Below are 57671 nucleotides of genomic sequence, written 5' to 3'. Positions count from 1 at the left end.
GTGGGAGCGATTGGCCCTGAACAGCACCGCCGATACAACGCTGTCCAGCGCCTCGGCTGTCAACTCAAGGATGCCCGTGTTCGCCAGGGGCAAGCACGGTTCACGCCTCGCATGCGATGCGCCCGCCTATTGGCACCGGGCTCGCAACACTCGCCGGGGCGGTCTGCATCCTTTGCATCACTCATTGACCCATGCGCTGGACGGCCACTGCCGAACGACCTTTTGCTTTATCGTCCTGCCAAAAAAAACCGCCCCATGAACCAGGTTCATGGGGCGGTTTTCAGCGTTTGATCTGCCAGCAATCAGAGGTTGCTGTCGAGAAACGCCACCAATTGTGATTTGGACAAGGCGCCCACTTTCGTCGCATCGACATTGCCGTTCTTGAACAGCATCAGGGTTGGAATACCACGAATGTTGAACTTGGGCGGTGTCTGCTCATTCTCATCAATATTGAGTTTGCAGATTTTCAGCTTGCCTTCGTATTCATCGGCGATTTCTTCCAATACCGGCGCAATCATTTTGCATGGGCCACACCACTCGGCCCAGTAATCAACCAATACCGGAGTGTCAGACTGCAGTACGTCCTGTTCAAACGACCCATCGCTTACATTGATGATATTTCCACTCATTACATTATCCCGCTTCTGGCCAGCGCGGATCTCAATAAGACCCGGGCGTGCTCTTTGATCTGTTTACCGGCAGAGGACACGAAGTCCTGCTACCCTGAAAGCCTACCTTGATAACGCCCTACTCTACGCGAATCCCTGCCGCTCTGTGAAGCAGTTCCTGCTAGCAGCAAACCAAGCCGCGGCCGCAATTCACCGTGGAACCAAACGCCATTGCTGACAGGCCCGTAATGTTTCGCTTATAGTGGCTCTGAATCCGGTGGCCAACGCCCCGTTATGTGTGGGCCACCCCTGCATCGGAGCGGACTGATTCAGTCACCGCCATGTCAATGCTTCCACACACGCCTGACTAGATATAGGGCCTGAAAAGAGGAATTCAAGACACGTGACGGTCCCATCCTCCACTGCCCCAGCCGAGCTACTCGCAGCCATCGACATGGGTTCCAACAGTTTCCATATGGTCGTTGCCCGACTGGTGCACGGTGAAATCCGTACCCTTGAGAAAATGGGCGAGAAAGTTCAGCTCGGGGCCGGTCTTGACACCAGCAACAACCTCACCGAAGCCGCCCAACAACGCGGCCTGGAATGCCTTGGGCGGTTTGCCCAACGGCTCGGCGGAATGCCCAGCAGTGCGGTTCAGGTGGTGGGCACCAATGCCTTGCGGGTCGCGCGCAACGCCAACGAATTCATGGACCGGGCAGAACAGGTGCTGGGCTATCCGGTGGAAATCATTGCCGGGCGCGAAGAGGCAAGACTGATATACCTCGGCGTATCCCACACCCTATCGGACGATACCGGGCGACGCCTGGTGATTGATATCGGCGGCGGCAGCACCGAATTCGTGATCGGCGAGCGCTTTGAAGCCCAGGAACTGGACAGTCTTCACATGGGCTGCGTGTCTTTCCGCAACTTGTACTTCCCTGACGGCAAAATCACCCGGCGCCAGATGGATCGCGCCGTGACGCACGGGGCCCAGGAACTGCTCAACATTCGCCATCGGTTCCGACGCCTGGGCTGGCAAAGTGCGGTCGGGTCCTCCGGCTCCATCAAGGCCATCAGCCACGCGATGACCGTGCTCAAGATTTCCGACGGCACCATTACCCTGAAAGCCATGCGGGATTTGCGCCGTCGTCTGATCGACATGGAAACCACCAGCCGCCTCAGCGAGCTGGGCATTCGAGCGGACCGGCAAAGCATATTTCCAGCCGGTTTTGCCATCCTATTAGCTGCTTTCGAGTCTCTGGGGATTGATGAAATGACCTACGCTGACGGTGCTCTGCGGGAAGGCTTGCTGTACGACATTGTCGGCCGCATTCAACATGAAGACGTGCGCGAACGGACCATTCAGGCTCTGCAAGAGCGGTACCATGTCGATCAGCAGCATGCCAAAGCCGTCGAGGATACCGCCATGGCAGCTTATAATCAGGTGGCTGATGAATGGGAAGTCCGGACTGCCGCTGACGAAGAAGCCCTCAGTTGGGCCTGCCGCCTGCATGAAATTGGCCTCACAATCTCGCACAGCCAATACCATAAGCACGGCGCTTACCTGCTGCGCTACTCTGACTTGCCCGGTTTCAGCCAGAATTTTCAGCGAGACTTGGCCACCCTGGTCCGGGGTCACCGCCGAAAGTTCTCGCCTGCCATTTTCGAAGGTCTCGACAGCGAGGACATCCGACGATTGCGCTACCTGTGTGTCCTCACCCGGCTGGCGATCCTGATTCAACACCCTCGCAATCATGAGGCACCGCCAAATTTCGAACTGGCAGCCAGTGACAAGGCTCTCACCGTTCATTTCCCACCCGGCTGGCTGGACGACCGCCCGCTGACCCGGGCGGACCTGGACAATGAGCAAGACTATCTGGCCAAACAAGGCTTCCAGTTGACAGTGATCAGCTAGCGCCGGGGCCGGCGGGCTCATGCTCGGCACACGGCCTCCACGCCAGATTTTAGTGACCGCTCCTCCCGGCCGGAACCACATTACCGGTCGCAGAGCCAGCGCTTTGGCCCAAACCATCGACAGCACACATTCAGTATCGCGTCCGCCTAGACACCGGCGGTCGTTTGGGCTTCGAGCTCTTCCACCGTTTCGCTGACTTCCAGCCAATCCGCCTCGATGTCGTCCAACTCCCGCTTACAGTCGGTCTGCCGGGCCAGCTTTTCCTTCAACGCCGCTTTGTTAGACTCATCGTACAGCCTAGGATCCGACAGGGCCTGTTCCAGCTCCGCCAATGTAATCTGGAGCGCATCCATTCTCGATTCGAGACTGGCCTGACGTTTGCGATAGGGACTGATTTTCTGGCGCAGCGCCGCCTCAGCGCGCTTACGGGCTTTCCGGTCATCGGCACTTTCCGCCGGCACTTCGCACGCCTGCGATGACGCCGCCGCTTCATCACCGGGTGACGTCTCCCGTTTCGGTGCGACAGCCTCATCGACCCGGCGGTCGGCCAGCCAGCGTTCGTAATCTTCCAGATCACCCTCATAGCTGGTAACCCGACCCTCATTGACCAACCAGAATTCATCCACAGTGTTGCGCAGCAGGTGACGATCGTGAGAAACAATGACAATGGCGCCGTCAAAGCTTTGCAGCGCCATGGTGAGCGCCTGTCGCATATCGAGATCCAAATGGTTGGTTGGCTCGTCTAGCAACAGCAGGTTTGGGCGCTGCCAGGCAATGACCGCCAACGCTACGCGAGCTTTTTCACCGCCGGAAAAGGTACGGATACGGCTCAACGCCTCGTCTCCGTGGAAATTGAAGCCGCCGAGAAAATTGCGGATTTTTTGCTCCGAGGCGGTTGGGGTCAGTCGTTGCAGATGCACAAACGGGCTGGCATCGAGATCGAGCGATTCCAACTGGTGCTGGGCAAAGTAGCCCACCGCGAGATGTTCACCGGTTGTCCGTTCCCCCGCCAACAAGGTTTTCTGCCCTCTCAGTGCGTCCATCAGGGTCGATTTACCGGCGCCATTCGGACCAAGAAGCCCAATCCGGCTGCCCGGCAACAACGTTTGGTTCAGGCCTTTAAGAATAACGGTATCACCGTGCCCTGCCTGCCCGTCGCGAAGTGACAACAACGGGTTGGAAACTTTTTCCGCGACTGGAAACTCAAAATGAAAGGGTGAATCGACGTGAGCTGGCGCAATACGCTCCATGCGCTCCAGCGCCTTTACCCGGCTTTGGGCCTGCCTCGCCTTGGTGGCCTGAGCCCGGAACCGGTCGATAAAACGCTGGATTTGCGCAATCTCAGCCTGCTGCTTTTCAAACCCTGCCTGCTGCTGAGCCAGACGCTCGCTACGCTGCAGTTCGAACGCGGAATAATTACCACTGTAGGTATCCAGTCTGCGTTGATCAAAATGCACAACATGGGTGGCCACCCGGTCCATGAAGTCCCGGTCATGGGAGATAAACAGCAAAGTCCCCGGATAGCGACGCAGCCAGTTCTCGAGCCAAAGGCAAGCGTCCAGGTCCAGGTGGTTGGTGGGTTCGTCCAATAACAGCAGATCCGAGGGACGCATCAGCGCCTGCGCCAGATTCAGGCGTATCCGCCAGCCCCCCGAAAACGCCGACACGGGTCGGTCGGCGTCCGCATCCGAGAAGCCCAGCCCACGGATCAGCGCCTCAGCCCGGCGAGCGGCCGACCAGGCCTCGTGGATGTCCAGCTCACCGTGAATTCTTGCTTGCGCATGATCGTCACCCCGAGCCTCGGCCCGGGTGAGTTCGGCCTCCATACGCCGGAGTTCAACATCGCCATCCAGCACAAAATCCCGTGCGCTGCGATCCGAGGCGGCCACCTCCTGCGCCATGTGCGCAACCCGACATCCACCCGGCAAAGAGACGTTACCGCTCTCTGGCGACAGACCGCCCAGAAATAGCTGGAACAGGCTGGATTTGCCGGCACCGTTGGCACCAACGATGGCAACTCGTTGACCTGATTGGATAGTGACGTTGACGTGTTCTAGCAACCACACGCCACCCCGTTGTAAACTAAGATTTGATATTGAAAGCATGGCGGCATTCTAACAGGGAACATTCAGTGCCTGTTATCGTCCCGTACGAATTGACTGCGATTTATATTGGTGGCGGTAAACCCGTTATACTGGTAAGCGAGCAAGGCATATCATGATGGCTAGAACGGGCATGCCACCGGCAGCGTCACTGAACATGGAATCGCCGTTGTGGCAATTTGCCCTGTCACTGTGGCGAATAACCGACGCTGAACGCGCGTGTCTGGCACTTCAGGCCCAGGGCTGGAGTGTTACACGCATTTTATGCGCCTGTTGGTTGGCAAGCCTTGGAAAGACTTACCCAGGGGATTCGCCCTCGGTATCGCACTGGCGGGAGAGCGTTACCCAGCACTTGCGTGACTTGCGGCAGGCAATGCCGAAAGATAACGTCACGCTGACGGCGTTGCGAACCAGGCTTGCCGCAGCCGAACTGGAGGCCGAGCGCATCGAATTGGCACTGGCCTATGATGCGGTAAGCCCCATCACAGAGCAGGAGTCGGACAAGCAGCCCTTGTCCCCGGAGCTGCTGCGCCGAAACATACATTCTGCTGCACCGGATACCAACATGATCAACGGGGAAACAGAGCACGCGATCGATTCACTGACCCGTTTGCTGGTCAATCTGCAACCGTCAAACCGGGAGTTTTCGCTGTGATGATTCGCTGGCTCATTCGGCTTGCCTTTCCTGCTCTGGGCTTGCTGATGGTTTTGATTTTTTTCGGCATCAATGACCCCGAGTCCATGGGCTCGGCGCCCAATGCTTCAATGCCCGCCGAGGCAGCGGAAACCATGCCGTCGTTCGAGGGACTGGTGCCCACGCCGATCCCCGAGGACGGGCCCGAGATTGTCTTCAAATGGAAAGATAAAGAAGGCAGTTGGCACTACGCCGACGCGCCGCCGGCCCAAGGGGCCTGGAATGCCCTCGCGGTAGAACCGTCAGCCAAGAAACTTTCGTCACCCATGCCCTCCAGTGACCCAGAAAGCGACTGGCAGTCACCCTACACCGCGCCATTCTCACTGAGCCCAGAGCATCGTCGCAACGGAACCTGAAGCCCGGGCTCGTCTCCTTTTCGCAACGAGTGAGTAGGCCGCCCTCCGGCGCCCGTACTGTCGGGTATTGGCCATAACGGGCTTAGCCAAACTTTCTTACTGCTTGTTTAGTGGCATAACACCCCCAAAACAAGTTACCGTTTCGACTTTCTTTCAATACATGACCCACGGAATAAAGGACGCAATCATGAAAAAGACGTTTATTGCCCTCGCCATTACTGGCGTTATTGGCGCTGGCATCGCGAGCACTCTGGTCGCAGCCGAGCCAGACCTCAAAACCACCGATGAAAAAGTCAGCTATGGCATGGGGCTTGTTCTCGGCGAGCGCATGCGCAATGACCTGCCCGACCTGCAAATGGAGCAGTTTCTTCAAGGCATCCAACACGGAAATGCCGGTGGCGACGAAGCGCGCATGAGCCGCGAGGAGATTCAGGCGGCCCTGCAGGAGTATCAGCAGTCCATGCAGAAGAAGCAGATGGCTGAAATGGAACAGCTGGCCACGGACAACCAGGCCGCCGGCGCCAGCTTCCTGAAAGAAAATGCAGAGCGTGACGAAGTCATGACGACGGATTCCGGCCTGCAATACGAAGTGATTGAAGAAGGCGAAGGTGACAAACCGACCGCAGACGATCAGGTGAAAGTTCACTACACAGGCGCATTGCTTAACGGGGAAGTCTTCGACAGCTCCCGTGACCGTGGCGAGCCGGTAACGTTCGGACTGTCCCAGGTCATCCCAGGCTGGACCGAAGGTCTGCAGCTCATGAGCGAAGGCAGCCGCTATAAGCTGTACATCCCGTCTGAACTGGCTTATGGCCCCGGCGGCAACCGTTCAATCGGCCCCAATGAAACCCTGGTGTTCGATGTGGAGTTGCTGGAAATCAATCCGGAAGCAGCGAAGTAAGCAGAGACAGAACAGGCCGGCTGTCTGAGACAGCCGGCCTGTTTTCTTATAGGGACGTTCCCTCTGACGATCCACCGCTCGTTAAGCAGACGACATCACTTTTTCCGCGTGTACGTTGTGCAGATGCTCAATCAGGAAATCCTCAAGCTCGAAGCGCGTTTCGAGGTTTTCACCCAGCTTCGAGAGCTCATCAAACAAAACGGCCAGATCCCCACTGGCTAGCGAGCCACCATCCAGACGGTCATTGAAATTGAGCGCGACTCCCGTGGTTTGTTCAATGCGCGGATAGATTTTGGCCGCCAACTCCAGGCCGCCATCATCAAATTCTTTCGCTTCCCGAATCAGTTGCTCATAAATTTCAAAGTGTCCCGCAGAAACATAGTCCAATAGCCCTTCACATAACTGTTCGAATTTTTCCTGGACCCCTGGTCCTGTGCGTGAGGCCTCTTCAATGCCAGACAACTCACAATAGTGAACAATCAACTGCTGACGGCTCTTGAGCCAACGATCAATCAGATCACTGACGCCACCCCAGCGCTCCTTGGCATTGTGACAATTCTCTAACATGACGCCTCCCGACTCTGCTTGATGCGCTTCTTGTATGAGTTTGACTCAAGTTACCCCAAGCCGTTGCCTGTCGGCAAGAAACACTGTGTATCCGAACAAAAAAGTCGGTTCTGCGCCCATCAAATCAGCGTCCCGGGGAGCGGAACACACCCGACATCAGCATCACCCCGACGACAATCACCAGGGTAAAGAAAACGGCGGTCCAGCCCGCGATGCTCAACCCCATGAAACGCCAGAGCACCTCAGCACAATCCCCGGTCCCCCGGACCGCCGTCTTCAGCACCTCCAACAATGGGAACACTTCCAGCAGGTATTCCACCGAGGGCCCGCATGCCGGCACCTGATCTTCCGGTAACGATTGCAACCAGAGCTGACGCCCTGCCAGCCCAAGACCGGCCAGCGAACAGAGCGCGAGCACGCCACCATAAACCCGGCCACCGATCCCGGTCGGGTTGTGCAGTGCTGCCACCAGGCTGACCAAGCCAATTGCCATAAAGGCGTAACGCTGAAGCCAGCACAACGGGCAAGGTTCCAGACCCATCACGTATTCCATGTAAAACGCAACCGCCAACAGCGCGGCACACAGCAGAAAAACGAAAGCAAATACAGTTCGGCGATTCAAGCGTTACCCTCATCGGTTCGTTGGGCCTCAGGACAGCGGCGACCGGGCTGCAACTCGGTCGTTGGCCTGCTATCCTTCTGGAGAAACTACGGATCACATGCCGTGGGTAGTCATGGCGATCGTTTGACCTGACGCTAAAACAGGTCACCCTGACGGGCCTGAACCACCGAAATGCAAGCGGCCGGACGAACGGACCATCCGCGGGCACAGTGCCCGCACACTAAACCGCAAACACAAAAGAACTTCAAGCTTATGACCTCACTCTCAATGCGTCTTGCCACCGGTCTGCTGCTCATCGTGTCAGCCTTGCCACTCGTCAACCTTCATGCTGAAGAGCAGGCACCGGCATCCGATGCGGCCGAAACGGACGCCGAGCCCACGCAAACCATTTACATCGACATGGGTAAAAATTTCATCACCCAGGTTGGCAAACCGACCAGCAAACTGGCCTATCTGAAAGCGGATGTTACTTTGCGGGTGTCGTCGTCGGAGGTTCAGAAAGCGGTGGATGCTCACATGCCGCGGCTGCGTCATGAGTTGGTTATGCTGTTTGGTGAGCAACAGGATCTCGACACCCTGTCATCCACCCAGGGGCAGGAGACCCTGGGTTCCGAGGCGCGGGAGCGCATTAATCGTGCCCTGAGCGCACAGCGCGTTGAGGACGGTGTTCAGGATGTTTTGTTCACCACCTTTGTGGTGCAGCGCTAGCCTATCGGTTCAGGGAGGCGAGTCGGACTCAGGCGATTCGGGCAACAACACCATTGGACGCATCAATGTCTTTTATTGACTCGACACTGTCCTCCCAGCCGGCCTCCCAAGCCGCCATCACCACGTCACCACGGTAGGGGCAACGCTCCCGGGCCATGTGCATGGAGGCGGCCATGTAGCCCTGGCGGTAAGCCTTGTTCAACGCTTCTACGTCCCAGCCCAGCTTGATATCTCTGGCCATCATGGTTCTCCTTTACCGCCGGGTGGATGCCGGTGCAGCATCGCTCACGCTGTTACAAAAACTAACAGCGCTTTTCAGCTCTGACAAGTGGTTGTGCGGTTTCTGTGCGGCAGGTCCGTTTTCAATCCGAGGGCGAGATCAGGACTCTAGGTAATCGGCCAAAAATATCTCAAAGGGCCGCTTGTCCGACGCTTCCAGTACCTGCTGCTCGGCCAGCGAATCGCGGCTCATTTTCTCAAACTCCAGCCGCGTCTCATCACTGAGCCCCTGCACTTGAAGCGTTTGCTGATGTGCCTGGGAAATGGACAACCCCCACTCACGATGCCCCATGCCCGCGTCTCTCATGGCCGTGATGACCTGGGCGGACGGAATCGTACCGGGATCATCAATTTTACCCTGCTGGACGGCCAGGGCCTCGCCGTAGGTGGTTCCGCCCACCAGACTGTCCAGCTTTTCAGCCAGCGGCGCCAGCTTGTCCAGCATTTGTTGACCCGCGGTTTTCAGCGGCACCCTGCTGCCGGCGAGGCACAGCGGCAAATCACTGGCGCCGCCGTGCTTGATGACCTCTTTGTAGTTGCGATCGAGACGACCGCACTCTTCGTCATCAATCACTGAGCTGTCGGACAACAGGCAGTCCAGCAGGAACAGATCGAGGAAATCCACTTGCGCCTCATTCACACCAACGGGTGAGAAAGGGTCCAGGTCCAGACACCGCACCTCGATGTACTCGACACCCCGTGAATTCAGCGCCTGTATCGGCTTCTCGCCGGTATGGGTGGTGCGCTTGGGCCGTACCGCGCTGTAATACTCGTTCTCAATCTGCAGGATGTTGGTGTTGATCTGAATGAACTGATCGCCCCGGCGGGTGCCGATTTTTTCATACACAGGCCAGGGCGTGTGAATGGCGCGGGCCAGCGTGTCGGTGTAAGTGCTCAGCTTATTAAAACAGATGTCCAGCGACGACTGGGCGTTATTGTGGTAACCCAGATCACCCATGCGTAACGACGTGGTGTCCTCGCCGTACCAGGTGTTGTCGTTGAATCGTGTCAGGTCATGGGGCATATCCGAGACAAAACTGGCGTCCAGGGCCGGGGACGCGCCGAACAGGTACATCAGCAACCAGCTGCGACGGCGGAAATTGCGTACCAGCCAGAAATACTGGTCGGATTTAAAATCCTGCAGCGTCTGATCATTGCCGACGGCGGTTTGCCAGAGGCTCCAAAAGCTGTCAGGCAACGACAGGTTATAGTGGGCACCGGCGATGCTCTGCATCATGCGCCCATAACGTACCGCCAGACCCTGACGGTAAACATGCTTGAGCTGGCCAATATTGGAGGTGCCGTATTCCGCAATCGGGATACTTTCATCACCTCGTAATTCACAGGGCATACTGGGCGACCAGAACACCTCATCACCCAGATGCATCTGGACGAAACTGTGGGTTTCCCTGAGCGCCGCCAGCATCCCCTCGGTACTGTCACAAACCGGCGTAATCAGCTCCAGCAATGATTCGGAATAATCGGTGGTGATCCGTGGGTGGGTCAATGCGGAACCCAGCACTTTCGGATGCGGCGTCTGCGCGATGAACCCATTGCGATCAACCCGCAAGCCTTCTTTCTCAACACCTTTCCGAAATCCGTGCCATTGCGCAGCGCTGAACTGCTGGAAAAGCTGTTGCCGGGAAGCACCCATGTAAGACTCCTGTTATGCCGAGTTGGGCTGTGCCGTTAGGTTACCCGGTGGTTCTGTATCGAAGCCAAAACGGTCACAGACGCGTTATGACTTACCTTTCCTGGCTGACGCCATCGCCTGCGCCAGGGCACCGGCCATCGCACCCGGGGGTGCTTTTTCGCCCCGGCCGGACTGCGTCGAGCGTGGCGCCGGCTTGGACGCGGCCGACTGGGTCGCCGGCCGACTGCTTTTTGCTCCCGCCCCGCCAGGCTGATCGTCCATGCGCATCGACAGCGCGATGCGCTTACGGGGGATGTCCACATCCATTACTTTGACTTTAACGATATCACCGGCTTTGACCACTTCACGAGGATCTTTGATGAATTCATGGGACAAGGCCGATATGTGGACCAGACCGTCCTGGTGCACCCCAACGTCCACAAAGGCGCCGAAGTTCGTCACATTGGTGACGGTTCCTTCCAGGACCATGCCCGGCTCCAGATCCTTGAGCGTTTCGACGCCCTCCTGAAAACTGGCGAACCGGAATTCAGGTCTGGGGTCGCGGCCCGGTTTTTCAAGTTCCGCCAGAATATCTTTAATGGTCGGCAAGCCAAACCGCTCACTGACAAAATCCTGAGCATTTAAGGTTCGCAAAAAGGCCGAGTCACCGACAATCTGGGCCACATCCCGCCCGCTCTTGTCAGCGATAGCCTTAACGACACCATAGGCTTCCGGATGCACCGATGAGCGGTCGAGGGGGTTCTCACCATCGGCAATGCGCAGGAAGCCGGCGGCCTGTTCAAACGTCCGTGCTCCCAGGCGCGCCACATCAAGCAGTTGCTTGCGACTGCGAAACACGCCGTTGCGGTTGCGGAAGTCCACGATATTTTCGGCAATGGTCTGATTCAAACCCGCCACCCTTGCCAGCAGAGGAATGGAGGCCGTATTGAGATCGACACCCACCCCGTTTACACAGTCCTCCACCACCGCATCAAGACTGCGGGCGAGTTGCACCTGGGACACGTCGTGTTGATATTGACCCACGCCAATCGACTTTGGTTCAATTTTGACCATTTCCGCCAGCGGATCCTGCAGCCGGCGGGCAATGGACACGGCACCACGGATGGTCACGTCAAGGTCGGGCAGCTCCTTGGAAGCGAATTCGGACGCGGAATAGATTGACGCACCGGACTCACTAACCACAATGCGGGCCAGGTTCAGTTCCGGATAACGCTTAATCAGGTCCGCCACCAGCTTCTCAGTCTCTCTCGAAGCGGTACCGTTGCCGATCGCCACCAACTCGATCTGGTATTGCCGGGCCCATTTGGCCAACTGTTCAATGGACCCATCCCACTGGTTTTTGGGTGCGTGTGGGAAAATAGCGCCGTGGCCGGCCACCTGGCCGGTGCCATCAATGATCGCAACTTTCACACCGGTGCGCAGTCCCGGATCAAGGCCCAGCGTCGGACGAGGGCCGGCGGGCGCCAACAGCAGCAAATCTTTCAGGTTGGCGGCAAAGACATTAATGGCCTCGGTTTCCGCCGCTTCGCGCACCTGCCCCATCAGATCGGTCTCGATCTGAGTTGACAGCTTTACCCGCCAGGTCCAGCGCACAACTTCCGCCAGCCAGCGATCCGCAGGACGACCCGCGTCCCTGATTTGCCAACGGGCGGCGATGCGCTGCTCGGCAGGATGCGGTTGGCGGCGATCGTCTTCGCCATCCCCCACCACCAGGGTATACCCGAGGATGCCCTCGTTGCGGCCCCGCAGGATGGCAAGTGCACGGTGAGACGGCACCTTTTTCAGTGGCTCGACATGGTCAAAGTAATCGCGGAACTTGGCGCCTTCGGTCTCTTTGCCTTCAAGAACGGAGACCTTGAGCTGGCCTTCCTGCCAGATAAAGTCACGCAACCGGCCCAGCAGCTCGGCATCTTCGGCAAAGCGCTCCATCAAAATGGCCCGTGCGCCGTCGAGCGCGGCTTTGACGTCCGTAATGCCAGCGTCTTCATTCAGAAAATCGGCCGCCAGTGACTCGGGGTTCTGATCCGGGTCATCAAAGAGCGTATTGGCCAGAGGCTCAAGACCCGCCTCCCGGGCAATTTGGGCTTTGGTCCGGCGCTTTGGCTTGTAGGGCAGGTACAGGTCTTCCAGCCGGTTTTTAGCCTCGGCCTGCTCGATGGAGGCCCGCAATTCGTCGGTGAGCTTGCCTTGCTCTTCGATGCTTTTGAGAATCGTTGCTCGCCGGTCTTCCAACTCGCGTAAATACCGCAGGCGTTCTTCCAGGGTTCGCAACTGGCTATCATCCAGGGACCCCGTCACTTCCTTCCGGTAACGGGCGATAAACGGCACCGTTGCGCCTTCGTCCAGCATCGCAACGGTCGCTACGACCTGTTGCTCCCGAACACCCAGTTCATCCGCAATACGATTGGAAATACTGTTCATGCAACCTCATTTGTAACGCGGTTAAGGAAGCTGGGCAGCCTCAGAACAACTCCTTGCGTTCTCTGCCCGGCCAGAAGCGTCCAGGGTCGGGGCGCGGCGGGCGGCCAATGACCACCCGCCCTTTGCAACCGGCGCCACGCCAAAGACGGGCACTCCAGGCCGCGCCTTGGTGTTGCGCCAGAGAGCGCAAGGAGTTGTTCAGAGACCTCCCAGGGGCGTCTTGATACGCGCTTCCTGAAAAAGCCAAAGCGCAAAGGTACAGCGGCTTATTGCTGCAGGCAAGCGAGGCGGTTGCGGGAGGCGAGGAATTCCACCAGATCATTCCAGGGCATGGGGCGGGCGTAATAATACCCCTGGACTTCATCGCACTGCTGCTGACGCAGAAATTCAAGTTGCCCCTCGGTTTCAACACCCTCGGCCACCACACTCATCTGAAGGCTGTGGGCAAGGCTAATGATGGCGCGGATGATGTGCTCCGCATCCCGTGAGAGGCCCAGTTCCTGCACGAAGGATTTGTCGATTTTTACCAGCGCGATAGGCAGGTGCTGCAGGTTGCTGAGCGATGAAAAGCCGGTGCCGAAATCGTCCAGGGCAAAACTGATACCAAGCTGGTTTAATTCCCGCAGACAACGCTGGGCGTAATCCGGGTCGTGCATCATGGCGCTCTCCGTCAGCTCAAGCTCTAGCAAACTGGTGTCGACGTTGGCGTTGTAGATGATGCGGAATATGGTCTCGGTCATCTTCCGGTCGTGGAACTGCCGGAACGACAGGTTGACTGCAAACACCAGGCCGGGGTAACCCAATAACGCGGCGTCCCGCAACCGGTGGCAGGCCTGTTCGATCACCCAGTAGCCAATGGGCACGATCAGGCCGCTGCGCTCGGCGGCGGGGATAAATTCATCGGGCGGGACCAGCGTGCCATCGGGATGATTCCAGCGCAGCAGGCATTCAACACCCCGGACTTCTTCGGTGACCAAATCGATGCGAGGTTGGTAATAAAGCTCCAGCTCGTTGCCCCGGAGGGCGTTGCGAAGGTCGGCTTCCAGCTTGAGTTGCCGCCCCGCGGTGATGTGCAACTGCTGATTGTAAAACCGGTAGCTGGTGCCGGCATCGCGCTTGGCCTCAAACATCGCCCGATTGGCCCGGCGCAGCAGCGTCTCCGGCGTATCTCCGGCCTCAGGGTAGGTCGCCACCCCGAGACTGGCGCTGACCGCGATCCGGTGCCCGTTAAGGACAACCGCATCGCCCAGCAGGTTGACCACCTTGCGTATGATCTGGGTAACATCAAGGGAATCTTCGACTTTCTCGATGATAATTGCGAATTCATCGCCGCCGATGCGCATCAGCGAATCCACTCGCCGCAAACCCTGGCGAATTCGGTCAGCCAGTTTCAGCATCAGCTGGTCACCCATCTGATACCCAAGGCTCTCATTGACGGAGCGAAAATCGTCCAGATTGATGTGCAGCAACGCCAGCCTGGTCTCGCTGCGCTCGGCGCGCATTAAGGCCTGAAGCAGGCGATCGAAGAACAGATCGCGATTAATGAAGCCGCTGGCCACCTCCAGCCCCAGCTGCCCCGTGGCCGAGTCCGACATTTGCTGGGCATACCACACGCAGCGGACGGCACGGGCCAGAGACCACCGGTCCAGTGCGCCTTTCCTGAGATAGTCCGCCGCCCCGTTGATCAGCAACTCGGGCGCGCGAGTGTCCTCCGGCTCGGAACTCAGCGCGACGATGGGCTTGTCATCGCCGGAAACGCTCAGGTATTGCAGAAAGGCCACTTCGGAGCCACCGTGCAGTATGCAATCCCAAATAATCACATCAAACCGGGCGTTGCGGATCAGGTCATCGCAATCGACCAGATCGGGGCACCACGTCAAATCGGGCAGTATTTCAAAACTGCTGCGCAACAGGGCGCCGTACCACAGAAAGTCAGTGTGTTCAGGCGTCAGAATCAGTATCCGGACACTGCTACGGCTCATGAGATCCATCATTTCAGTCATGGCTGACAACCCGCATCCTTTCGGAGTCTGTAAGCATTTGTTCAACGTCGGGCCGGATGCACCCGGTCCGCTTGCAATAGACTCGGGTGACTGCCATTTCCTGGCGCCGTCAATGAAGGATAGCTGAAGGTTAGACAAGGTACAGAAAAGCTCACTCATGTAGAATAGCCAACCCGGACGTTAATAACAGGCCATTTGTGACCCAACTCAACCCCCGTCAGCGTGAAGCCGTGCGATACGTGGAAGGACCCTTGCTGGTGCTTGCCGGCGCTGGCAGCGGCAAAACCAGCGTGATTACCCGCAAAATGGCCTACCTGATCGAACAGGTTGGCATTCCGGGCCGTCACATCGCCGCTTTGACGTTTACCAACAAGGCCGCCCGTGAAATGAAAGAGCGGGTCGGTCGGCTGGTGGACAAAAAACTGGCGCGCGGACTGACGGTTTCCACGTTTCACAACCTCGGGCTCAATATCATTCGCGAAGAACACCCCCACCTGGGCTACCACCCGGGCTTCTCGATCTTTGATGCCGAAGATGCCAAGGCGCTGCTGCAAGATCTGATGATGCGCGAGGCCAGCGCTGATGCCGGCGACGAACTGTCGGACGTCCAGATGACCATCTCGTCGTGGAAAAACGCCATGCGGGGGCCCTCCGAAGCGCTCAGCAAGGCAGCCGATGAGCGGGAACAGCGCATTGCCCTGATTTACAGCCGATACACCGAATACCTGAAGGCCTACAACGCGGTTGATTTTGATGACCTGATCCTGCTACCCGTACAACTGTTTCGCCGCCAGCCTGACGTACTGCAAAAATGGCAACGGAAAATCCGCTACCTGTTGGTGGATGAGTATCAGGACACCAACCTGTGCCAGTACGAGCTGGTCAAATTAATCGTCGCCGGTCGTGCCGCTTTTACCGTCGTCGGTGACGACGACCAGTCCATCTATGCCTGGCGAGGTGCCCGGCCGGAAAATCTGGCACAACTGAAAGACGACTTCCCGAGTCTGAAAATCATCAAGCTGGAGCAGAACTATCGCTCGACCGGCCGTATTCTGCGCAGCGCAAACACAGTGATCGCCAACAACCCCCACGTCTTCGAGAAAGCGCTTTGGAGCAACCACACCATTGGCGACGAGATTCGGGCCATCCGTTGTCGCAACGAAGATGCCGAATCGGAACGGGTCGCTACCGAAATTCTGGACCGTAAGCTTAAAAAGGGGCTGGAGTTTCGGGATTTCGCTGTGCTCTACCGCGGCAATCATCAGGCCCGATTGCTGGAACTGAAGTTGCAGGCGTATCAGATTCCCTATCGGATCTCGGGCGGTCAGTCGTTTTTCGCCCGCAATGAAATCAAGGACGCCATGGCGTACCTGAGACTGCTGGTCAATCCCGACGACAATGCCGCATTCCTCCGAGTGGTCAATGTGCCTCGCCGGGAAATCGGCCCCCGCACGCTGGAGCAACTGAGCCACTATGCCCGGGCGCGGGATGTCAGCCTGTTTCGCTCACTGGGTGACATGGGGGCAGAAGCCCACGTCACTGAAAAGGGCCTCGATCGGCTTCGGCGTTTTGCACACTGGGTCGACCACACCTGCCAGCGACTGCATCAGGAAGACCCCATCCCGGTCGTCAAGCAACTGTTTACCGATATTGAGTATGAAGAGTGGCTGCACCAGCACGCGGGCTCACCGAAACAGGCCGAGCGCCGCATGGAAAACATCTGGTATTTGGTAGACTCCATTCAGCGCATGCTGGATGACGGCAAAGGCACGGCTGACGAACTGGGCATTGAAGATGCGATCAGCAAACTGATTCTCCGGGACCTGATGGAGCAGCGTGAAGAAGAGGACGACAGCGACAAGGTGCAATTGCTCACGCTGCACGCATCCAAGGGCCTGGAGTTTCCCCACGTCTTCATCATGGGCCTGGAGGAAGAAATCCTGCCCCACCGCAGCAGTATCGAAGAAGGCAATATCGAGGAAGAACGTCGCCTGATGTACGTCGGCATCACCCGGGCCCGGGAGACACTGACGCTGACCTTTGCCGGCACCCGCAAGCAGTATGGCGAGAAGCTGGAGACCATTCCCAGCCGCTTCCTGGATGAACTGCCGGACGAGGACCTGAAGTGGGAGGGGATGGGCGACCTGGACGCAGAAGCCAACACCCAAAAAGGCAAGGCTACTCTCAGCGCTCTGCTCGGTGACCTGGGCGTTTAAACGCCAATACCCGGGGCCTTGGCAAAGGTCGGGGCCGACGATCTTTCAGCGCCAGTCTGCGGTCACAGGCTGACAGCCACAAAAAAGCCAGCCTCCCTGTGCTGGCTTTTTTGTTTGGCCATGCCAGGTCCGTTACTGGACCTGCTCGACCATGTGCTCAACCGCATTGGCAATCTCTTCATCCGGGCAACTGGCACACCCGCCTTTGGCAGGCATGGCGTTGATACCGTTGATGGCGTGACTGACCAGGGTTTCGAGTCCCTGGTCTACCCGTGCCGACCAGGCATCTTTATCACCCACAATCGGAGCGCCGGCCACACCATTGGCGTGACAGGACTGACACACCGCCGAGTACACCTCTTCACCCGAGCGCGGACCACTGCTGGCCGCAGCCGGCGCCGCAGCCGTGACAATATCGCCGCAGTCTTCACCGTCGACACAGACAGTGCCCACCGGCTCAATGCGTGATCGGATCTGATCTTCCACACTTGCCATTACCGCGCCTGCCGTCAAACCGAAACCAAGCAGAACCATAGCCAGGACTTTCATCATCTTCACAGTGCACCTCGCATAAGAGCGTTATAAAATCGATTGCCGCAGTATAGCGACTGGCGCAGGCCAAAAAAACCAAAGGGCCGATTTACACCGGTTTTTCCGATAAAAAACATTGCATCAGGATTAATTCGAAACCATTGGGGTAACTCTAACCCACCGAAACCGTTACTATAATGCCTGCATAACCTGGAGTAAGCCATGCCTGAGCACCGCCCGACCGATAATTCGCCCCGCCACCCGTGGCGAACGCCCTTACTACTCACCGAGTTTATTGCGTTGGCGGTGCTGGTGGGGTCTATGGCCCTGCTGGGCAATATTGCCAATGATGGCACCCGCCTCAACACCGCCTGGCTGGCGATTCCGGCGTTGGCAAGCTTGCTGGTGTTTGTCAGCTTTATTGGCTTGATGTACCTGCGTTGGGTTGCTGCGGCACAGGCCAACCGTGAAACACGCCACAAAGTCGTTTTTGCACTCCTGACACTGACCCTGCTGGGCGTTTGGGTGTTCGGCATAGCCCGCACCTGGCTCAGCATCGGCTAACACTGGACCCTCCATGACCTCATTCAAACAATTCGTTCAGGTAACCGCACTGAGTCTGCTATCGCTCACGGTGTGGGGTCAGGACAAAATACAGAACTTTGATGACCTGGCCGTTGAAGACTGCGCACTGATCAAAGACGGGATCACACGACTCGCCTGCTACGACGAAAAAACCAGCCTCGAAAACGCCGGCACCACGCCGACACCCGAAAAACGTGAAGCGACCAAGCGCATGGGGGTGACGCCAACAACAAGCGAAGAAACCCTGAGTGACGGCGCCAGCAATGCCGGCAATGGGAATGGCGATGAGGACGGCGACCGAGGTGTGATGAAGAACCTGGTCAATCGCTACGTTGCCGCCGAAAAGGCGCTGTTTTCATTTTCGGGCAGTTTCGTTTCCCATCGCCCTATGTACATTATGCCGCTGACCTGGACACCCAACCCCAATCAGAATCCATTCAGCCCCAGGCTGGGCGAGACCGGTTACGACGATTCGCTGGACAAGAAAGAGGTGAAATACCAGATCAGCTTTAAAGTCCCTCTTTTCACCGGCTGGCTCGACAACCGCACAACCCTCTGGTTCGGCTACACCCAGTTGTCGTTCTGGCAAGTCTATGACACCGACAACTCCGCGCCATTCCGGGAGACCAATTATGAACCCGAGATATTCCTGCGCTATCAGGCCGATTACGACATCGGCCCCGGTACCCTGAACGTGGTTTCCGTTGCCATTGATCATCAATCCAACGGCCAGTCGGAACCCAAGTCCCGGAGCTGGAACCGCATCGTCGGCAACGCAGTGTACAGCTATGACCGCTGGCTGTTTATGGTGTCGCCCTGGCTACGTATTCCCGACGGTGAAGACGATAACCCGGATATTGAGGAGTTCGCCGGCTATGCCGACTATTGGGCCGTGTACAAATGGGATCAGGAGCGCACCCTGTCACTCAAACTGCGCAATAATCTGAGGGCAAAGGATAACAAAACATCCATTCAACTCGGTTACAGCTTCCCCATGGGCGGATCATTGAAAGGCTATGTCCAGTATTTTAACGGTTACGGCGAGAGCCTGATCGACTACAACGAGCGCATTCACCGGATCGGTATCGGGATCATGCTCAACGACTGGCTGTGAGGCAGGAACCGAGGGCCGCCACGGCAACGGCCCTTCGGTCACAGACTGCCACCTACGGCGTGTTCAGACGCTCCATTTCTGCCAGCAACTCAGCGGTTTTAGCCTTCATCAACGGGATATCGGCCCGGGCTTCCACATTCAGGCGAACCACCGGCTCGGTGTTCGACATCCGCAGGTTAAATCGCCAGTGCTCAAACGCAACACTCAAGCCGTCCACGTGACTCACGGACAGCGCGGCCGGGCCATAAGATGCCTCGATGGCGGCTATCACTTTGGCGGGATTATCAATGGTACGATTGATCTCGCCGCTGGCGGGATAAGCCTCGATCCGAGCATCGATCAGGGAGGACAGTGTCTGGCCCGACTGGCACAACCGCTCCGCCACCAGTAGCCAGGGAATCATGCCGCTGTCGCAGTACGCGAAATCACGGAAGTAATGGTGGGCACTCATTTCGCCGCCGTACAGTGCGTCCTCGTCACGCATCCGCTGTTTGATAAAAGCATGGCCGGTCTTGCTCTCGACGGCCACTCCCCCGGCGGCCTCCACCAGGTCCTGGGTGTTCCAGATCAGTCTTGGGTCGTGGATTATCCTGCCGCCACCGGCCTTGCGAAGGAACTGATCCGCCAGCAGCCCCACAATGTAATAGCCTTCAATAAAACGGCCATTTTCGTCAAAGAAGAAACAGCGGTCATAGTCGCCATCCCAGGCAATCCCCATTGCGGCCTGTTCGGCGACCACCGCCTCTGCCGTCACCGCACGGTTCTCCTCCAGGATTGGATTGGGCACCCCGTTCGGGAAGTGGCCATCGGGCTGATGGTGCAGGCGCACATAGTCAAACGGCAGGTGCGGCTCCAAGGCATCCACCACCAACCCGGCGCCACCGTTACCGGCATTAACCACAATCTTCAGCGGCTTGAGGGTGCGGGCGTCAATGTAGCCCAACAAGTGATCGATATAGGCTGTCTCTACCGCCAGTGCCTCTGAGCGACCGGGCACCGGTGCATCCGTAAACGGCTCCAGCACGCGATCACGGATGGCATTGAGGCCATTGTCCGAACTGATGGGGCGGGACTCCGGCCCGACCATTTTCATCCCGTTATGATCGCGCGGGTTGTGGCTGGCCGTCACCATAATGCCGCCGTCCATTTTGTAGTGGCTGGTGGCGAAATAAACCTGTTCGGTGCCGCACAGCCCGATATCAAACACATCGGCGCCGGCAGCCATTAAGCCGGCAGTCAGGGCCGTGGCAATGTCGGGGCTGGAGAGGCGAATGTCGTAGCCGACGATGACCTTGCGGGCGCCGGTAATTTCCACATAGGCCCGGCCAATTCGTTCGGCAAGTCCGGGGTTGAGCTGGTCCGGCACACGGCCTCGCAAGTCATAGGCTTTAAAACAGGACAGATCCATTGCATTCTCCTTTATAAGGCCAGAACGGCCCCGTCATCACAGGTATAGCCGGTTCATCATCAAGGCCACCCGGACTCACACCGGTGCAGCAGAGCTGCCACCCCGGGGCGTCGCACTAGAATGGGCATAGCGGCGGGTCGACAATCGCCGACCCGACAGCGCTTACTCGGCGGCGGAGGATTGCAGCTGGATGTAGTTCTCAAGCCCCATGCGCTCGATCATGGCCAGTTGGGTTTCCAGCCAGTCGATATGCTCTTCTTCACTGTCCAGAATGCTGCGAAACAGCTCACGACTGGTGAAATCTTTCACTTCTTCGCAGTAAGTTACGGCGTCTTTGAGATCTTTGTGGGCAATGAGCTCAAGCTTGAGATCGCACTCGACCATTTCTTTAACGTTTTCACCAATCAACAATTTGTTCAGGTCCTGCAAGTTAGGCAGGCCCTCGAGAAACAGGATGCGTTCGATCAGTTGATCGGCATGTTTCATTTCATCAATGGATTCTTCGTACTCTTTGGCCGCCAGACGGCTAATGCCCCAGTCTTTGTACATACGCGAATGCAAAAAATACTGGTTGATTGCAGTCAATTCGTTTGCGAGGACTTTGTTCAAATACTGGAGGACTTTTTTATCGCCTTTCATGATCGGGACTTCCTTTCGCTTCGTCTTGATCTGCGAGGATAGCCCGATTGGCGGCAATAAAAAACCTTACACGGTGTCGTTGGGTGCCGCGCCTTCAAAATGGGGAAAGTGGCGGTCAATCATGCAGCGTCAGGCGGGTTGAGCGAGCAAATTAGCCAGATTGAGGTAATCCGGCGTCTGGGATTCCCGCAAAATTTCCCGTGCCGTACGGGCACACCGGCCACACTGACGACCCACCCCCATGTCTTTGCCGAGCTGGCGCATGGAGTTGCAACCGTTGGAGGCGGCTTCCCGGATTTGGCGATCAGTTACACCCTGGCAAAGGCACACGTACATACGAGATCTCACTGGCTGAATAAAAGCTAGTGATAATTATTGTCATTCGCATGCAGAATTTCAAGGGGTACGCTGTTTTTTTGTGCAATACCCCACCTTGACACCGCGCAGGCCTAGGCCGGCAGATGCGCGCGGGTCAGGTTCCGCGCCCCGGTATTGGTAACGGCCACGTTGTCTTCAATCCGAATACCCCCACACCCTTGCAACGCCTCAATCAACGCGGCATTGATATGCCCTTTCAAAGGCCCCGCCATCAGAGGCTCGAGCAACGACGGAATAAAATACAACCCCGGCTCAATGGTCAGCACCATGCCCGGCTCCAGCGTGTGGGTCAGCCGAAGAAAAGGCGCGTGCTCCGGCGACGGGTAGGGTTTACCCGCAACGTCGTGCACCTGTATGCCCAGCAAATGCCCCAACCCATGGGGGAAGAAGGCTCGGGAGATACCTTCAGCCACCACCGCATCGTCCTCCAGCCCGGTCACCAATCCGCTCGCGGTCAGCAAGGCGGCGAGCCCCTGATGCGCCTTGTCGTGCAGATCGGCGTAAGCCACGCCGGGCGCCACCGCATCACAAAGCCGCCGCTGCAGCTGCTGCACGCCGTCAATCAGGGCCTGGAAATGCCCTTCCCCAGGCGCCGCCGTCGTTCGGGTAATATCGGAACAGTAACCCCGGTAGCGGTAACCGGCGTCAATTAACAGGCTTCGCGATACACTGGGGGGCGGCACTTCGTAGTGCTGGTAATGCAGCGTACCGGCATGGTGATTGAGTCCAATGATGCTGTGGTATGGCGCATCCGCTTCCCGTTGGCCGGTGGCACGTTGATACGCCAGGCTGATTTCAAACTCACTGCCGCCGGCCAAAAACGCCTCACGCGCCGCCAGGTGGCCCGGGGCCGCAGCTGCGTTCGCATGGTCGATGCAGGCCAGCTCATAGTGGGTCTTATGAACCCGGGCGGCGTCCAGCGCTTGCACCAAAGCCACAGGGTTCTGGTCTCCCGGCACCTTGTGCACTTGCGCAGGGTCGCCCACCACCGCCAAACGGCCAACGCCGGACACCACTGGTGCGTCGGTCTGTTCGCAGGTGTGCAATGCCATCACCGCCGCCCAGGGCTCGGTGGGCAATGATGGCGAGGCGTGCCAGAAATCCACCGGCGTGTGCAACCAGAGCTGTGGCTTATACCCGGCCCGCACCAGCAGCCAGCTGTGTTCAATGCCGACCAACCCGGTCCAGTGCAGGAAAGGCCCGAAACCCTGGTGGTGGTGGCTCTGGTCATCGGCGTAACGCAGGGGGGCTGCACCGGAGCTGATCAATACAGCGTCGTAACCGTGCGCCTCCAGGATATGATCATAACGCGCCTGGAGTGTCTGCAGGTGGCTGAGCTGCGCTTGCAGCAAACTAGGGTCAGGCATATTGGGCGTCCAATCGGTTCCAGAGGTTCAAAATGTCGTCCGAGCGAGTATCGCGCAGTCGCATCAGACGTATTTCAATGGGCACCTCCCAGCGCTCGTCACCGGCGCGCACCAGGCGACCAAACTGGGCACTCTTCTCACTCATGCGACTGGGCAGCCACCCGAGGCCAAAGCCCTGCTTCACCAGGGCCTTGACGCTGGCAGACTGGCTGTTTTCGTTCAGGGACCGCAGCTGCGCCTGCGGCTGGGTGCGGCCCAGGTGGGCGATAATGGCGGAGGCCATAAAGCCCCTCGCGTGGTAGTCAATCACCGGCACGGGCTGCTCGTGACTGCCCGGCAGCGCAAATCGGGGGCTGCCGTCCTCCCGGCCCACGCTGAATGGGATCAGCTGTTCATCCGCCAGCTTGAGCCACTGATAACGCTCCTCATCCAACCGGCTGTGCCACGGCAGGTCACGATGCCAATAGCACAGCACCAGATCGCAATCGCCATTGTCCAGGGCGGTCAGGAAGTCTTCACCGACCCAGTTGGTGGCTTTCAGGTTCAGGGTCAGATGATCGCTTACGGCCGCCTCTGTGGCCCAGTCGGCATAGAAATGTGACAGCAGGCCCTGGGTCGCGCCCACACTGATGCGCGCTGTGGCCTCCGCCTCCAGCGACGCAATATGATCACGGGTGTCGCGAACGTCCCGGGTGATGCGCTCGCACATGTCGAGGAACACCTCGCCGGCAGGTGTCAGGGACAACGGCAGTGTTTGCCGGTCGATCAGGGTGGTCCCCATCGCATCTTCCAGCAACTTGATGCGACGGCTGAAGGTTGGCTGACTGACATGCTGAAGTTCCGCTGCACGCGAAAAATGACGCGTTCGCGCCAACGCGACAAAATCTTCCAACCAACGTACTTCCATTCCTACCTCATGCCTGGTGGCTGCTGACAGGGGATCGAGCGCACACTTTGATAGACCCACACCGCACTATAGCCGACCTTCCTGGACCGCATGACAGGCCACCTGGCCGCCGGTGTCGCTGCCAATCAGCCGGGGCACCTCCTGCTTACAGCGCTCATTGGCGTAGGGACAGCGCTCATGGAACACACAGCCCGACGGCAAATTCACCGGGGTCGAGACTTCTCCGTGCAACCGGATGTGATTGGGCCGATCGTCTTCCAGCCGGGGGATCGCCGACAACAACGCCTGGGTATAGGGATGGCGAGGGCTGGCAAACAGCGTCTTGGTGTCGGCCAACTCACACACCGTGCCCAGATACATGACCGCCACCCGGGTGCCGAAATGCTCCACCACCGCCAGATCATGGGTGATAAAAAGGTAGGTTAACCCTCTCGATTCCTGTGCGTCCATCAACAAATTCAGTACCTGGGCCTGAATCGAGACGTCCAGCGCTGAAATCGGCTCATCCGCGACGATGAACTCCGGGTCCACCGCCAGTGCCCGCGCAATGGAGATCCGCTGGCGTTGTCCGCCGGAAAATTCGTGGGCGTATCGCACCCCCCAGTCCGGATCGATGCCAACGGACTGCATCACGTCCTGCACCTGGTCCCGCACTTCCGCTTTGGACCAAGCCGGGTGATGGAAGCACACCGGCTCTTCCAGCGTCTGCTGAATTGTCATGCGCGGATTAAGCGACGCGTAGGGGTTCTGGAAGATCATCTGCATCTTGCGCCGGTAGGGCAGCACCTCGCGGCCATTGAGCTGGTCAATGCGCTCGCCATCGTAATGGACTTCGCCGCCGGAGGGCGTCAACAACCCCATGATGGTGCGGGCCACGGTCGATTTACCACAGCCGGATTCGCCCACCACACAAAGCGCCTCGCCTCGATGGACCTGAAGATCGACACCATTGATGGCGTGAACGTATTCCTGGTGCCGGGTAAACCGACCGTTGCGGAACTGCAGCTGTTCGAGAAAACTGCCGGACAGATCGAACCGTTTCTCAAGCTGCCGAATATCAACCAACGGCGCTGACTGGACGGTCATGGCGTCACCTCCGGCGCCCGGTTTTCTTGTTCGATCAACTTGCTGACTTCGTAGCAGGCGACATCGACATTCCCGGACTGCACATACTCAGGCATGGTTTGGCGACACTCATCGGTGACAAAGGGACAGCGCGGATGGAACGGACACCCGGGCGGGATGCGGCTCAGGGACGGCATGGAACCGGGAATCTGGTAAAGCCGCCGGCCGGGCTCGCCCATTTGCGGCAACGCATTGATCAGGCCCTGGGTGTAGGGGTGCTGGGCATCGTTGATGATTTCCTTGGTCGGGCCCTGCTCGATGATCCGGCCCGAGTACATCACCAACATGCGCTGCGTGACCTGCGACACCAACCCCAAATCGTGGGTAATCAACATCAGCGCAACGTTATCCTGCTCACACAGCGCCAGCAGCAGCGCCATGATCTCGGCCTGAATGGTGACATCCAGAGCCGTGGTTGGCTCGTCGGCGATGATAATGTCCGGATCCAGCAACAACGCAATGGCAATAATCACGCGCTGGCGCATACCACCCGACAGTTCATGGGGATACTGGTCCAGACGCTTATCCGGCGATGGAATGGACACCTTCTGCAACTTTTTAAGGGCAATATCCCGAGCGGCCCGGGTACTGATTCTGCGGTGCGCCTTGAGGGCTTCCACCATTTGGGTGCCCACCGTGAGCACCGGATTCAGCGTCATCATCGGGTCCTGGAAAATCATCGCAATGCGATTGCCACGAATTTGCCGCAGTTCCCGTTCACTCATGGCCGACAGGTTACGTCCCTCAAACAGCACCTCACCGCCGGCGATGTAACCGGGCTGGGCAATCAGCTTCAGGATGGAAAACGCCGCCACCGATTTACCGGCCCCCGACTCGCCCACCAGGCCAAGGCGTTCGCCCTTGTCCAGCGAAAAACTGATGGATTGCAGCGCCTGGAGATCGCCACCACGCACCGCAAAACGCACGTCCAGATTGTTAACTTCGAGCAGTGCCATGGTTTATCCCTTGTACAGTCTTGGGTTCATCATATCCCGCAGCCAGTCACCCAGCAGGTTGATGACCAGCACCAGCACCACCAGCACCAGGCCAGGAATCAATGTGATCCACCAGGAACCGCTTTGAATGTAATCGAAACCGGATTTGATCAACGAGCCCAGCGATGGCTGGGTTTCCGGCATACCGAGACCGAGAAACGACAAGGCCGCTTCGGAAATAATGGCGTTGGCGATCTGCACGGTGGATATGACGAAGATCGGCGACAACGTATTGGGCAGAATGTGGCGGAACATGATGCGGTTGGTGCCGAACCCCATCACCTTGGCTGCATCCACGTATTCCTTTTTCTTTTCCGCCAACACCGAGGCGCGCACGGTCCGGGCAATCTGCGGCCATTCCGCAATCCCGATGATCACGATCAGCATGTAGATGGCTATTTCGCCGAACATCAGGTTGCCGAAACTGGCCTTGAATACGGCGCCGACGATGATTGCCACCATCAGGGTGGAGAATGACAGTTGCACGTCCGCGATCCGCATCAGAACGGCATCCACGCGCCCCCCGAGGTAGCCCGCCAGCAGGCCGAACAGGATGCCCAGAGCACCTTGCATCAGCACCGCGCCAAAACCAATCAGCAGAGACACCCGGGTGCCGTACAGGATGGTCGACAGCAAATCCCGGCCCTGGGCGTCAGTGCCCAATGGGAACTGGGCATCACCGCCCGCCATCCAGACCGGCGGCAATTCCGAGTTCATGATGTTGATCTGAGCCAGATCGTAAGGATCGGCCGGCGCAAACAGGGGCGCAAACACACCGGCCAGGACAATGGCGACAAACACCACAAAGCTGACAATGGCGATCTTATCGCGCTTGAAACTGTACCAAAGGAAGGACTCACGGAATCGGTCCCACCGGGAAACGGTCGCTGTAGTCATGCCTTTTTACCTGTCAGTTTAACGGTGGGGTTCACCAGGCCATACACCAGATCCACCACGGTGTTGGTGACGACGAAAATCAGACCGACCACCATCAGGTAGGACACGATCAGCGGGATGTCGCTGCGGGTAATGGCTTCCAGGAACATCAGCCCCACCCCCGGCCACTGGAACACGGTTTCGGTCAGAATGGTGTAGGCCACCATGATGCCCAACTGCACACCGCCCACCGTGATCACCGGCAGCATGGTGTTTTTCAGGGCATGCAGAAAGTGAATGCGGTGGGGCGCCAGACCCTTGGCCTGGGCGTACCGGATGTAGTCGCTCTGCAACACTTCCATCATTTCCGCCCGAATCAGACGAATAAACAGCGGCAGCATGATCGACGCCAGTGAGATCGCCGGCAGCGTCAGGTGTCGCAAACCGTCGCTGGAGAAGAAACCGGAGTGCCAGGTGCCGAACAGGTGCACCAGGCCATCACCACGACCGTAAGACGGCATACCACCTTCGGTGGAAAACAGCCCGTTCAGCCAACTGCCCCAACCGGTCTCCGGGGGGAACCAGTTGACGGTCACGCCGATGGAAAACAATTGAATCAGCACGATGGCGGTGAGGAACACCGGAATCGAAATGCCGACGGTGCTGATTCCCATAAAGAACTTGGACAGCCAGGCCCGGGGCCGGATCGCCGCATACACCCCGATGGGCACCGACAAAAACCCGATGATCAGACTGGCACCGATGACCAGTTCCAGAGTGGCCGGCAGATGCTCAAAAATAACCTCCAGCGTGGGTTTGCCGTAAAAATAGGAGGTGCCCAGATCGCCCTGTACCGCCTGGCCGGCAAACCTCAGGTACTGCACGACAAAGGAGTCGTTCAGGCCGAGCTCTTCGCGGATTTTCTCCCGCTCAGCCTCCGACACTGACTGACCCACCATTTGCTGAAGTGGGTCCCCCAGACCGTCCTGTATGGAAAAACTGATCAGGCTGATCACAAACATGACCAGCAGGGCCTGGGATATCCGCTGAACCAAAAACGCTAACATGGGGTGTTTTCCGGAAAACTGACGTTGGCTTTAAGTCGCCTCGTGCGCTTCCCTGAATAACCCCCTCTTTGCCGGGTTATTCAGGGAAGCGTCAGAGCTCCCTTTACTGGGACGGCGACGCAGGGCCGGGTCACCCCGGGCCTGCGTCGTCACTGCGGCCTGCTTATTCGACGACCAAATCACCCAGGTAAGGGAAATTCATCACGTTCAGAATCGGCTCGATCTTGACGCTGCCCTTGGAGGCCCAAGCCAGGTCCTGCCAATGCAGCGGTACAAACGCGGCATCGTCGTACAGGCGCTTTTCCACGTCCTGCAGCAACGCTGCCCGCTTGTCCAGATCGGTTTCCACGTTGGCCTGGTCCACCATGGCATCGGTTTCCGGGTTGCAGTAGTTGCCGGCGTTGTATTGGCCGGTGCCGGTTTCACTGTTCGGGCACATGGTCAGGAACTCATAGAAGTTAGCGGAGTCCTCGGTATCCGCGTGCCAGCCGATCATCATCATGTCCGCAGCCCGGTCATCGAACTCGGGCCAGTACTGGGCTTTTGGCAGGGTTTTCAGGTCCACTTTGATGTTGATCCGGGCCAACATCGCGGCCACCGCCTGCGCGATTTTGTCATCGTTCACATAGCGGTTGTTCGGCGCCATCATGGTGATGGTGAAGCCGTCTTCGTAACCGGCTTCTTTCATCAGCGCCTGAGCCTTGGCGACATCAAAGCGCGTTGCCAGGCTGTCGTTATGGCCCTGGTAGCCCGCAGGGGACAGCTGCGCGGCCGGGGTCGCGAAGCCTTTCATGATTTTCGCGGCAATACCTTCCTGATTAATGGCGTAGGCAACGGCCTGGCGCACACGAACGTCCTGGAACGGCTCAAACCGCTTCTGGTTCATGTGAAACAGGATGATGCGGGTACCGCTCATAGTAACCAGGCTGGTCTCGGGATTGTTCTTGATCCGCTCCAGATCGGTCGGCGGCACCGGCGCAATGAAATCCACACCGCCAGACAGCAACGCCGATACCCGAGTGTTGTTCTCTTTGATCGGGGTCAGCGAGATCTTTCCAACGTTGCCCGGGGACGCGGTGTCCCAGTAGTCGGCAAAACGCTCAAACTCGACCTTGACGCCCTGCTGGCGGGAGGTAACCTTGAACGGCCCGGTGCCTGACTGGTTGCGGGACGCGAAAGTGCTGCCCTGCTTGCTGATGGCGGCTTTTGCATTGCCATCCTTGTCGTTGCCGGAATAAAACGCCTTGTCCATCGGGAAGATGTAGGTGGCCGCGTTCAGCAGCAACGGATACGGCTCGCTGGTGATCAGGTCGAAGGTGGTCTCATCAACGACCTTCAGCTCGCTGAATGGCTTAAAAATCGCCTTGAAGTCCGGGCTTTGCTTGAGGCGCTCGAAGGTGAACCGGACGTCTTCCGAGGTCAGCGCATTGCCGGAGTGAAAAGTCACGCCCTCACGGAGCGTGAAGCGCATGGTGTTTTCGTCGATCCGTTCCCAGCTCTTGGCCAGGCGGGGCTCGAAGGTTAGATCATTGCTCCAGCGCAGCAGCGGATCAAAGGTCATATGTGACAGCTGGAGAATGCCACCGGACAGCTGCTCATGGATGTCCAGAGTGACCGGGTCGGCGTCGTACGCCAACTTGAGAGATTGCGTCGCCTCAGCGGAGATAGCCACTGGTGCACTGGCCAGCGCCAGGCTACCAACGAATGCAGTAAGAAGTTTTTTCATCGCGTGTTCCGTCGCTATTTTAGGAGTTTTAACGGGCAACATCCGGCCAGATCGCGCCCGATGCAGTGCCAATTAAAGTAGTGAGGCCTCCGCCTCAGGGCAATCGAAATAACAACATGAGGCTATTCGCTGGACGAATGGCCTCACATGAAGCATCGATCCTGACCCATGGGTGAAAAATTTCTGCTTATAAAACAAGCCGTCATTGCTCAGGTTCAGCACGACTGAATGCGGAAAAAAACAGAACGGTCAAAATCAGTGCGCGATCAAACGGAACGCCACAGGCAGGAAAATAGCGGTAAACACGCCAGTCAGGCCCATCCCGAGTGAGGCAAAGGCGCCCGCCGTCGGGCTGATCTCAAACGCCCGGGCCGTCCCGATGGCGTGTCCGTTGATGCCCAGAGCAAAACCAAGAATCCGTTCATCCTCAATGGCCATGACTCGGGCCAGCACATCGACACAGAGCGTTGCCACCACTCCGGTGATCAGCAAGCCACCCATCATCAACGAAACCGAGCCCCCCAGTTGTTCGGTAATGCCAATGGCAATCGGCGCCGTAACCGATTTCGGCGCCAGTGAGGCCATTACCTCCGGGGTCGCGCCCAGCGCCCAGGCAATCGCAACCGCATAAACTGCGGCCAGGCTCGCCGCCACTGGCAGGGTGCATAGAATGGGACGCCACAGTGCGCGGATGTGGTGTATCTGTTGGTAGAGCGGAATACCCAGCGCCACGGTCGCCGGGCCAAGCAGCACCGTCAACCACTGAGCCCCTTCCCGGTAGCGGGCATAGTCCACCGACAGAAGCGCAATGGCCGCCGAGAGCATCACCGCGGCCAGCACCACCGGCGGCAACCAGAGTGGCCGGCCGATGCGGACGAAGATCCCGTTGCCTGCGAAGTAGGCCCCCAGCGTCAGGCCAATGGCCAGGGCGGGGCTGGTCGAGAGCATATCGGAAAGGGATGAGAACCGCGCCAGCAACTCGGTCATTTGCCCGAGACCGCCGACGTGCGAACCAGGCTCCTCATCAGCAGCAGGGTCGTCAGCACACTCAGGAAGGAACCAAGCAGGAGTGCGGCAGCCACGGCCAGCCACTGGCCCTGGAACTGGTCGGCGGTAAAGAACACACCAACCACTCCGGGCATGATCAGCAATACCAGCACCGAAATCAGGGCCCGGCTTGCCGAGGCCAGATCATCACCGACATGGCCCGACACCATAAGGGTGAGTGTCATGGCCATCATACCCAGAACGCCGCCGCTGACCGGCAGCACAAAGAGCCCACGCATGGCTTCGCCGAACAGAAAAAAAAGAAGCAGAATCAAAAAGCCACGCAGCATTGACATGTCAGCCCACTCTCAGTGTCAGTAGGTCACAACACTAGCGCATACTCACGGCTCGACACCAATCCAAAAATCCCACGGTGCCCAACGCAGTCAGGGTCAACACCCTGGCCACCGGCACCAACAACAGGGTTCTGAACACCAACGAAACGTCGGGATTTGCGTCGCCACCGTCGGCGATACGTCAGCGTGCGGATTGATTCGGAAATATCCGGGAAGGGGCGGCAGCCATGCCCAAGGCAGACCGAGGCTTGGCACGACGGCTCAGCACGTCGTCGGCATGGGCAAGGCCCCAGCCTCCGCCGGACAGGCCCTGCGCCGCGTGCACTTTGCTACAAGGTCACTGCTTTACGTTGGTCTGCACGAGGTTGCGAGAGCGCCTCGACCTGACCCAGCAAAGCCTCCGTTCGCTCTTCCATTAACGCCCGGTCACCACGACTCTCAACATTCAACCGGATGACCGGCTCCGTGTTCGACAGTCGCAGATTGAATCGCCATGCCTTGAACTCCATGCTCAAGCCGTCGATGTGGTTCACCGACAGTGCCTCTTGCTGATAGAGGGTTTCGATGGCCTTGATCACCACTGTCGGGTCAGCCACGGTGCGATTGATCTCACCACTGGCGGGAAACGCCTCAATACGGGCATCAATCAGGGAGGACAGGGTCTGGCCGGACCGGCATAGCCGTTCAGCCACAAGCAGCCAGGGAATCATGCCACTGTCGCAGTAGGCGAAATCCCGGAAGTAGTGGTGGGCACTCATTTCACCGCCGTATACCGCATCTTCCTCTCTCATCCGCTGCTTGATGAACGCGTGGCCGGTCTTGCTCTCGATGGCGATTCCCTTGGCGCCTGACACCAGCTCCCGGGTGTTCCAAACCAGGCGGGGGTCGTGAATCACCTTGCCGCCATTGTGCTTACGCAAGAACTGATCCGCGAGCAAGCCGACAAGATAGTAGCCCTCTATGAAACGGCCCTGCTCGTCAAAGAAGAAACATCGATCGTAATCCCCGTCCCAGGCAATGCCCATGTCGGCGCGGCCGTCGATCACCGCGGTGGACGTTGCGACACGATTTTCCTGCAATAACGGATTGGGCACGCCATTGGGAAAGCTGCCGTCCGGCTGGTGATGCACCTTGTGAAATTCGAACGGGAGGTGGGGCTCGAGGGCATCAATCACCGCCCCGGCACCGCCGTTCCCGGCATTCACCACGATGCGCAATGGCCGGAGATGTTCCGGGTTCACATAACCGAGCAGGTGGTCCACGTAGGCCCGGGTTACGTCCAGACGTTGCAGGGAACCCGGCGTCGACGCCGGTGGTAAAACACTCTTTGCGCCCTCGCGAATATCGATCAGGCCATTGTCAGAGCTGATCGGCCGAGCACCGGGGCCGACCATTTTCATGCCATTATAATCCTTGGGATTGTGGCTGGCCGTGACCATGATGCCGCCATCCAGCCGGTAATGACTGGTCGCGAAATAGATCTGCTCGGTACCGCACAACCCGATGCTGTGGACCTCGGCCCCGGCCGCCATCAGGCCACGATTCAAGGCATCGGCAATTTGCGGACTGGACAGGCGGATGTCATAGCCGACCGCGATTTTGCGGGCTCCGGTAACCGCCACGTACGCCCGCCCGATGCGCTCTGCCATTTCGGAATTCAGTTGGTCCGGCACACGGCCACGAATGTCATAGGCTTTGAAACAGTTAAAATCCACCAGCGTTCTCCTGTCAGTTCTGGAAGCTTGGGCAGGCCGATGGCGCGGAATCCGGACCATCGGCCTGCGACACATCAAGCCCGGCTAACCATGACCGGGATGTCTTCTGGTTCTTCCTTTTCCTGGGCCGGCTCGGTGCGGCCATAGCGGTCGTCCAGGCGCTCGATGTCGTCCTCGCCCAGGTACGCTCCCGACTGGACCTCGATCAGTTCCAGTGCAATCTTTCCGGGATTGAACAGGCGATGCACCGATCCGATCGGGATATAGGTGGACTCGTTCTCCGACAACAAAAAGGTTTCGTCGTCCCGGGACACTTCAGCGGTGCCACGCACAATAATCCAGTGCTCTGCCCGATGGTGATGCTTCTGAAGCGATAACCGTTCGCCCGGATTCACCGTGATGCGTTTGACCTGGAAGCGATTCCCGGTATCGATACTGTCGTAACTTCCCCAGGGCCGAAATACCTCCCGGTGAATACGGGCTTCCGGGCGCTGTTCCGCTTTCAGCCGCTGGACCACACCCTTGACCTCCTGCACCCGGTCCCGGTGCGCCACCATCAAGGCGTCCTTGGTATCCACAATCACCAGGTCGTCCACGCCCACCAGGGCCACCAGTTTTTCCGGTGCGTGAATCAGGCAACCGGAGCTGTCCTCAAGGCAGGCATCGCCGTACACGGCGTTGCTATGCTCATCCTTGTCGCTGATGTCCCAGATTGACGACCAGGCGCCCACGTCACTCCAGGCGGCATCCAACGGCACCAGGGTGGCGCGATGGGTTTTTTCCATGACCGCGTAGTCAATGGAATCGTCGGGGCAGTGTTCAAAAATCTCGGCCGGAATCCGGTCAAAGCCAAGGTCCTTTTCCAGATTTCGGGACGCCAGCAGCACCGTGTCGTAAATATCGCGGCTGTGCTTTTTGAGCTCCCGCAGGTAAGCATCGGCCCGGAACATAAACATGCCGCTGTTCCAGTAGTACCCCCCTTCGTCCAGCAAGCGACGCGCTTTCGCCTCGTCGGGTTTCTCAATAAATTTGCGCACCGGTCTCGGGGCGGTTGGATTATCCTCACTGCTGGCGGCAGAGATATAGCCATAACCGGTTTCGGGCCGGTCCGGCGTTGTGCCAAACAAAACCAGAGCACCGTCTTTGGCAACCTTGAGGCCTTTGGCAATGGCTTCGTGGAATGGCTCCGTCTGGCCAATGGCGTGGTCCGCCGGCAACACCAGCATAATGCTGGACGGATCCTTCCGGGCTATCTGGATTGCTGCCATGGCGACGGCTGGGGCCGTATTCCGCCCGAAAGGCTCCAGCAAAATGGATTGAGGCTCCAGGCCAATGGCGTCCAGCTGCTCTTTGACGAGGAACCGATGTTCATTATTAGCGACCACGATCGGCGCTTCCACGTCTTCCTGTGGAAGCCGGGCCAGGGTCTGTTGAAACATGCTGTGCTCACTTAGCAACGGCAGAAACTGTTTAGGGTAGGCCTGACGGGACAGCGGCCAGAGCCGCGAACCGGAACCGCCTGACAATATGACTGGAATCATAATCCTGCTCCTTTCACTCGCTTGGTTGAGCCCACAGAAAAAATTATCCGGGGGCTGGGACCGACGTGCCTTGGCACGCCCGCCATTGACTGGGTCCATCTAATAATCAATGCGTACATTTTCAGGAGGACGGGGTTCCTGACCGGTTGGCCAGCGCGGATCAATCCGGTACAGGAACTCGATATCGCCACCAAGTCTGGTGCTCTTGACCGGCCCGTACGCCGCCAGGAACCCGGACATCCCCGCACGGTCGCCCCAGACTTCTGCCCAAGGACGCATCCAGGCGAGCCCCCAAGGCGTGCGCAGACCATCGGTTATCTGTGGATAACCGGTGATCGCCTCAATCGCGGAGGAATCGTCCAGCCCCGCCACCACATTTCGGGTCAGCGACTCGAAGGCGTCGCCATACCGATCCTGAATCGGGACGCCGTTGACCTCGGCAAAGACGGCGATCAGGGTGAGCGGCTGCATGGCGTAGTTGAGGTACTCCAACGCTCGGTCCTCCCGGCTGAGTTCTTTCGGCAGGTAGCCGTCGGAGCTGATCTGGTGCATGGCGTCGTCAAACTTGCCCAGAGACCAGTCCCAGTTAGAACAGTCCCCGGTCGCCACCGCCGCCGTCATGACCGCCCAGGCCGCCCAGTAGTCGTGATTATTGACCTTTCGGGGTTCGCGATCGGAGTAGTACCCACGCGCCGCATCGGCGACCTGGCTTAACCAGCGCTCAATGCGCTCGCCCCTGGCGGCGTCCAAAGCCGATTCCGACGAGGACAGCTTGACGCGAAGATAGGCATTGGCGGCAGCCGCCAGGGCCCATTTGCGAACCGCCTGACCGACATGGTTAATGTCGTCGGGCAACAGCGAGTCGGCCTGGGCCCAGGCGTCCAGGTTGTCGAGCACACAGGCCCGCGCCTCGGGACCGTCGCCATCGACCTGATAGTCGTCGGCGGCGGCGATCACGGTTTTCTCAAAGCTGCGAATTGTCTTGGAGGCCTCACGGTAGGCCTGATAGGCCTCGTTATTGAGTTCGTTACGGGCGCTGTCGCTGCCCTCGTATTTACTGGTGAAGTTCATATCACCCTGATGCGGGGCTACGACCTCGCAGTCGTAAGACCCGCCATCCCGGCGCTCCGGTATCTGGTAGTACCCGACCGGCGCTCGCAGCCCGGCTTCCGGGCATTGCGCAGCTGCGACCGAAGCCACTGCCATGGTGGAGGCCAGGGCCGTGGACAGCAGGATTCGACCCGCTTCACCCAAGATGTCCGTGTTTCCGTTCCTCATACCAACTCCCAATTACGGGTGGGTTTACCTCATTTGTCCTGGCGGCGGCAGACCTTGGCCGTCACCGTCATGCCTTCGCTGACCTGCGCCGGCTCAAGTTCGAGATCCAGAGACATCAGCAGCTCTTCGTTCCAGCTCGGGCCGGCCGGCAGTTCAAACATGAACCGCCCGGTGGTTTCGACTCGGGCGCCATACTCCAGATCGACCCGGTCTTTCCGGCCGAAGACATACCAGATGAAGGCGTCTACTTCTTTCACCGACGGGTCACTGAACTGGAGGTCGACCAGGTATTGGTCACTCGGCAGTTCCAAAAATTCGCCACCGCCGTTGTAGAGCACTTCGTTGGTGCCCGCTTTCACCGCCATGGTTTTCTGCAAAACGGGCTCGCGGCCCTCGCAGCCATTGCTCACCATCGGCACGATCTGGCGATAGAACTCGCCACTGTCGAGAGTGTGGTAGGCCGGAATTTCCCAGATAATGATTTTCGGTGGCGACTCGCGAAAACTGTCCGACATCAGATACTCGAACATGGAGCCGTCGTAGCTGCCGCCAGCCACCGCCATGTTCAATATTTCCACACCCAAAAACTCCTGCAACGAACCAACAAAGTTGTAGTCCTGTGCGCCCTTGCTGTTACTGGTGCCCACCAGAGTAATTGGCGGCAGACTCTCGTCTCCAAACAGCGCACTCTCCTCACCTCCAGAGAGGCCGCCCTCAAGCTCGGTCCGGTATTCGTCCACGTACTGCGACGGCCAGGCCTGGTCACAGATTCGACGGGCAGCGTCCTGAAGTGAGCCCTCTTTGCGAATCAGGCCAATACGCCGGGTCGTGAATGCCTGCTGCGACAGCGATTGATAGGTCGACATCTGACGCACCCGATCAGCAACAATTTGGGCCGTACGCCGGGCACCGTAGGGCGTCCAGTGGTGATCCCGTTTGAAGTAATAGGCGTTTTCCTGTGCCTGTTCGCCCAGTAACGGGCCGAGATCGGGAACCACCAGGCCCACCTGGCGAAACTTGGCGAGGGCATCCAGATAGTTGCTTCGGGCATAAGGCCAGGAGAAAGTGACCGCTGAGCTTTCCGGCAACTTGTCCGGATGCACCAGCCCCTTGGTGGGCTGGAACACCAGCACCAGTTCGGTGCCTGCGGCCTGTTTCAAATAACGGGCAAAACGCTCTAAATGACGCAGCCCTTCCTCACTGGGCCCGAACTGTTCCGGTAATTCCGCCTCAGAGCGAAACAACCACCCATCCTGCCCCTGCACCAGAACGTTGAAGTTCTTCAGGTAACCGGTGTCGTAGGCAACGGACTGAGAGGCCATCGGACACAGACCGGTATGGGACTCGACGGAATATTCCGGCAGCTCTGCCGCCGTCACAGTCCCGGCACCGAGACCGCCCAACAGCAACATCAGGCCACCGGTGCATTGAACAAAACGGTGCATTACCGCACTCAACCGTGTCATTGAAAGCTTCTCCGTCAGAGTCATGGACTTGGACTGCCGTGGTGGTCCCAGCGGGCCATCAGACCGAGGTATCCACACGGTTCTCGGCAACCAACAACCTCAGGCTTCCGCCCGCATCGATCATGAAAAAGCTGAAAACCTTGCCTCGCTGCAAATTGACCAGCGGCGTTTGTGCAATCGCCTCACCACCTGAAAACGCACCCAGCGACAACTTGACGGCATTGATTTCGCGGTTGGCAACGCTTAGCGCTTCAAGTGGGTCAATCACCGCCACTTTGCCGTCGGACGTCTTCAGGCCAATCCCTCCTTCGTCGGTCAGGTTGTAGAATGAGACCAAGGCCTTTCTAGGATTCTTGAAGGTTTTGTCCTGCAGAATTTCCAGCTCGCCGGAGGCAAGCACAACGGCGGTGTAGAAACGGTCTTTTTCCATGGTGACCGGTGCCGAGCGCTCTCCAACGCTGAGCTTGTAGGTGCCTACAGGCAGATAAATGTATGGGCTTGCATCCATCGGGGCGATGTCCTTGATCGCCTTACCACCAATACTCGCCTGCGGAATACTGCCGCTGATGTCCGCATTCACCACACGGATAAACGTGGCTCCGTCCGGTGCCTCTGCGGCGTACAGGGCATCTTCCCCTGCCTGGGCAACCATCGAGACGAGTAGACTGAACACCACCGCAACCGCGGATTTAATTGATAACTGCATGATATTTCTCCTCATTGGATTGATTGCTGGCTCTGGCTCCGGGCCTCGGCCAACAGGTTTTCCGGCTTGCCAAACCATGCCAATGCGTCTTCCGACTGCACTGGCTGGGCGAGGTAGCGCTCGGGAAATTCCCAGACCACAAGTTCGGGAGGGTGACCCTGAAACTCGTCGGACTGGAGGTACTCGATCATGGGCTGGAAGGGACCCTGACCTTCGTCCGAGACATTGATCAGGTCACGGCCGAGGTAACGTTTCAGGGCACCGGGGAAATCCCACAGTGGATTCGCGCTGTAGCTGGTGCCCACCAGCACCACGTCCGCCGACGTTTCAGCAAACAGACTCTGGGCGGTGGTACCGCGTTCATCCTTTATCGAGGTCGAACGCTCAGTGAGTGTGTCGGGAGCTGGCCCGAGCTCGGGAAACAGTGGGGCCAGAGGCAGATAAGTCAGCAAGTCACCTTCGTGGGGCCGGGTTTCACCGAGCGTCGTGACGAACTCCGTCTTGCCCCAGGACTGGTCATCAAAGGCCATCTTGATCTCGCCGGCCGCGTGGCGCGCGAACACATCCGCCCCTCTGGGCGTCCAGTGCGTATCCGTGCGCAGAAAAACCTGGGCACCCTCGTCCCGCGCCTGGGCCAGCGCCGGAAACAAATTAGGCGCCAGCACCTGGTCCGACCGCATGCGGTCCAGAAAGCGGATATAAAGCGACTTCATCGCCGGCACAGGTTGATGCCCACCCAGTTTGCTCGCGTACAGGCGCGCCTTGGACGGCACCACCATAAGGGCCAGCGGCACACCTGCCGCATTCAAGTGGTCAATCACCGCACCCACTCGCTTGAGGTTCGTGTCAACAATGGCTGGACTCTCGGCCCCCAGATACATCTCTTCGTCGGTAAACAACCAACCCTGTGCACCGACCGTTACGCCGGGACGTCCCTCGTTGAACACGGTGTAGTTGATGGCCGCCCACACGTTGGTACCAAGATCCCGAACCGGAAATCCTTCGTCGTAGTGGCTCTCGAGGTCGCGTGCCAGTTCACCGGTCACCGGGTCCAGTTCTGCAGGAGCCCCGTAATTGCCCAGCGACTGAAGTGACAGCAGACCCACTCCGAGAACGAGCAGGATGAAAACGCAGGCAGTTAATTTTCTCGATGTCGTGGTCATAGGGCTCCCTCAGAACTGGAAATAGAGAAATGGCGAGAAGCTTTCCGCCGACAACTTGAGAACCGCCAGCATGAATACCGGCACCAGTACCGTCGGCAACGCCGCCCGCATCCGGTCCGCAAATGCCGGAGCAGGCGACCATGTCAGCCGTTCTTTCAGCCCCATCATCAGCACAACCAGATAAGCGAGCGCCAGAATGGCCAGGTTCAGTCCCCGGATGTCCTGCAGGTAGGCTGCGCTGAGGCTCAAACCATCGAAACGGAACATCGCCTGATAGAAGCTGAACGCCTCACCGATACTCGTGGCCCGGAAAGTGACCCAGCCCAACATGATGAACAGGAAGGTCAACGCCCAGCGACCGACCCGAAAGGTGCTGGCACCGGCGCCAATACCCAGGGCTCGTTCGATGGCCAGCAGCCCCCCGTGCCAGGCCCCCCAGAGCAAAAAGGTCCAGTTGGCACCGTGCCAGAGGCCCCCCAGCAACATGGTCAGCAGCAGGTTCCGGTAAGTGCCGAAAGTGCCCTTGCGATTGCCGCCCAGGGGGATATAGAGGTAATCGCGCAACCAGCTCGACAAACTGATGTGCCAGCGGCGCCAGAATTCGGTGATGCTTTGGCTGATGTAGGGCTGCCTGAAGTTTTCCATGAACCGGAACCCCATCATCAGACCCAGTCCGATCGCCATGTCGGAATAGCCCGAGAAATCAAAATAGAGCTGTGCGGTGTAGGCCAGGATGCCCAGCCACGCATCTGCCGTGGACGGATCGGAGAGCGCAAAGGCACCGTCGGCCAGCGGAGCGATGGAATCCGCGATGAAGACTTTTTTGACAAACCCCTGCATGAAGCGGATTGCCCCCTCGCCAAATTTGTCGAGAGTATGCGTGCGGTCGGTAAACTGATCCGCCAGATCCTTATAGCGCAGCACCGGGCCGGCAATCAGTTGCGGGAACAAGGCAATAAAAGCGGCAAAATCGACAAACCGCCGGGTTGGTTCGGTATCGCCCCGGTAAACGTCCACCACGTAGGAAATGGCCTGAAAGATGTAAAACGAAATGCCGATTGGCAAGATGATGTGAGCCAGTTCCGGCGCCTGGTAGCCCAACGACAGAAAGATCTCGTTCAAGCTCTCCACACCGAAATTGGCGTACTTGAAATACCCCAGCGTGGCGAGGTCACCCGCCACACCGACGGCCACCCAACGGCGTGCCCGCGCGGTTCCAATGCCAGCACGATGAACGCCAAGCCCGATCAGATAGTTCCAGATCGTGACGGCCACGAACAGCAACAGGAAATCCACCCGCCACCAGGCATAGAATGCGTAGCTGCCCAGCAGGATGATCCAGGAGCGGTGCCGGAACGGCGTCAGGTAATACAACCCGAGGAAGACCGGCAGAAACAGGAACAGAAAAATATTGGATGAGAAAACCATAGTCAGTCTCCGGCGACCGTCCGCTGCGGTGCGTTGACGGTTGTCGGCTGCAACCGCACCGCACGCTCATCGTTCAGCAAGGCATCGAAAATTTCGGTCTGATAGACACCCAACACGCCGTCAAAATGAATGCCGACGTCCGAGCGTGGAAAACGCATGTCGACGTCATACAGCTCGATGTATTGAGGGTTGTCTGTCGACAGGGGGCCACTGGCATTGGACGCAAGTTTGCCGCCCACCACCGTCATGGATACCGCCTGATGGTAGAAATCTTCCTCAAAGTCCCGTCCGGTGCCGGCAAGATCCTTGATCTGGCCAAGCACACCGAAGGTGCCGTTCAGGGCCGCTATGTTGTGGTACACCCCGACGTTGGTGCTGTTGCGCACGCGAATACCGTTTCGGAGGTTGTTGACGAGACGGTTGCCCCAAAGCAGATTGTCGGGGGACTCGTACAGCCCGATGCCGTCACCGTGGTTGTCATGGACGACGTTGTTGGCCACCACGTTATTGCGGCTTTGCCGGTCCAGCACAATGCCGGATAAGCCGTTCTCATAGCTGTGGTTATTCAGGATCCAGCTGTCGTTGACCTGACGGGAAATAATGATCCCGTGTTTCTCCTTCGTACCGTAGACGTCGTTACCGGCAATCAGCAGGTTGCTGGAGTAGTCGTGAGGATCAATGCCGTAAACGATATTGTCCCGGTAGACGTTGTTGACGATGGCGACGTCTTCGGCCTCATAACAGTAGAAGCCGTAGTAGATATCCCGGAATGTGGATTCGATCAGCCACGCATGCGGGGCTGAGCGTTGCAGTCTCTTGTTGTCGTACTTGGAGTACTGGGCAATGGAGAAGCCATAGGATTTACTCTGGTTGTAGCCCAGGTTGGCAAACTCGGAGCCCAGCACAAAGGTCTCACTGCCGCCCCAGCCGACAAAAAAGGGCCGAAAACTGGACTTGGACTGGTAGACCGCAGGCCCGTTGGCCTTCTCTCGCCAGCCGATAATGGTGCTGTCGATCACGAACAGCCAGCTGTCGTTGGCAATGAACGCACCGCGTTCCTCCGACAGACGCAGGGTCTCGCCCCGGATCTCCAGGGTTGCTCCCGGACGCACGACCAGGGGAAGCCGGATGATGTACGACCCGTCCTTGTTCCGCTCCATGTACCGATCGTCGTCGACTTGTCGGAAGACATCCTCCAGGGTCGCCTTGCCGCCGTTTACCAGAATGGCCTGGGGGTGGGAAAACTGGCGGATAACCCACTCCCGTGCACGCCCCTCATCGACGAAGTCACCGAGGGCACTGACACCGGAAATGCGCTCAACACTCACATTCGGCTGTTTCGACGACCGTGCGGAGAGACGCGCCTCTACCCCACCGCGGGTGTATTGCGACATGTCCGGAAACGCAGGATCCGGTTTGGTCACCGTCTCCGAGGAAGCCAGCTCAATATCGTAATCGCCAAGCTCGAACTGGGGTGCCGGTTCCGAGGGTTCCAGTTCCGGCGACACTCGGGCAGCGTTAGCGCCCGGCAGTCCGGCGGCTAACGCTGTGATTATTAATGTCAGGACCCAAGAGTGTTTCATCGTTGCTCCCTAGAAACGCTTGGTCAGGTCAAGGACGATACGATGCCGGGCGTTATCGACATCGTTACCGTAGGCCTCACCGGGAAAGAACACACCGCCTCGAAGCCGGGCATCAAAAGACGTCCAGGTGCCAGCATCCTGGGCACCGTAATAGCCAAGCACCACATCCACCGACTCCCCGAGATCATCGCTGACACCGGAAAAACCCGGTTCAATGAGGTCGGAATTCACGGTTCCGGACGGATCGCTCATCCAGTATTTGTGGTAAAGCAGGTTGGCCGCCCAACGGTCCCGGTCGGCAAGCGCGGTATACACAGTGGCCACCTTAAGATTGCTCCACTCGGGCTGGAAGGCTTCGCCAAAGCGCGCCACCTGGGAGCGGGTTCCGGTAAACCGGGAACGGTTGCTTTCCAGTTGGGTCTGCCGAAACGCATCCGATTCGCCACGCTGGCCGCCGCCAGAGGCCATGGCGCCATGCACACCGACCACCCAACGAGGACTTTCCACCAACTGAGCCCGCAACCCGAGGTCAGCTGCCCAGCCGGATACATCCCGTTCTTCTCGGGTCAACCCGTTGGCAGCGCCGGGGTTTTCACTGAGACGCGCATCCTTACCGGCGACCGCACCAAAGGATGCGAGGTACTGGACCGGACTTGTGGAATGCCAGTCGAAATACGCCTGGTCCGCCCGGACACCCAACCACGTTAGCGATTCCGGTACTCGCTCCGGCGAACCGCCGTCCGGATCGGCAGCGAGATCCTCGCCTTGACCGTATCGCTCCGCGTGGGTTGCCAGAAACGTAAGGTAATGGTCCTTGTGCCACTGCCACTGGGTCGAGGCGAACAACCGCGCAATGTCCTGCTCATCTTTGGGCAGTTCATTGAGATCGGTTCGGGCCTCGGTCAACTTGTTGGCAATCCCCACTGTGGTATCCAGCAGCGTGGTATCGAAAATCCAGCGCACCAGGGTAAGATCGTCGTCCCACCACATACCGGTGCCCTCTTTGAGGCGCTCGCGTCCAAAGCGGATGGACTCACCCGGGTAGCCAGTCAAGCCGTTGTAATCAAGCCAGGCCTCCCGAAGTGCGAAGAATCCGTCGGTCTCGGTGCCGCCGATTTCATCGCTGACGTCCACCTGACCGGTGGCCGCGAACGCCTGAAGCCTGAGTTTGGAGCGCCAGCTTGGAGACAGTTGCCAGACCCACTCCGGCTTGATGTCCAGCCCCAGTTCATCGGACTTGGTACTCCGGTCAGGTGTGAGTCCCAACTGGCGGTCACCCTCGCTGATCACGCTGACTTTTGCGCTGGTTGAGGACTTCAGGAGTCGCGGGTAGGACTCGTTGTCGATCGTTTCCTGCGCCATCGCCGGCATGGCGGTGACACAACCCAGCGCCACCAGCACTCTGGTCGTGGCCTTTGTTTCGTCAAATATCATTCTGTTCTTACCCCCCTTGGGTACTAGTCGTTCGAGCGTTGGCCAGATCACCGGTCATCAGTTTTCGCCGGGCGGCCAGTTCACGATCAGCGATCGTCTCGGCTTCTTTCTCCAGGTAACTCGGCAGGCTCGGCAGCATCTCGATCAGCAGATCCCTGGCCCGCTGAACCCCTCCGTCCAGGGCCAGCAGGGCAAATGCCCAGGCGTACTGCTTGTTGATTTCAATGCCCTTTCCTTCCCAAAACATCTCGGCGAGCAAGTAGTCGGCTTTCGGGAAACCCCTTCGGGCCGCTGCCAGCAAATAATCTCGGGCCTTATGCGGATCCGATTCCCCGAGATAACCGCGCTTGTAAATCCGGCCCAGCAGATAATCGGCCGACGGATAACGGCCACTGGCTTCCTCTGCGTACTGCACCGCTTTTTCTGCATCGAGGGGCACAATCCTGCCTCGCTCATACACCCGCGCCAGGACCAGAGAAGCCTTCAGGTCGCCCTTTGCCTGCGACGCCTCCAGCAACGCAAGTACTTCGTCGGCATCGGCCAGATAAGTGTTCTCCATAATCAGTCGGGCACGGCCAGTCATAGCCGGCACATAGTCCGGGGTCAGCAGTTGGTAGAGATCGTCGGTAATGGCGACCTGCTTGGATGGCGATTCGTCGTCCGAAATCCAGCGGGCGAAAAGATAAAGGTCTCGATCGCTGATGCGATCGGCTTCCCATGCCTGCCGGGCGCGCTCAACCAGACCTTCAAAAGCCTCGGTACGGTCCTGGCCCAGGTAGACCTGGGCCAGGATCATCAAGCAGTCGGGCTGTGACTCCAGAATGGGTTCGCACAGCGATGCAATTTCGCCGCCACGGGCGGTCAGCTGCCCCTTTATCAGGTAATACCGCGCCAACGCCAGATCCCCCGCCGGATCGCCTGCCGCTCGGGCACGCTCAATCCACTGCCGGGGCCGTGCTTGCGGAAACTCACTCGGATAATCCAGGAACAGCTCAATCAGCGGCATCAGCGCACTGTCATCGCCCTCGGCCAGGGCCTTTCGCAAGTATGTCTCGCCCTTTGCACGCTGCGCAGGCGTCTGGCCTTCCCGCGCCAGCAGTTTGCCAAGCCGGACCCAGGCCCGGTCACTGCCCTGTTCAGAGGCCTGGCTATACCAATGCAGGGCAGCCTGCCTTGCCGCATCGGAATCCCTCTGCGCGTACAAATCACCCAATTGCACCTGAGCATCGGCAATACCGAATCGGGCCAACTCCTCAAGCTGGGCCTTAGCAGCCTCAACGTTGCCCGCCGCGGCTTCGCGCTCGGCTCGCTGGATATCGGGCACACCGCTGCAACCGGAGAGCCCGATCAGGAGAACGCTGACGATGCATGCTTTTGGTGACATCATGAGAGCTCCGCTCAATTCCCTGAAACGCGGTCGACAAGGCCTTCAACGGCCGCCATCTGGAAGACGTCCACGGTGACTCCGATCGGCCGTCCCACCGAGTTCATCGGTAACGGTTCATTCGCCTGAATCAGCGCATTAATGGTATTACCGGGCTGATTCGGGGTTTCCGCGTCCACGAAAAGCGACTCGATTCTCCCCATCCGGGTCTCGCCGCCGGGCAAACGCAACGTGACCGACTGGCCTTCTTCCAACTCATCGCCATCGGTAAACTTGAAGCGGGCAATGACGTGGGCGGTCGCGTCCATCGGCGCCACCACGGCCAACTTCTCGCCCTTGCTCATGTACTGATCCTTGGCGGGAAGCATGTTCAGCACCTTGCAATCACAGGGACTGGTCAACGTGCCGCGGACGCTCTGCCCCAGGAGCTCCTCAATCTGCTCAATGGTGTAGTTGCCGTTGCCCACAAGCTCATTGACGTACGACAGCATCGGCGCATCGAAGGTGGCGATGGCCTGGCCGGCCTCGACCTGCTGGCCGGCTTCCACCAGGGTGGTGACTTTCGCGTCTTTCGGAACCCGGACCGGCACATTTTCGGACGCCACCATGGCGGACTCGGCCGTCGTCACGAAATAAATCTGCCAGAGCTGATAGCCCACGAAAGTCACGGCAATGAGGCCCACCCCCATCACCATCAAACTGACGATCATTGCCCGGACACTGGCAAAAAAGCCCAACGCCTGGCTGGTTTTGTTTTTGCGGGATTTGGTGAAATTTTCCCGCGACAGGGTGTTGAGGACATCGCCGGCCGAAACCAGCTCGCCACTGAGGAACGACGTGATCAGGTAGCGCAGAACGGACACCTCATTGGCGCCCAGATCCTGGAATTCACACCCGCATCGGTCGCCACTGCCTCCCATGTTCCGGGGCACAAAGTCCACGTCCACGGCGAAATCGAACCCGTCAATCCGGAACACGATTCGGCCGTTGTAGACGTGCCCCTGCCTCAGAGTTTCGTCCCCGAGCTTGATACCGAATCCGCCGGCGGACACGTCCGCAATGGGAAACTTCATCATCGTGCCATCGAGTTTGACAAACAGATTCGCCGGCATTCTGACCCGGGCGTACTGTCGCTGGGCCTCGGACTCATGGACAAACTTCGGTGCTATCGCTGCCGTATTCATTGCTTAAACCTTTGCTAGTGTGAGTTCTCTGTGAACGTTCGATGCCGCAAATTGACGACTCAGACGATGAACATGACGGTCGCCAGAAACACGCTGGCGGCGGAAAAGGTCATCATCCGGGATGACCATCGGTTCAGGCGCTGCTGGAACGACGCCGAGTCGGTACTGAAGCTGGTTTTCTGACGCGTCCACGACTGGCGATCGAGTCGAAAGAACACATAGATCTTCATCAGCGATCCGAAGATCTGGTTGAAGTAGAGAATGACCGGATAGGCGGGCCCCACCGGGTGCCCGGTTGCCACCAGCAGCGCGCTCAACACCAGACGGGTCAGGCCGATCCAAAGCAGGTAGGCCACCAGGATGATTCCCGAATACTTGACGGCGGCGACGATGGCGGCCGTCAGACCCAGAATGCTGGTCCACATGGAGATCCGCTGATCCCAGAGCACATACCAGGTGAACCACCCCAACCGACGGGGACCCAGCTTGGTCGCCCGGCTGTTCTGGCGCAGCGAGTTACCGTACCAACGAAACATCAGCTGACGGGCCGACCGAAAAAAGCTCGGGTCAGGCGGGTGTTCCACCGTGTGAATGGACGCGTCTGGCACGTAAAAGGTGTCGTACCCCAAGCGCATCATGCTGAACCAGCTGGATTTATCATCGCCGGTCAGAAAGCGGAAGCGGCCCAGCCGCCAATGATTCAGCGAGTCGTATTCCACATCGCCGATGAACTCGGGGCGCGTGATCACGCTGGCGCGGAACACCGACATACGCCCGGTCAATGTCAAAACGCGACGGGCCAGTCCCATTGAGCACATGTTGATGTGACGCTGGGCAAACCGCAGCTTGTGCCACTCCGACATCAGGTAACTGCCGTGAACCTCACAAAACTCATTGGTAGTGAGGGCGCCGACATTTGGCATCAGGCGAAAGTATGGGGCAGTGCCGCGAACAACGCCGGGGTTCAGCACCGTATCGCCGTCGACAACGGCCACCACAGCGTTATCATCTGGCACGTCCCGGGAAATGGCCCGAAAGCCGTAGGCCAGGCCGTCACGTTTGCCGGTGCCAGGGATCCGCACCAGTCGCAAAGTCACACGCTCGGGCGGGTCCAGGCGACGCCACAGAGCCCGCATCAGCATCTCATCCGAAAGCTCGACAATTGACGCCACCACGGTGGTGGGCCAGCCACACTCGACCGCCTCTCGAATAATGGACTCGTACACCTGGGCCGTTGTCTTTGCATCAATCCGGAAACTGGTCACCATCAGATACACATGGGACGGCGCACCTTCCTCGCCAAGCTTTCTGGCCTCGGCCCGCAGACGGGGATAAGCCACATGCAGGAAGTACATTCCCCGCACGAAATGAATAATGCCTACCGAATAGCGCCAGAGCCCGATGCCACCGACCAAAAGAATGAAATGAGCTCCCCCCGGCACGATAAACTCCCGCGGTAGTGATACCGCAAGGGCGCCAAGAATGGCGATATACAATAACCAGCCTCCCGCTCGCGACAGGACGTTATTCGTCATCCAAGACATGGTCTTGCTCTCCAGATATCTGCATACAGCCCGTTCGAGCCTCGTCCCGGTCCCTGCCAGGCAGGGACCGGGACTCAGGCCGTTACCAACAAATGCCCTCAAGCACGTCGTTGGTGGTGGTCTTCATGAAACCCACCAGATCCACCACGCGCTTGCCTGCGGGCACATCGGCGATGATGGTTTCGAACAGCTCATCGTTGTTACCCAGCACAATGACGTCACCGTGCTCAATAACGCCACGAAGGTCGCTGTCCATGAGGTTGGAGAGATGGGGGATCTTTTGGTTGATGTAGTCTCGATTGGCCCCATGCGTGCGGGCATAGTCCACATTGCGATCGAATATCTTGAGCTCGTAGCCTTTGCCGATCAGCAGTTCGGCCAACTCAACAAGCGGACTTTCACGGAGGTCATCGGTGTTCGATTTGAAGCTGAGGCCGAGCATGCTGATCTTGCGACAGCCATAGCCGGTGACAATGTTGAAGGCATGGCTGACCTGTTCATTGTTGCTGCTCATGATGGAGCTGAGCAACGGATGACGAACGTCCAGCTGGCTGGCCCGGTAGGTCAGCGCCCGCACGTCCTTGGGCAGGCATGAGCCGCCGAACGCAAACCCAGGACGCATGTAATAACGGGAAATATTGAGCTTGTTGTCGAGACACATCACGTCCATGACATCGCGCCCATCAACTCCCATGGATTTGGCAATGTTGCCAATCTCATTGGCAAAGCTGACCTTGGTGGCGTGCCAGACGTTGCAGGTGTACTTGATCATTTCTGCGACTTCGATGGGCTTGCGGATCAAAGGCGCATCCAGGTCCCCATAGATTTCCGACAGCAAGTCGCCCGAGCGTTCGTCCAGCTCGCCAATCACGGTCATGGGCGGATGATCGTAATCCTTGATCGCCGTGCTTTCCCGCAGAAACTCCGGGTTCACACATACGCCGAATCCCTCTCCGGCGCGCTTGCCAGAGGCCTCTTCCAGTATCGGAACCACCAAGTCTCGCACGGTGCGCGGCAGCACGGTGCTGCGCACCACCACCAAGTGCCATGTGGGCTTTGTGCGCAAGGCCAGCCCTATGTCCCGGGACACCTTCTCCACGTATGTCAGGTCCAGATCGCCATTTGGCTTGCTGGGGGTTCCGACACAGATCATCGACAGGTCGGTGTCATGCACCGCATCGAAGCCGTCCGTAACGCCGTGAATGCGATGACTCCGCACACCCTCCGACAACAAATCTTCCAACCCCGGTTCCACAATCGGCGACCGACCGCTGTTGATCAGGTCGATCTTTACCGGCGAAACATCCACCCCAATTATTTCATGACCACGGCGCGCCAGACTGGCCGCACAGACGGCTCCCACGTATCCCAGACCAAATATACTTACTCGCATCCCACTATCCCCTTGTCATTCCATCAATGGTTCGTGTACTTGACGTGTCACCAATAGCCGCCGTCTGCTTTCCGGCGGTTACAAGCCTGATGACGTCATTGCCTTGCCTCTGTCGATGCGTCGCCCCGACGCCAGAACCAGGTTCACCGTTTTCTGCTTGCGCGTTCACCGCTCCGCCGCCTGAAACAACACTCGGTGCGCAAACACCCGGCGCTCGATCCCGACAGCGAGCTGGTGAATCGGCTTTAAAACCTACAGAAACAAAATCTTAACTTCCTGTTACGAAAGGATAATTCTTTGGGTACCCGACCTTTACATGCAACTTTCATAGGTCTGGAGCAAAGTGAGACACAGCAAAACGCAACCGCCCGTCATCAGGGAGCTCAAGGACCAGGAGGGACAAAAATAAATTCAGCGAATGTCCGCCAAATGTCTGTCAGGCGACGGCGAAATTATCTAAATAGAATTAAAAGTGAATTTTTTATACTAAAAAACTATTAATACATGGAGGCGGCCGCGACACACCTGGGCCGTTGTCAAAATCGTAATTTGCAGGCAACAATTGCCAATTGGACACGCCTATTCACTCCCGGGAGGGAAGGGCGTATACAGTCGCGGATATGTGGGGGAAGACTGGACAGAGCGCCTTTGCGCACGTAAGATTGCGCACTCGAAATTGATGCAGCAGTGTCTATTTCAAGCGCCCGTAGCTCAGCTGGATAGAGCGCTGCCCTCCGGAGGCAGAGGTCAGAGGTTCGAATCCTCTCGGGCGCGCCATTATCTTCAAAAGCTTGCGTGCAAACGCAGGCCTTTTTTGTTGGGCTGTGTCCAAATCGTGTCCATGGTGTGTCCACACCTTTTAACGAGTTTTATTCAAAAACGTCATTCTGACCTCTGCACTGAAAACCGCTAAACAAGCCGTGCGCCTATGAACGTCCGAGACAGAACTCATAAATACGTGGGTACAAGCTCTTAAACAAAAGCGAACATTGATGCCTCTCACCCATAAGCGGACATTTTCGAGGCGCATTTCACACTGCCAATAATGACCGCTTCTAATAAAAGCGGTCCTTTTAGAGCGATGGAGGCGGCTCACTAGTCTAGCTCTGGGACCTTTCCAACAATGGGGACGTAAATTAACCGGTAGTGCTAAACGGCAACAAAATCTATACCAAAGTATCAGTGTTTGGCTTTGACGGATTGAAGCCGATGGTCAATGCTCAAAAGTGACTCTGAAGACTGGTTCTAAAACCAGCTTTTGAGGCGCCAAAAACAAGAACCATATAGGAGAGTCAACTTGTCCAAGTACGCCGGCCTTATGACCCTGGCACTGATTCTTGGTTTATCGAATTCGGCGATTGCGAGTAGTGCGATAGTTGGTGATGCAGCAGCTGGTGAAGAGCGTTTTCATCAATCATGCCATGCATGCCATGGGCCAGCTGGTAAAGGAGCTGCAAGCTACCCAAAAGTTTCGGGTAAGCCCATTGAGTACACTCGGGAAAAGCTGAAAGCCTACCGAGAGGGCCAGAAGTTCGGACCGAATTCATCTCTGATGATCATGATGGCCAAGCCCCTAACCGATGAAGAGATCGAAAACCTCTCTGTTTACCTTAAAGACGCAAAATACAATAACTAAGGAGTCTTACCGTGAAACATTTACTCACTAAGTCGCTCGTTACCTCGGCAGTGACCGCCCTCCTTATGGGCGGTTCAGTTGCCTATGGTGCCGGCATGGATGTACCAACAATAAAGGTAACACCGATCCTGGACGGTTTGGAATCACCCTGGGATATGAATGTTCGCTCTGATGGCACGATGTTCTTCACCGAGAAGTGTAAAGGCTTATCCGTGCGCTCGCCAGATGGAGAAGTTACTAAGATCTACGGCATGAAAGGCTCATCGGGTTACGCCAGCAGCGCTGCTGACCTCTTCTGCGAAGGTCAGGCAGGTATGATGGGGGTAGCTGCGGATCGACATTTTGACCAGAATCGACGTCTTTATGTTGCGTCGACGTCAAACAAATATCATGGGAGTGGCTGTAAAACCAACTTTGAACGTTGTGATGGCAATATCGTGATGCGTCTAACCTTGAGCGAAGACCTCAAGAAAGTCGTTGATAGAACCGATATTGTCAAAGACATTCAGTACAAGCCATTCGAGTCAGACCAGCCCTTCGGCGGCCCGGGTGCGCACAATGGCGGACGCCTGCGTGTGGGCCCTGGTGGGTACCTATGGATAGCGGGCGGCGATCGCCACAGAGGTGTCTGCCCACAGTCTCCAACACTGCTGTGCGGTAAGGTACTGCGCGTCGATACAGACGGTAATGCACATCCGGAAAACAACCCGCCAGAAGGCTTCGATAAGCGGATATACACCTACGGTCATCGTAACGTGCAAGGCATCGATTTTCGCCCAAGCGATGGCAAGGCGTTTACCGCTGAGCATGGTCCGTGGCACAGCGACGAAATCACGGCCCTTGTGAACGGCGGAAATGCGGGCTGGGATCCCCAGCAGAATATCGCCGGTCGCGGCGAATGTCCCGACGAGTACTGTGGCTACACTCCAAACCAAATGGATGGAATGGATCCTGCGGTTCGTGCGGCGTACATGCCCATGAGTGACACTCGGTTTGACGATCTGATGCCCCCAACCTGGAACAACAACGGGTTGTCCCAGGGCACCTCATCGGCTGCGTTCCTGAAGGGTGAAAACTGGGGTATTTATGAGGGTCGTCTAGCAACGGGTGTTCTGGGCATCGGCTTCGGCGGCACGCCCATCGGTCAGCGCATCGATATGGTCAGCATCACACCTGACGGACTCGGCATTAACGGCATCACCCGCATGCCTTTGGGCTCCCAGAAGCGTTTCCGTGGCCTGGTATTGGCGCCGGATAATTCACTCTACGTTGCTGTAGACGAGGGTGAGATTTTCCAGGTAACCGCCACCAGTAATAAGTAACCGATCACTATTACCATAGTGAATCTGGAACCCTCCGAGGCGGTCAGGCTCAGGCTTGACCGCCTCTTTTTTTGCGGCTATCACGGGATTCCAAGCGTTCTCCAACAACGCTCCCAAGATCACAGAGGGTGAAGCAAACCTTTACTTGTTACTCAGATCTGCCGATCTAATGATTGCCATAAGTGATTCACAGGCTTCTATCTTTAAAAGACTCAGTCATACTGACGGTAAAAATCAGCGAGCGTGCTCAACATATCTGCCTGGTTTCCAGCTTTTCTGAATCCGTGGCCTTCATCCGGGTAAATCCGGACCAGAGGTTGCTGGCCATTTGCCCGAATCGCTTCCGCCATACTTCGAGTCTGTTCGGGCACGACCACAGAGTCCTGGCCGCCCTGAAAGAACGCCATTGGTCGCCGGATTCGCCTGGCCTGAGCCAAAGGCGAGCGCTGCTCCCACTGGTGTGGCACCCGATCCAGTGGCCCCAGAAGCCAGTCCAGATAACCGGACTCAAAACGATGGGTCATCTGCCGCAGTCGCTCGGGATCGCTGACGCCGAACTGGCTTACGCCGGCGGTGAAATAGTCTGACGAAACTAGGGCCATCAAAGCCGTGTAGCCACCGGAGCTGCGCCCCTGTATGAACACGGACTGGCGGCTGGCTTTTCCGGAACTGACAAGGCTCCTTGCTGCACTTTCCATGTCCCGAACGTCTAACAGTCCCCATTGCCCGGCACGGGCCATGCGGAAGTCACGACCAAAACCGGAACTGCCACGGTAATTCACTTCGGCTACAGCGAAGCCCTGATGGCACAGAAACTGAACCTGAGGATTGAGCACCGGACAAACCATAGACGTAGGGCCACCATGGGCAATCATCACTAGTGGCGGCGAGTCTGTCTGACCGGATGAGAAATGTACCGGAGCATAGTAAAAGCCGCTGACGCTTGATCCGTCCTGCCCGGCCGCAGGAATTCGGAAGGGTTCGGGGGGCGAGAGAACAACCTTGCCGAATGGCTGCTCACCACCGGCGAGGCAGCGAATCTGGCCGGTCTCTGAGTCAATCGACAGAACGGAATCCAGCCTGTCAGCTGCCCGCGCAATACAGACTGCACGGACGCCCTGAACCCTGAGACAGCGAAAATCCACGTACTGTTCTGCCAGTCGAACGGGTGCTGCGTCCGCGTCTACCTGCCACCAGAGCTGTCCGATACCCTCACAGTAACGCACCCGAAGCCATCCACGGTCTGAAAACGCAACATGGTGGCTTTCTCCCAGCTGCCAGGGCGCACTAGCCTGATCCGCCCGGGTATCGTCAAGACAACGCCACTCACTTTTTTCCGTCAATTGCCACGGCTGCCACCAGCCTTCATGATCGGATAAAACGTAAAGCGTCTCCCCTATAAACACCGGCTGCTGCACACAGCCTGTTCGCGACGCCAGAGGCGACATTGGAACCAGTCTCGCATCGACTGGCAATCCATCACCACCAATAGATGCAAGCCAGAGCGCAGAAGCAACCCACGGCATATCCGGCAAAGACCAACTGAACCATGCCAGTCGTTGGCCATTATCGGATACTGCGGGCGCGCTATAGAAATGTTCGCCCTGATGAAGTACCCGCGGCCGCCCCTGTTCAAGGAATACCAGTTGCTGGCAATCAGCGTACTCCCCGCACTGCAAGCAGACGAACCCCGGCCATATCCCATGCCAGACCGCCGTAACTGGCATCCGGATCACTGGTGAAAGGTTCAGAGTGTCCGGTTTCAGGATTAATGGTATGAATCTGCTGACTCGATGCCTCTACCGCAAAGAGCCGGTCCGGGGCCGCGCACAAGGCGCCGCCGCCATAGCCGTTTACCTGACTGCGAACACCCAGTGTTTTTGATAGTGGCTTCGATACGGATACTGGCCCGTTGGAATTGTCAGCGGTGGTGTGAATCAGGTTGAGGCCGGACGACGGGTCAGATTCTAGCCAGAACACGCCCGCTTCGGAGGCAACAAGCTCGCTGCGTTGAACAAGTCCTTCTGCCGCCTGCACGGCCGTCAGTCGGCGGGTATCAGCCCCGGAAGAAAAGTCGGGAGTTTTCCGTGTTACGATAGGTAAGATCCTCAAGGCCGGTGGTAGCGTGGTCAGCCGCCCGGCGCGCCGCCAGAATCCGGTCATGGTGGGACGATTTGCTGCACACCGGGTCAGCATTGTCGGCATCGCCGGTCAGCAGGTAGGCCTGACAACGACAGCCTCCGAAATCCTTACCCTTTTCGTCACAGGACCGGCAGGGCTCGGGCATCCAGCTATCTCCACGATAGTGGTTAAAACCCGGGCTGTCATACCAGATAGAACGCAGTCCCGACTCCCGGACGTTGGGAAACTCGATGGGCAGCAGCCGGGCACTGTGGCAAGGCAGGGCAGTGCCGTCCAGCGCCACTGTCAGGAACAGGCTACCCCAACCGTTCATGCAGGCTTTCGGGCGTTCTTCGTAATAGTCAGGCGTTACAAAAATCAACTTCATTCGGGAGCCGTTGGCCGCTAACCGCTCGCGGTAGGCATCAACCTCCGCTTCGGCGGTAATCAACTGCGCGTGGGACGGCATAAGACCCGCGCGATTCTTGAACGCCCATCCGTAATATTGGCAAGTCGCCAGTTCCACGTAATCAGCATCAAGACGGTCGCAAAGGTCGATGATGTCGATCATCTGATGGATGTTGTGTCGGTGAATAACAAAGTTAAGCACCATGGGGTAGCCGGCTTCTTTTACCGCCCGGGCCATAGCCAGCTTTTGCTCGAAGGCTTTCCGGGACCCCGCCACGGCATTGTTCAACTCTGGGTCAGACGCCTGAAAGCTCACCTGGATGTGATCCAGCCCGGCATCCCTGAATGCCTGGACTTTGGCAGCAGTAAGCCCCAACCCTGAAGTAATTAGGTTCGAGTAATAGCCGAGATGACGGGCCTCGGCAATCAGTTCAGCCAGATCTTGCCGAACCAGGGGCTCACCACCCGAAAACCCCAATTGCGCCGCTCCCATCTCCCGACCCTGACGAAGCACGCTCACCCATTCTTCAGTGCTCAGCTCTTTCTGGGTATTGGCGAAGTCCAGTGGATTGGAGCAGTAGGGACACTAAAGCGGACAACGATACGTCAACTCAGCCAGCAGCCAGAAAGGAGGACCAATTTCGGTACCCGGGCCATTGATTGAGGAGATTTCGTGACTCATCTAAATTCAATCCAGCTTTTCTGTTCGGCGTCTTCCAGAAAATCCCAGACGTCGGTCATCAGTGGTCCAGCCTCTGGAAATTGCTTTTCCAGGGTCGCCACGATATCCGCAACCGACCGTTGTCCATCAACCTCACTAAGGACGGCCCCAGCACTTTCATTCAGTCGTACCATACCTTCCGGATAAAGCAGGACATGCGCATTCTGAGCAGGCTCCCACTGAAATCGGAAGCCCAGCCTCAGACGAGGCACTTTGTTGGCATTTTCAAAGTCCATCAAAGCCCCCGGTGCCAAACTGACTGGTCAGTCACAGAATGATACGGTGGTGTCCGATGGCGATAGGCCATCGTAAGGGCATCCAGCATGGTCCACAAAATATCCAGTTTAAACTGCAGAATTTCGAGAGCCCGGGCTTGCTGATTTGCCGTTGTAAAATGATCCAGGGTGATTGTCAGGCCATGCTCAACATCCCGCCTGGCCTCGGACAACCGCTTGCGAAAATAGGAGTAGCCCTCAGTCTTGATCCAGGGGTAATGATTTGGCCAGCTTTCCAGTCGCGACTGATGAATCTCCGGTGCAAATAACTCGGTCAACGATGAACAGGCCGCTTCCTGCCACGTCGCCCGGCGAGCGAAGTGCAGATAGGCATCGACGGCAAATCGCACACCGGGCAGCACGTGGCGCTGGTCAATGACCTCTTCCCGACTCAGCCCCACCGCTTCAGCAAGGTTCAGCCAGGCTTCGATACCACCCTTGTTGTCGTCGTGCCCGTCATGATCCAGAATCCGCTGCAGCCAGAGCCTGCGCACCGATGCATCCGGGCAATTGGCCATAATCGCTGCATCTTTTCGGGGGATGTTTACCTGGTAATAATAACGGTTCGCGACCCATCCCCGGATCTCCTCCGGCGTGCATTTGCCGCTATACATATCTCGATGGTATGGATGATGGATATGGTAGTAGTGACCCTTGCGCCGCAACGCCTGCTCAAAATCTGCGCGACCCATGGCCGTTGTAACTGCTGCGTTCATGCCTGCCCCGTAAGCTCAAGGTGCATCCCGTCGTAGGCCACCTCGATTTTATGACTGGCCAGTGTGGCCCGCTCCGGTGACGACTCATCAAGGATGGGATTGGTGTTGTTGATATGGATCAGAATCTTGCGGGACGCCGACATACTATCAAGCACTTCAATCATGCCACCCGGCCCGCTCTGGGCCAGGTGCCCCATTTCCTGGCCGGTGCGGGTGCCGACTTCGCAGCGCAGCATTTCATCATCCTGCCAAACGGTGCCATCCACCAGGAGGGTGTCTGCTCTGGCCATCCAGGCGAGGATATTGTCATCTGGCTGGCCAAGGCCTGGCGCATATAGCAAGGTCTTTCCGGTTCGCGAATCCTCGATGAACAGGCCGATGTTATCGCCAGGATGGGGATGGTTGCGCCTGGGTGAATAAGGCGGCGCATTGCTCAGCAGCGGTATTGCAGTCAGTGTGAGAGAGGGCGCGCAAGGAATGGTAAAAGAGACTTGGTCTGTCGCCGGAACCTCATGCCACTGGGGGCCACCGTTCCAGTGCTCAAGCATTCTGAACAATGGGAATCCACTGCTCAAGTCATCATGAACCTGCGCTGTACACCAAACATCCAAGGGCATGCCTTCCCGAAGCATCAACAAGCCCGTGGCGTGATCCACTTGGCTGTCAATGAGCAGAACGGCATTTATGCCGGTGTCACGCAATGCCCTGCCCGGCTGCATCGCTTCGAAAGAGGCCAATTGGGCACGAATATCCGGGGAAGCATTACACAGTATCCAGCGTTCACCATCTTCACTGATGGCGATGGAGGATTGAGTCCTGCTCTGGGCATTCAGGGCGCCTTTCCTGAAGCCGTCACAATTGTGACAATTGCAGTTCCATTGGGGAAAGCCTCCGCCGGCGGCGGAACCAAGTACACGAACCTGCATGGAGAAGACTCCGAGAGAATTGGCCAGTGCTGTCGACTGGCCATCCGTTCAATTTCTTTAACGGTTGGAAAAATACATGGTTACTTCGAAGCCAATCCTCAGATCTTCATAGGCTGGTTTGGTCCACATGATGTCACTCCTTATTTTTGTTGAGATTCACACGCTACTGGAGACACTCCTATAGCGTGATTTTCATACTAGCATTACTTTAAACCCGACAGCATAGTATTTTTGAACATGCATTTCGCCAGCAGCCCCCCCCCCCCCGGGTCATAAGGACTTATTGACTGGTTAGAGCCTCTGCGAAGCAGGTATTGTCACCGTACCCCTAAAATCTGAGCGGGAGGGAGGGCGCCACCGTAAGCCATGATTTGGTTTGCCTGAGGTGCAACAAGTTTGGGCCAAAATATGCGGTTCGTCTGGAGCAAAAACGCGATGGTTATGGCGACACCTTCTACATCGATGAGGTGTTCGTGAAGATCATCGGCGAGTTCCACTATCTGTGGCGGGCAGTGGACCAGGGTGGCGATGTCGTTTTGTGCTCCTGCAATCCCCGTGAGATGGGCGGGTAATCCCCCCTTTTTCCAGGGGCTTCAAAAGTAGAGTTCAGGCCACAGCGG

51 protein-coding genes, 1 tRNA gene and 1 pseudogene are annotated in these 57671 nt (G+C 57.8%); 12 read left to right on the top strand and 41 right to left on the bottom strand.

Annotation, left to right across the window (positions count from 1 at the left end):
* Positions 1-302 precede the first annotated feature (302 nt).
* A complete protein-coding gene (gene trxA, locus GRX64_RS18825) occupies positions 303-629 on the bottom strand; it encodes a thioredoxin TrxA (RefSeq protein WP_166269610.1) in 327 nt (108 codons plus the stop codon).
* Between the two features lie 382 nt (positions 630-1011).
* On the opposite strand from trxA, the gene ppx reads away from it, so the two are divergent.
* The gene (gene ppx / locus GRX64_RS18820) at positions 1012-2523 is read left to right on the top strand and encodes an exopolyphosphatase (protein ID WP_282433958.1); all 1512 of its coding nucleotides are present in this window, start codon (positions 1012-1014) and stop codon (positions 2521-2523) included.
* A 146-nt stretch (positions 2524-2669) separates the two neighbouring features.
* Here the strand turns inward: ppx and GRX64_RS18815 are convergent, their stop codons facing one another.
* On the bottom strand, positions 2670-4628 hold the full coding sequence (locus tag GRX64_RS18815) for an ATP-binding cassette domain-containing protein (protein WP_166269609.1): 1959 nt from the start codon (positions 4626-4628) through the stop codon (positions 2670-2672).
* 112 nt (positions 4629-4740) lie between these two features.
* Here GRX64_RS18815 and GRX64_RS18810 point away from each other — a divergent pair, with 112 nt between their 5' ends.
* The 3 genes from GRX64_RS18810 (at position 4741) to bamJ (ending at position 6576) form a co-directional block, all read left to right on the top strand.
* Positions 4741-5280, top strand: coding sequence for a TIGR02444 family protein (locus GRX64_RS18810; protein WP_166269607.1), 540 nt, complete (start codon positions 4741-4743; stop codon positions 5278-5280).
* Positions 5280-5675, top strand: coding sequence for a DUF4124 domain-containing protein (locus GRX64_RS18805; RefSeq protein WP_345790099.1), 396 nt, complete (start codon positions 5280-5282; stop codon positions 5673-5675). Before GRX64_RS18810 ends, GRX64_RS18805 begins: the two co-directional genes overlap by 1 nt.
* Positions 5676-5862: 187 nt before the next feature.
* Complete coding sequence (bamJ, locus tag GRX64_RS18800) at positions 5863-6576, top strand: BamJ family beta-barrel-assembly machinery protein (RefSeq protein ID WP_166269603.1); 714 nt, start codon at positions 5863-5865, stop codon at positions 6574-6576.
* 81 nt (positions 6577-6657) lie between these two features.
* On the opposite strand, the gene rsd is transcribed toward bamJ, so the two are convergent.
* Together rsd and GRX64_RS18790 are read right to left on the bottom strand one after the other, a co-directional pair.
* On the bottom strand, positions 6658-7143 hold the full coding sequence (gene rsd, locus GRX64_RS18795) for a sigma D regulator (RefSeq protein ID WP_166269601.1): 486 nt from the start codon (positions 7141-7143) through the stop codon (positions 6658-6660).
* Between the two features lie 124 nt (positions 7144-7267).
* Positions 7268-7765, bottom strand: coding sequence for a disulfide bond formation protein B (locus tag GRX64_RS18790; RefSeq protein ID WP_166269599.1), 498 nt, complete (start codon positions 7763-7765; stop codon positions 7268-7270).
* Positions 7766-8017: 252 nt separating this feature from the next.
* Here GRX64_RS18790 and GRX64_RS18785 point away from each other — a divergent pair, with 252 nt between their 5' ends.
* Complete coding sequence (locus tag GRX64_RS18785; RefSeq protein ID WP_166269597.1) at positions 8018-8473, top strand: flagellar basal body-associated FliL family protein; 456 nt, start codon at positions 8018-8020, stop codon at positions 8471-8473.
* Positions 8474-8501: 28 nt separating this feature from the next.
* Here the strand turns inward: GRX64_RS18785 and rmf are convergent, their stop codons facing one another.
* The 4 genes from rmf to GRX64_RS18765 all read right to left on the bottom strand — a co-directional run bounded on the left by rmf (position 8502) and on the right by GRX64_RS18765 (position 14830).
* On the bottom strand, positions 8502-8717 hold the full coding sequence (rmf, locus tag GRX64_RS18780) for a ribosome modulation factor (RefSeq protein WP_427901674.1): 216 nt from the start codon (positions 8715-8717) through the stop codon (positions 8502-8504).
* A 135-nt stretch (positions 8718-8852) separates the two neighbouring features.
* Positions 8853-10406 carry a glutamate--cysteine ligase gene (gshA, locus tag GRX64_RS18775; RefSeq protein ID WP_166269596.1) on the bottom strand — a complete coding sequence of 518 codons (1554 nt, stop codon included), beginning with the start codon at positions 10404-10406 and terminating at the stop codon, positions 8853-8855.
* A gap of 84 nt (positions 10407-10490) precedes the next feature.
* Positions 10491-12827, bottom strand: coding sequence for a Tex family protein (locus GRX64_RS18770; protein ID WP_166269594.1), 2337 nt, complete (start codon positions 12825-12827; stop codon positions 10491-10493).
* Positions 12828-13093: 266 nt separating this feature from the next.
* Positions 13094-14830, bottom strand: a complete 1737-nt coding sequence (locus tag GRX64_RS18765) for an EAL domain-containing response regulator (protein WP_166269592.1) — start codon at positions 14828-14830, stop codon at positions 13094-13096.
* 197 nt (positions 14831-15027) lie between these two features.
* Between GRX64_RS18765 and rep the strand changes: the two genes are divergently transcribed.
* A complete protein-coding gene (rep, locus tag GRX64_RS18760) occupies positions 15028-17046 on the top strand; it encodes a DNA helicase Rep (protein ID WP_166269590.1) in 2019 nt (672 codons plus the stop codon).
* A 132-nt stretch (positions 17047-17178) separates the two neighbouring features.
* On the opposite strand, the gene GRX64_RS18755 is transcribed toward rep, so the two are convergent.
* Positions 17179-17598, bottom strand: a complete 420-nt coding sequence (locus GRX64_RS18755) for a c-type cytochrome (protein ID WP_166269588.1) — start codon at positions 17596-17598, stop codon at positions 17179-17181.
* A gap of 201 nt (positions 17599-17799) precedes the next feature.
* Here GRX64_RS18755 and GRX64_RS18750 point away from each other — a divergent pair, with 201 nt between their 5' ends.
* Complete coding sequence (locus GRX64_RS18750; protein ID WP_166269587.1) at positions 17800-18141, top strand: hypothetical protein; 342 nt, start codon at positions 17800-17802, stop codon at positions 18139-18141.
* A gap of 13 nt (positions 18142-18154) precedes the next feature.
* A complete protein-coding gene (locus GRX64_RS18745; protein WP_166269585.1) occupies positions 18155-19276 on the top strand; it encodes a phospholipase A in 1122 nt (373 codons plus the stop codon).
* Between the two features lie 52 nt (positions 19277-19328).
* Here GRX64_RS18745 and GRX64_RS18740 read toward each other — a convergent pair whose 3' ends face one another.
* From GRX64_RS18740 to GRX64_RS18620, 25 genes are all read right to left on the bottom strand, one after another.
* Positions 19329-20684 carry a phosphohexomutase domain-containing protein gene (locus tag GRX64_RS18740; protein ID WP_166269583.1) on the bottom strand — a complete coding sequence of 452 codons (1356 nt, stop codon included), beginning with the start codon at positions 20682-20684 and terminating at the stop codon, positions 19329-19331.
* A 162-nt stretch (positions 20685-20846) separates the two neighbouring features.
* Positions 20847-21323, bottom strand: a complete 477-nt coding sequence (bfr, locus tag GRX64_RS18735) for a bacterioferritin (RefSeq protein WP_166269581.1) — start codon at positions 21321-21323, stop codon at positions 20847-20849.
* A gap of 129 nt (positions 21324-21452) precedes the next feature.
* The gene (locus GRX64_RS18730) at positions 21453-21659 is read right to left on the bottom strand and encodes a bacterioferritin-associated ferredoxin (protein WP_166269579.1); all 207 of its coding nucleotides are present in this window, start codon (positions 21657-21659) and stop codon (positions 21453-21455) included.
* Between the two features lie 113 nt (positions 21660-21772).
* The gene (gene pepQ / locus GRX64_RS18725) at positions 21773-23068 is read right to left on the bottom strand and encodes a Xaa-Pro dipeptidase (protein WP_166269577.1); all 1296 of its coding nucleotides are present in this window, start codon (positions 23066-23068) and stop codon (positions 21773-21775) included.
* Positions 23061-23975 carry a LysR family transcriptional regulator gene (locus tag GRX64_RS18720; protein WP_166269576.1) on the bottom strand — a complete coding sequence of 305 codons (915 nt, stop codon included), beginning with the start codon at positions 23973-23975 and terminating at the stop codon, positions 23061-23063. Before GRX64_RS18720 ends, pepQ begins: the two co-directional genes overlap by 8 nt.
* A 66-nt stretch (positions 23976-24041) precedes the next feature.
* Positions 24042-25061, bottom strand: coding sequence for an ABC transporter ATP-binding protein (locus GRX64_RS18715; protein ID WP_166269574.1), 1020 nt, complete (start codon positions 25059-25061; stop codon positions 24042-24044).
* Positions 25058-26056, bottom strand: coding sequence for an ABC transporter ATP-binding protein (locus tag GRX64_RS18710; RefSeq protein ID WP_166269572.1), 999 nt, complete (start codon positions 26054-26056; stop codon positions 25058-25060). Before GRX64_RS18710 ends, GRX64_RS18715 begins: the two co-directional genes overlap by 4 nt.
* 3 nt (positions 26057-26059) lie before the next feature.
* Positions 26060-26992, bottom strand: a complete 933-nt coding sequence (locus GRX64_RS18705; RefSeq protein ID WP_166269570.1) for an ABC transporter permease — start codon at positions 26990-26992, stop codon at positions 26060-26062.
* Positions 26989-28038: an ABC transporter permease gene (locus GRX64_RS18700; protein WP_166269568.1), complete on the bottom strand. Its 1050-nt coding sequence runs from the start codon at positions 28036-28038 to the stop codon at positions 26989-26991. Before GRX64_RS18700 ends, GRX64_RS18705 begins: the two co-directional genes overlap by 4 nt.
* Positions 28039-28201: 163 nt before the next feature.
* Complete coding sequence (locus GRX64_RS18695) at positions 28202-29764, bottom strand: ABC transporter substrate-binding protein (protein ID WP_166269566.1); 1563 nt, start codon at positions 29762-29764, stop codon at positions 28202-28204.
* Positions 29765-30019: 255 nt separating this feature from the next.
* On the bottom strand, positions 30020-30751 hold the full coding sequence (locus GRX64_RS18690) for an LrgB family protein (RefSeq protein WP_166269564.1): 732 nt from the start codon (positions 30749-30751) through the stop codon (positions 30020-30022).
* Positions 30748-31107 carry a CidA/LrgA family protein gene (locus tag GRX64_RS18685; protein ID WP_166269562.1) on the bottom strand — a complete coding sequence of 120 codons (360 nt, stop codon included), beginning with the start codon at positions 31105-31107 and terminating at the stop codon, positions 30748-30750. The genes GRX64_RS18690 and GRX64_RS18685 overlap by 4 nt, the downstream gene beginning before the upstream one ends.
* A 329-nt stretch (positions 31108-31436) precedes the next feature.
* A complete protein-coding gene (locus GRX64_RS18680) occupies positions 31437-32822 on the bottom strand; it encodes a phosphohexomutase domain-containing protein (protein WP_166269560.1) in 1386 nt (461 codons plus the stop codon).
* Positions 32823-32896: 74 nt separating this feature from the next.
* Positions 32897-34363 (bottom strand): mannose-1-phosphate guanylyltransferase/mannose-6-phosphate isomerase, encoded by a 1467-nt coding sequence (locus GRX64_RS18675; protein WP_166269558.1) that lies wholly within the window; start codon positions 34361-34363, stop codon positions 32897-32899.
* Between the two features lie 99 nt (positions 34364-34462).
* Positions 34463-35641 carry an alginate lyase family protein gene (locus tag GRX64_RS18670; protein ID WP_166269556.1) on the bottom strand — a complete coding sequence of 393 codons (1179 nt, stop codon included), beginning with the start codon at positions 35639-35641 and terminating at the stop codon, positions 34463-34465.
* Positions 35642-35670: 29 nt separating this feature from the next.
* Positions 35671-37107, bottom strand: coding sequence for an alginate O-acetyltransferase AlgX-related protein (locus GRX64_RS18665; protein ID WP_235937751.1), 1437 nt, complete (start codon positions 37105-37107; stop codon positions 35671-35673).
* 58 nt (positions 37108-37165) lie between these two features.
* Positions 37166-37813, bottom strand: coding sequence for an alginate O-acetyltransferase AlgF (locus GRX64_RS18660; protein ID WP_166269554.1), 648 nt, complete (start codon positions 37811-37813; stop codon positions 37166-37168).
* 11 nt (positions 37814-37824) lie between these two features.
* Positions 37825-38976 (bottom strand): alginate O-acetyltransferase, encoded by a 1152-nt coding sequence (locus tag GRX64_RS18655; RefSeq protein WP_166269552.1) that lies wholly within the window; start codon positions 38974-38976, stop codon positions 37825-37827.
* A 9-nt stretch (positions 38977-38985) separates the two neighbouring features.
* Positions 38986-40404 (bottom strand): MBOAT family O-acyltransferase, encoded by a 1419-nt coding sequence (locus GRX64_RS18650; RefSeq protein ID WP_166269550.1) that lies wholly within the window; start codon positions 40402-40404, stop codon positions 38986-38988.
* A gap of 2 nt (positions 40405-40406) precedes the next feature.
* A complete protein-coding gene (locus tag GRX64_RS18645; protein WP_166269548.1) occupies positions 40407-41987 on the bottom strand; it encodes a right-handed parallel beta-helix repeat-containing protein in 1581 nt (526 codons plus the stop codon).
* Positions 41988-41996: 9 nt separating this feature from the next.
* Positions 41997-43421, bottom strand: a complete 1425-nt coding sequence (locus GRX64_RS18640) for an alginate export family protein (RefSeq protein WP_166269546.1) — start codon at positions 43419-43421, stop codon at positions 41997-41999.
* A 7-nt stretch (positions 43422-43428) separates the two neighbouring features.
* Positions 43429-44808: a tetratricopeptide repeat protein gene (locus GRX64_RS18635; RefSeq protein WP_166269544.1), complete on the bottom strand. Its 1380-nt coding sequence runs from the start codon at positions 44806-44808 to the stop codon at positions 43429-43431.
* Positions 44809-44819: 11 nt separating this feature from the next.
* Positions 44820-45989, bottom strand: a complete 1170-nt coding sequence (locus tag GRX64_RS18630; protein ID WP_166269542.1) for a PilZ domain-containing protein — start codon at positions 45987-45989, stop codon at positions 44820-44822.
* 59 nt (positions 45990-46048) lie between these two features.
* Positions 46049-47524, bottom strand: coding sequence for a glycosyltransferase family 2 protein (locus tag GRX64_RS18625; protein WP_427901678.1), 1476 nt, complete (start codon positions 47522-47524; stop codon positions 46049-46051).
* A 91-nt stretch (positions 47525-47615) separates the two neighbouring features.
* On the bottom strand, positions 47616-48926 hold the full coding sequence (locus GRX64_RS18620) for a nucleotide sugar dehydrogenase (protein WP_166269538.1): 1311 nt from the start codon (positions 48924-48926) through the stop codon (positions 47616-47618).
* Between the two features lie 700 nt (positions 48927-49626).
* On the opposite strand from GRX64_RS18620, the gene GRX64_RS18615 reads away from it, so the two are divergent.
* The 3 genes from GRX64_RS18615 (at position 49627) to GRX64_RS18605 (ending at position 51884) form a co-directional block, all read left to right on the top strand.
* A tRNA-Arg gene (locus tag GRX64_RS18615) sits at positions 49627-49703 on the top strand.
* Positions 49704-50223: 520 nt separating this feature from the next.
* Entirely contained in the window at positions 50224-50562 is a 339-nt protein-coding gene (locus GRX64_RS18610; RefSeq protein ID WP_207308838.1) for a c-type cytochrome, read from the top strand.
* Between the two features lie 11 nt (positions 50563-50573).
* Positions 50574-51884, top strand: coding sequence for a PQQ-dependent sugar dehydrogenase (locus GRX64_RS18605; RefSeq protein ID WP_207308837.1), 1311 nt, complete (start codon positions 50574-50576; stop codon positions 51882-51884).
* Positions 51885-52096: 212 nt separating this feature from the next.
* On the opposite strand, the gene GRX64_RS18600 is transcribed toward GRX64_RS18605, so the two are convergent.
* The 7 genes and pseudogenes from GRX64_RS18600 to pqqA all read right to left on the bottom strand — a co-directional run bounded on the left by GRX64_RS18600 (position 52097) and on the right by pqqA (position 57180).
* Positions 52097-53410 carry an alpha/beta hydrolase family protein gene (locus GRX64_RS18600; RefSeq protein ID WP_235937750.1) on the bottom strand — a complete coding sequence of 438 codons (1314 nt, stop codon included), beginning with the start codon at positions 53408-53410 and terminating at the stop codon, positions 52097-52099.
* A 130-nt stretch (positions 53411-53540) separates the two neighbouring features.
* Positions 53541-53921: a hypothetical protein gene (locus GRX64_RS19670; protein WP_235937749.1), complete on the bottom strand. Its 381-nt coding sequence runs from the start codon at positions 53919-53921 to the stop codon at positions 53541-53543.
* 19 nt (positions 53922-53940) lie between these two features.
* Positions 53941-55095, bottom strand: a pseudogene (gene pqqE / locus GRX64_RS18595) (pyrroloquinoline quinone biosynthesis protein PqqE).
* Positions 55092-55370, bottom strand: a complete 279-nt coding sequence (gene pqqD / locus GRX64_RS18590; RefSeq protein WP_166269536.1) for a pyrroloquinoline quinone biosynthesis peptide chaperone PqqD — start codon at positions 55368-55370, stop codon at positions 55092-55094. The pseudogene pqqE and the gene pqqD overlap by 4 nt, the downstream one beginning before the upstream one ends.
* Complete coding sequence (pqqC, locus tag GRX64_RS18585) at positions 55370-56125, bottom strand: pyrroloquinoline-quinone synthase PqqC (RefSeq protein ID WP_166269534.1); 756 nt, start codon at positions 56123-56125, stop codon at positions 55370-55372. The genes pqqD and pqqC overlap by 1 nt, the downstream gene beginning before the upstream one ends.
* Complete coding sequence (pqqB, locus tag GRX64_RS18580) at positions 56122-57051, bottom strand: pyrroloquinoline quinone biosynthesis protein PqqB (protein ID WP_166269532.1); 930 nt, start codon at positions 57049-57051, stop codon at positions 56122-56124. The genes pqqC and pqqB overlap by 4 nt, the downstream gene beginning before the upstream one ends.
* A 57-nt stretch (positions 57052-57108) precedes the next feature.
* On the bottom strand, positions 57109-57180 hold the full coding sequence (gene pqqA / locus GRX64_RS18575) for a pyrroloquinoline quinone precursor peptide PqqA (RefSeq protein ID WP_166269816.1): 72 nt from the start codon (positions 57178-57180) through the stop codon (positions 57109-57111).
* A gap of 242 nt (positions 57181-57422) precedes the next feature.
* Between pqqA and GRX64_RS19810 the strand changes: the two genes are divergently transcribed.
* Positions 57423-57623, top strand: coding sequence for a DDE-type integrase/transposase/recombinase (locus GRX64_RS19810; protein WP_427901673.1), 201 nt, complete (start codon positions 57423-57425; stop codon positions 57621-57623).
* The last annotated feature ends 48 nt before the right edge of the window (positions 57624-57671 follow it).

This window comes from Marinobacter caseinilyticus, assembly GCF_011074955.1.
GTDB classification, from domain to species: Bacteria; Pseudomonadota; Gammaproteobacteria; order Pseudomonadales; family Oleiphilaceae; genus Marinobacter; species Marinobacter caseinilyticus.
This window is presented reverse-complemented; position numbering and strand designations above follow the sequence as displayed.

Coding starts and splice junctions, on each gene's coding strand:
- trxA (WP_166269610.1), bottom strand. CDS start 629: ATGAGTGGAAATATCATCAATGTAAGCGATGGGTCGTTTGAACAGGAC.
- GRX64_RS18815 (WP_166269609.1), bottom strand. CDS start 4,628: ATGCTTTCAATATCAAATCTTAGTTTACAACGGGGTGGCGTGTGGTTG.
- GRX64_RS18810 (WP_166269607.1), top strand. CDS start 4,741: ATGATGGCTAGAACGGGCATGCCACCGGCAGCGTCACTGAACATGGAA.
- GRX64_RS18805 (WP_345790099.1), top strand. CDS start 5,280: ATGATTCGCTGGCTCATTCGGCTTGCCTTTCCTGCTCTGGGCTTGCTG.
- bamJ (WP_166269603.1), top strand. CDS start 5,863: ATGAAAAAGACGTTTATTGCCCTCGCCATTACTGGCGTTATTGGCGCT.
- rsd (WP_166269601.1), bottom strand. CDS start 7,143: ATGTTAGAGAATTGTCACAATGCCAAGGAGCGCTGGGGTGGCGTCAGT.
- GRX64_RS18785 (WP_166269597.1), top strand. CDS start 8,018: ATGACCTCACTCTCAATGCGTCTTGCCACCGGTCTGCTGCTCATCGTG.
- rmf (WP_427901674.1), bottom strand. CDS start 8,717: ATGATGGCCAGAGATATCAAGCTGGGCTGGGACGTAGAAGCGTTGAAC.
- gshA (WP_166269596.1), bottom strand. CDS start 10,406: ATGGGTGCTTCCCGGCAACAGCTTTTCCAGCAGTTCAGCGCTGCGCAA.
- GRX64_RS18770 (WP_166269594.1), bottom strand. CDS start 12,827: ATGAACAGTATTTCCAATCGTATTGCGGATGAACTGGGTGTTCGGGAG.
- GRX64_RS18765 (WP_166269592.1), bottom strand. CDS start 14,830: ATGACTGAAATGATGGATCTCATGAGCCGTAGCAGTGTCCGGATACTG.
- GRX64_RS18755 (WP_166269588.1), bottom strand. CDS start 17,598: ATGATGAAAGTCCTGGCTATGGTTCTGCTTGGTTTCGGTTTGACGGCA.
- GRX64_RS18750 (WP_166269587.1), top strand. CDS start 17,800: ATGCCTGAGCACCGCCCGACCGATAATTCGCCCCGCCACCCGTGGCGA.
- GRX64_RS18745 (WP_166269585.1), top strand. CDS start 18,155: ATGACCTCATTCAAACAATTCGTTCAGGTAACCGCACTGAGTCTGCTA.
- GRX64_RS18740 (WP_166269583.1), bottom strand. CDS start 20,684: ATGGATCTGTCCTGTTTTAAAGCCTATGACTTGCGAGGCCGTGTGCCG.
- bfr (WP_166269581.1), bottom strand. CDS start 21,323: ATGAAAGGCGATAAAAAAGTCCTCCAGTATTTGAACAAAGTCCTCGCA.
- GRX64_RS18730 (WP_166269579.1), bottom strand. CDS start 21,659: ATGTACGTGTGCCTTTGCCAGGGTGTAACTGATCGCCAAATCCGGGAA.
- pepQ (WP_166269577.1), bottom strand. CDS start 23,068: ATGCCTGACCCTAGTTTGCTGCAAGCGCAGCTCAGCCACCTGCAGACA.
- GRX64_RS18720 (WP_166269576.1), bottom strand. CDS start 23,975: ATGGAAGTACGTTGGTTGGAAGATTTTGTCGCGTTGGCGCGAACGCGT.
- GRX64_RS18715 (WP_166269574.1), bottom strand. CDS start 25,061: ATGACCGTCCAGTCAGCGCCGTTGGTTGATATTCGGCAGCTTGAGAAA.
- GRX64_RS18710 (WP_166269572.1), bottom strand. CDS start 26,056: ATGGCACTGCTCGAAGTTAACAATCTGGACGTGCGTTTTGCGGTGCGT.
- GRX64_RS18705 (WP_166269570.1), bottom strand. CDS start 26,992: ATGACTACAGCGACCGTTTCCCGGTGGGACCGATTCCGTGAGTCCTTC.
- GRX64_RS18700 (WP_166269568.1), bottom strand. CDS start 28,038: ATGTTAGCGTTTTTGGTTCAGCGGATATCCCAGGCCCTGCTGGTCATG.
- GRX64_RS18695 (WP_166269566.1), bottom strand. CDS start 29,764: ATGAAAAAACTTCTTACTGCATTCGTTGGTAGCCTGGCGCTGGCCAGT.
- GRX64_RS18690 (WP_166269564.1), bottom strand. CDS start 30,751: ATGACCGAGTTGCTGGCGCGGTTCTCATCCCTTTCCGATATGCTCTCG.
- GRX64_RS18685 (WP_166269562.1), bottom strand. CDS start 31,107: ATGTCAATGCTGCGTGGCTTTTTGATTCTGCTTCTTTTTTTTCTGTTC.
- GRX64_RS18675 (WP_166269558.1), bottom strand. CDS start 34,363: ATGATTCCAGTCATATTGTCAGGCGGTTCCGGTTCGCGGCTCTGGCCG.
- GRX64_RS18670 (WP_166269556.1), bottom strand. CDS start 35,641: ATGAGGAACGGAAACACGGACATCTTGGGTGAAGCGGGTCGAATCCTG.
- GRX64_RS18665 (WP_235937751.1), bottom strand. CDS start 37,107: ATGACACGGTTGAGTGCGGTAATGCACCGTTTTGTTCAATGCACCGGT.
- GRX64_RS18660 (WP_166269554.1), bottom strand. CDS start 37,813: ATGCAGTTATCAATTAAATCCGCGGTTGCGGTGGTGTTCAGTCTACTC.
- GRX64_RS18655 (WP_166269552.1), bottom strand. CDS start 38,976: ATGACCACGACATCGAGAAAATTAACTGCCTGCGTTTTCATCCTGCTC.
- GRX64_RS18650 (WP_166269550.1), bottom strand. CDS start 40,404: ATGGTTTTCTCATCCAATATTTTTCTGTTCCTGTTTCTGCCGGTCTTC.
- GRX64_RS18645 (WP_166269548.1), bottom strand. CDS start 41,987: ATGAAACACTCTTGGGTCCTGACATTAATAATCACAGCGTTAGCCGCC.
- GRX64_RS18640 (WP_166269546.1), bottom strand. CDS start 43,421: ATGATATTTGACGAAACAAAGGCCACGACCAGAGTGCTGGTGGCGCTG.
- GRX64_RS18635 (WP_166269544.1), bottom strand. CDS start 44,808: ATGATGTCACCAAAAGCATGCATCGTCAGCGTTCTCCTGATCGGGCTC.
- GRX64_RS18630 (WP_166269542.1), bottom strand. CDS start 45,989: ATGAATACGGCAGCGATAGCACCGAAGTTTGTCCATGAGTCCGAGGCC.
- GRX64_RS18625 (WP_427901678.1), bottom strand. CDS start 47,524: ATGACGAATAACGTCCTGTCGCGAGCGGGAGGCTGGTTATTGTATATC.
- GRX64_RS18620 (WP_166269538.1), bottom strand. CDS start 48,926: ATGCGAGTAAGTATATTTGGTCTGGGATACGTGGGAGCCGTCTGTGCG.
- GRX64_RS18600 (WP_235937750.1), bottom strand. CDS start 53,410: ATGCCGTGGGTTGCTTCTGCGCTCTGGCTTGCATCTATTGGTGGTGAT.
- pqqD (WP_166269536.1), bottom strand. CDS start 55,370: ATGGACTTTGAAAATGCCAACAAAGTGCCTCGTCTGAGGCTGGGCTTC.
- pqqC (WP_166269534.1), bottom strand. CDS start 56,125: ATGAACGCAGCAGTTACAACGGCCATGGGTCGCGCAGATTTTGAGCAG.
- pqqB (WP_166269532.1), bottom strand. CDS start 57,051: ATGCAGGTTCGTGTACTTGGTTCCGCCGCCGGCGGAGGCTTTCCCCAA.